The organism is Prosthecobacter dejongeii (genome assembly GCF_014203045.1).
In the GTDB taxonomy this organism is placed as follows: domain Bacteria; phylum Verrucomicrobiota; class Verrucomicrobiia; order Verrucomicrobiales; family Verrucomicrobiaceae; genus Prosthecobacter; species Prosthecobacter dejongeii.
In genome coordinates, this window is record NZ_JACHIF010000008.1 from 173,015 (window position 1) to 230,685 (window position 57,671).

Here is a 57,671-nt window from a genome sequence, read left to right on the forward strand (position 1 = left end):
CGCTGGTGCTGGTGCTGCAATCGGCATCGGTCTGATCGGTGGCAAGGCAGTGGAAGCTGTCGGCCGTAACCCAGGTGCTGCTGGCAGCATCCAGACTCTGGCAATCATCGGCATGGCGCTGGCAGAAGCTGTCGCTATTTACGCCCTGATCATCGCATTCCAGGGTCGTTAATCCCCTTGAGGTGGCGGTCACTCAGGTGGCCGCCACCTTCTTCTCGCTCACTCATTTGTTCCTGTCATGACCACGACTTTCCTTGCCGCCGCTAACGACATTGCAGACCAGTTTGGCCTCGAATTGCCAAAGCTGATCGCGCAAGTCTTGATTTTTCTCGTCGTGTTTTATGTGCTGAAGACCAAAGCCTTTGGTCCTATTCTGGCCATGCTTGAACAGCGCCGCGCACGCATTGCTGATGGCGAATCCAAGCTGGACAAGATCGCTCGTGATCTTGCTGAGGCTGAAAAAAATGCTCAAGCCATTGTTGATAAGGCTAATGATGACGCCAATCGCCTCGTGAAGGAAGCTGGTGATAGCGCCAAGTCCCTTGCTGAGAAGCGTCAGCAGGAAGCCATTCAAGAAGCTGGTCAGATCCTTGCCAAGGCTCGCGAAGCTGCTAAGCTTGAGCATGAGCAGTTGATGGCTCAGTTGAAGAGCGAATTTGGTCGTATGGTTTCTGACGCGACCTCTCGCGTGACTGGTAAGGTCCTCAATACCGACGACCAGGCTCGCATCAATCAGGAAACCTCTGCTCAGGTTAGCCTGTAATTTCCTTCCTTCGCCACCACGAACATGAAAATCAGCAAGGAAGTTCGCCGCACCTCTCGCCAGCTTTTCCGGGTCTGCCTGGTGAATGGCAAGTTGGATGATTCCCGCGTGCGTCTGGTGGTGAACCAGATCATCACCAGCAAACCCCGTGGTTACCATGGCATGCTTGATTCCTTTGCTGCTCTGGTGCGCAACGAAGTTGAAAGCCAACGTGCTGTTGTGGAAAGTGCGACTTTCCTGACGGCGGATATTCAGGCTGATCTCAAATCGAGCTTGTCCCAGAAGTACGGTCGTGAGCTGGCTCTTGAATTTCACATCAAGCCTGAACTTCTTGGCGGTATTCGCGTCAAGGTGGGCAGCGATGTCTGGGACGGCTCTGTTAAAGCCCGTCTTGAAGCCCTAAAAGCCTCTCTTTCCTAATCGTTACCGCCCGGCACCCGCCCCCATTTTTCCCTTTCAAAACCAGTAGTTACCATGAGCAACATCCTCCAGGAGATCGAATCCCAAATCGCCGGACTTAAGACGGCGGTCACCAAATCCAATGTCGGCGTGGTCCGCGAGATCGGTGACGGCGCAGCCAAGATCGAAGGTTTGAGCGATGTCATGCTCAACGAAATGATTGAGTTCCCCGGTGGTCTCTTTGGTTTGGCTCTGAACCTTGAAGAAACTGAAGTGGGTTGCGTGCTTTTGGGTTCTTCCGAAGGCATCAAGGCCGGCGACGAAGTCAAGACCACCGGCCGCCTTCTTTCGGTTCCAGTTGGTAAGAGTCTTCTGGGTCGTGTGGTCAGCACTTTGGGTGAGCCTCTCGATGGCAAAGGCCCGATCAAAGGCGATGCGCAGTATCCTGTTGAAAAACTTGCTCCTGGTATCATTACCCGTAAGTCGGTGTCTGTTCCAGTGCAGACGGGCATCATGTCCATTGACGCGATGATTCCGATTGGCCGCGGTCAGCGTGAGTTGATCATTGGTGACCGCTCCACGGGCAAGACGACCATTGCTGTGGACACCATTATCTCCCAGGCACAGCAGAACAAGGCAGCCGAACAAGGCAAGCTGGCAGGTCACAAGCCTCTGTATTGCATCTACGTCGCCATCGGCCAGAAGCAGTCCAACGTGGCTCGTGTCGTCAAGACTCTCGAAGATGCTGGTGCTATGGAATACACCGTTATCGTGAATGCTTCGGCTTCCGACAGCGCTGTTAACCAGTATCTTGCTCCCTACACGGGTTGCGCCATCGGCGAATGGTTCATGGATCAGGGCCAGGACGCTTTGATTGTTTTCGATGACCTTTCCAAGCAGGCTGTTGCTTATCGTCAGGTTTCCCTCGTTCTGAAGCGTCCTTCTGGTCGTGAAGCTTACCCTGGTGACGTGTTCTATCTCCACTCACGGTTGCTTGAGCGTTCTGCACGCGTGAACGAAAACTACGGTGGCGGTTCCCTAACAGCTCTTCCGATCATCGAAACCCAGGCTGGTGACGTTTCTGCCTACATCCCGACCAACGTGATTTCTATCACCGATGGTCAGATTTTCCTGGAAACCGACCTTTTCTATCAAGGCATTCGCCCTGCTATTTCGGTGGGCCTTTCCGTCTCTCGTGTCGGTTCTGCCGCTCAGACAAAAGCCATCAAGAAAGTGTCTGGTACCACAAAGCTTGACCTCGCTCAGTTCCGCGAATTGGCCGCTTTCGCTCAGTTCGGTTCAGACCTCGATGCTGCCACGAAGGCCAAGCTGGATCGTGGTGCTCGCATCGTGGAACTTTTCAAGCAGCAGCAGTATCAGCCAAAGAGCCTGCCAATCATGGTCATCAGTCTGTACGCTATGCAGAAGGGCTACTTCGATAGCGTATCTGTGGATCGCGTGAAGGAGTTCCAGGCTAAGTTGGAAACCTACCTCACTGAGCGTAAATCTGAATTGGTTGAAAAGCTCGCTAATGAAAAGGCTCTCGACAATGTCGAAGCTGACATCAAGACCGCTCTCGAAGACTTCAAGACCGCCTGGAAGTAATTGCTCCTGGTTCACTGTTCTCGTTTTTTTAGCTCTCCGCTCCCATGCCCTCCACCCGCGACATTCGCCGCCGAATCAAATCGGTCAAAAACACGGCCCAGATCACCAAGGCCATGCAGCTCGTCGCGGCTGCGAAGATGAAGAAAGCACAGGATCAGGCCGCCAATGGTCGTTCTTATGCTGAGCTAATGAACAAGATTCTTGTGAGTTTGAAGGAAAGCGCCGCTGAAGGTGTGCATCCTTTTTTCAGCGAAGGCTCGGGCAACAAAACTTTGGTTCTTGTTATCGCGACCGATAAGGGGCTTTGCGGCGCTCTGAATACTAACTTGCTCAAGAAGCTGGTTAACAGTCCGATTGAAGGTGAAGTTGAATACATCACCATTGGTCGCAAAGCTTCACAGGGCCTCGGACGTCTTCGTAAAACTCTCATTGCAGACTTCCCGATCAAGGATCCTGCTAAGTTTGTTGAAACTCGCACGGTCTCCAAATTCATTCAGGAAAAATTCCTGACGGGTGAATACAAGCGTGTTTTGGTCGCTTTTAACAATTTCATCAATGTGGTCACTCAAGTGCCCTCGATTGAGCAGATCCTTCCTGTCAATCCCGTGACGTTGGGTGGTAAGCGTAATTTCGATGAAACTTCTAAAGAGGTAAATCCTTCAGACATTCCGGATTACACCTTTGAGCCGGATGCGGCCACTGTTTTCCAAACAGTGCTTCCTCAGTATGTTAACGGTACCGTTTATCAAATGGTCTTAGAAGCCCGTGCTTCCGAGCACAGCAGCCGAATGGTGGCGATGAAAAACGCGACCGACAATGCTAAGCAAATGCTTAAAGACCTCAGCCTCGAATATAACAAACTGCGCCAGGCTGCGATCACCAACGAACTTCTCGAAATCACCACCGCCAAAATGGCTCTTGAATAGCCTTCTTTGCATTCTTGACCCTCTGATTCTTTTTGACCCCTTCCAATATGAGCAACATCGGCAAAATCGTTCAAGTCATCGGTCCCGTGGTGGACGTGGATTTTTCAGCCACAGGAAAGCTGCCCGAGATCTACAACGCACTCGAGATCAAGTTTGATCTCGGCGGCAAATCAGCACGTCTGGTCTGCGAAGTGCAGAGCCACTTGGGTGATGGCTGGGTTCGTTCTGTGGCTATGTCTTCTACGGAAGGCCTGAAGCGCGGTCTTGATGCACTCGATATCGGCACTCCGATCACTGTTCCAGTGGGCGAAGAAGTGCTTGGTCGTATTTTCAACGTGACCGGTGATGCTATCGATGACCAGGCTGCTCCTGTTACCACGAAGCGTTATCCGATTCACCGCCCCGCTCCAGCTCTGGTGGACCAAAACCCTTCTGCTCAGATCCTTGAGACCGGCATCAAAGTGATCGACCTGATCTGCCCTTTCACCAAGGGTGGTAAAGTCGGCGCCTTTGGTGGTGCAGGTGTGGGTAAGACCGTGGTTATCATGGAGCTCATCAACAACATCGCTAAAGGCCACGGTGGTTATTCTGTGTTTGCCGGTGTGGGTGAGCGTACTCGTGAAGGTAACGACCTTTACCATGAAATGATCGAGTCTGACGTTATCAAGGTGAAAAAGAACGGTCATGATATCGTGCGCAATGCCCAAGGGGGTTACGTTAGCGAGCCAGGATCTAAAGTGGCTCTTGTTTATGGTCAGATGAATGAGCCTCCAGGTGCTCGTCTCCGCGTGGCTCTTTCGGCTCTCTCCATGGCTGAATACTTCCGTGATGAGAAGAATCAAGACGTGCTTCTCTTCGTGGACAACGTTTTCCGTTTCTCCCAAGCTGGCTCCGAAGTGTCCGCCCTTCTGGGGCGTACGCCTTCCGCCGTGGGTTACCAGCCAACGCTGGCTGCTGAAATGGGCGCTATGCAGGAGCGAATCACCTCCACCAAGAGTGGTTCCATCACCTCCTTCCAGGCCGTTTATGTTCCTGCGGATGACTTGACTGACCCAGCGCCGGCGAATACCTTCGCTCACCTTGACTCTACGGTGGTGCTTGAGCGCTCCCTGGCTGAGTTGGGTATCTACCCAGCTGTGGATCCTCTTTCTTCGGTGTCCAAGGCACTGGCCCCAGACATCGTGGGTGAAGAACACTACCGTGTTGCCCGTGGCGTCCAGCGCGTGCTTCAGCGCTACAAAGACCTTCAGGACATTATCGCCATTCTCGGGATGGACGAACTGTCTGACGAGGATAAGCTCATCGTGTTCCGCGCCCGTAAGCTTCAGCGTTTCCTGAGCCAGCCGTTCCATGTGGCTGAAATCTTCACTGGCACCAAGGGTGAATATGTTTCTGTTAAGGATACTGTTCGTGGCTTTGCCGAAATTCTTGATGGTAAGCACGACGATGTGCCAGAAGCCAACTTCTACATGAAGGGTGGTATCGACACTGTGCCGAAGGCGTAAGCCTGTTTGGTCAATGGTCAAGGTGGTCAACCAGTCAAGCCGGTCCGCCACCTTGACAAACTTGGCTCCTTGACTCTCTGTTTTCCGACTTTTCCTCATGCCTCTCAAACTCGAAATCGTTACCCCTGAAGCCCGCATCTTTTCGGATGAAGTGGACACTGTAGTGCTCCCGGGTTTTGAAGGTGAAATGGGGGTTCTTCCCTCACATGCTCCTCTGGTGACGACTCTCCAGGTTGGTGAACTTCGTTACACCAAAGGCGGTAAAACGACTGAATTGGCCGTCGGTGAGGGGCTTGTCGAAGTGACTGGTAGCACCACTCGTGTGTTGACTGACATGGCTCTCAGTAGCGATGAAATCGACGAGAAAGCTGTCGAGGAAGCTATGGAGCGTGCTAAGCACTCCCTCGAGAGCCTCAAGCATGGTGAACAGCAAGAAGAAGTAGCTGCTGTGATGGCGATGATTCAGCGCAGCGCTGCTCAGCTCCAGTTGAAACGGAAGCGCAAGTCTATCTAATGGATTTTATAAAAGACCCCTGGATGCCTGGCATTCAGGGGTTTTTTGTTTGGAATGAAGCTACCATTCACCTCAATGGATTCCTTCTCACCAAACTATATTGGGAGGAAGTTTGGGTGAGGGTTTCTGGCCGCGTTGATCCCCCAATAAAGATGCTCTCGCCCAGAAATGCTTTTCCCTGATCGGTTACCAACGCGGTCGTGCCCACGATTTAGACCGATTTCCAAAAATCTTGTCCGAAAAGCGGCGACGGGGTGGAATGATTGGCGTTCCCGCGCAAGCGGGACTTGGCTGTTATCGTCAAGATAGCAGCCTGCGCTCTTGCCTTGCCACTCATCCCACCGCGCCCGCCTTTTCAATCAGACAATCTTTTTGGAAAAAGGTCTAGGATGCAGACTCTTCTAAGTTTAAGACTCGGCGCACTTTTTGGGGTGTCCAGCCTTCTTCTCGCAGGGTCCGCAAGGAGCGAGCGTGGTCTCTTTTCGCGAGTCGCTTGCCGAGTTCATCCGTGACTAAACGGTGATGATGCCAAGTGGGAACTGGCAGGTGGAGGAGTTCTTGAAGAAGTCGGTGAAGATGGGTGGCTTCAAAAAGATCTTCTCCACGGGTGACGAGGGTAATGCCTTGCCTTGCATCGTCCACCACCACGGCCAAATGGTAGCTAGCAGGTGTGTCTTTGCGGGCTAAGACGACATCTCCAAAGAGGGCGGGGTTTGCGGTTTGTAAGCCGCGGCCTAGATCTTCCCACTGAAGTGAATGGCCAATGCGATAAGTGGCTTTTTCAATATCTAGACGGAGTGCGTAAGGTTGGCCTGACTCAATAAGAGACTGGCTTTCTCTGTGAGAAAGATGGCGACAGGTTCCTGGATATAAGGGGCCATCAGGACCGTGGGGAGCGCGAGGGGCTTGGGCAATTTCTTCCTGGATCTCGCGCCGAGTGCAAAAACAGGGGTAGAGCAGCTCCTGTCTGGCGAGTTCATCCAAAGCCAGGCGGTAGTCTGCAGCGTGATCCGATTGTCGTAAGACAGGTCTTTCCCAAGTAAGACCTAACCACTGAAGGTCATCAAATAAAGCGGTCTCGTATTCAGGTCGAGAGCGAGTACCATCAATGTCCTCCAAACGAATGAGGAACCGGCCTAGATTTTGCCGCGCTTTTTGTTCGGCGAAAATGGCGGCATACGCATGGCCGAGGTGCAGCCAACCCGTGGGGCTGGGGGCGAAACGAGTGACGGTATTCATGGGTGATACACCGATAAATCAACGCCACGAAGGCTTTTAGGGTTCCTCTGTGGGTGCAGGGGGTAAGAGGTCCTCACGTTTCATTAAGTCTCGGACTCGGAGTAGGATCAGCTCGCCTTTAGGCGTATTGCAAATTTCGCCCAAAAAGGGTGTGAGCCGATCCGTTTCGGCAATGGTGGTATGCACCAATGTGGCTAGGATGCGCTCATCATAACGATGAGGTGGAAAAATATTGGTGAGGCGAAACATCACTGCACCGCTGTCCCAATCGAGTTCAAAGTTGCCTAAGTTGAGCTCTTTGTTGGTACGCATCAGCAGTTCAGAGACTTGGAGGCGATGTGTGTGTGCGACTTGGAGTGAAGCTGTGGCGACGACGGTAGCGATGTGGGCTTCTCCATAGATCTGCACATGCAAAGCGACTTTTGTGTGATGCGCTTCGAAATCTGCTTCAAGGACTTCCATCCCTGTGACTTCGCGGTAGTGCCAGCCTTGAGCTTTGAACGTCTGGAGAGTGGCGGCGTAGAGTGCGGACATCTGGTATGCCAGTAACTTCAGTGGATAAACCATTCTTTGTGAATGGTCGGGGCGGCCAGATTCGAACTGACGACTTCTTGCTCCCAAAGCAAGCGCTCTACCAGGCTGAGCTACGCCCCGTGTGCTCGGGTGGCCTTGATTGGCTGCGAGCGGGCTGTCACAATGCTGCGCGTTAGGGTAAGCGCAACTTAAATTCATACATCTTTGATGAATTTAAGCGTGAATTTCTATCATCCATTCGTTTGATGGACACACTTTATGAAATGGTTGTCTTCTCTCGCTCTGTTTTCACTGACGTTCACCACCTTCGCTGTCGCGGTTGAACCTGTAACGATTCGTTTGTGGCCCCACGGTGCCCCTGAAAAAGAAGGGTTTAAAATCGAACCAGAGGCGGAAATTAAAAAGGAAAAGGACGATGGAGTTAAACGTCTGGGGAATGTTTCAGATCCCACCATTACGATTTATCAGCCGGAAAAGCCGAATGGCACGGCTGTCTTGGTTTGTCCTGGTGGTGGATATGGCATTCTAGCCATTGAGCATGAAGGCACGCAGGTTTGTGACTATCTACGCACTCTGGGCGTGACACCCGTTCTGCTGAAGTATCGCGTCCCGCGTCGCGACAATGAGGATCCAAGCCGGGTGCCTTTGCAGGACACACAGCGGGCCATGGGTATTCTCAGGCACCGGGCTGCCGAGTTTGGTATTCAGCAGGATCGTATTGGCATTCTCGGATTTTCTGCGGGGGGGCACCTTTCCATCATGGCGGCGTTGCAGGGAGGCACGCGGACGTATGAGCAGGATGCTGCGCTGGATATGGCGAACGCGACGCCTAACTTTGCCATCCCTGTGTATCCTGCATACTTGGTCGGGAAGGGGAATGAGTTTGAGCTCCTACCTGAAATCAAAGTAACGGCTAAGGCACCCCCCATGTGCTTGGTCCACGCTCACGATGATCCACACAGTGCGGCTGGCAGTGCGCTGATTTACCTCGAATACAAAAAGAACAAGCTCCCCTGTGAACTGCACATTTACAGTTCTGGCGGACACGGATTCGGGATGAAGAAGAGTGGGTTGCCGGTAAACGACTGGCTTGTGCGAGTCGGTGAGTGGCTGCCGACGCTTTACCCAGCAAAGAAGTAAAAGCCCTTCTCGGTGCTATCTGGGAGCTTTGGAGAAAATCCTTCGCTCCCTGCTTCATGGATTATGTTACCATCTCCTCGCATAACGAGGAGATTGCTGAAGGCATAAAAAAACCGCGCCCCAGGATGGGACGCGGTTTTCAGTAAGGTTTTTAAAGGCGACGAAATTATTCGCTGTCTTCAGTCGAGTCCGCAGCGGCTGCATCAGAATCAGCGAGCACCGTGAGCTTCAGGAAGCAGCTTACATCTGCATGCAGCTTCACTGGGATTTCAAAGGTGCCTGTGCTCTTGATGGGCTTGTCGAGCTGGATGAGGTGACGGTCGAGTTCAACCTTGGCAGAGCTTTCAGCTACTGCTTTAGCGATGTCCATGTTGGTGATGGAACCAAAGGCTTTGCCGCCCTGGCCAGTCTGAAGGGTGAGCTTCAGCTTCAGTTTCTTCAGCTTGGAGGCGGTTTTCTCCGCTTCCTGCAGTTCTTTAGCTTCACGCTCAGCGCGTGCGGCTTTCAGATGGTTGATGTTGCGAAGATTGCCAGCCGTAGCTTCATAAGCCTTGCCCTGTGGGACGAGGAAATTGCGTGCAAAACCACGCTTCACTTGCACGACATCAGCCTCGGCACCGAGGTTTTTGATCTTCTCTTTGAGTATTACTTGAACGTTTGCCATAAAGTCTGCCCTCCCAGGGAAAGGGGGGCGATTGTACATGCAGGTGAGTGCGTGTCAAACGGTGAGCAAAGTTTTTCACAATGATTCTCGTTTGACAAATTCCGGCATGACCTTGGTTTCGCCTTTGGCTCCGGGCTGCCGCACGAGCCGAAAGATGCGTTTAGCGAAGGTATCGGCAGCTACGCTGTATCGGGCAATTTGGGGGATTGTCTCGTCCAGGAAGATGTCGTCATCACGGCAGATGAGTGCCACGTCTTGGGGAATGCGGAGGCCGCGCTGTAGAAGTCCAGTGCAGATGGTGAGGGCGCTGGAGGTGCGGGCGATAAGCAAGGCCTGGGGTCTTTGCTTGGCTGTGAGCAGGCGATCCAGGGCTTTCAGAAGCCCCTCGCGGCTGCCATCGTGCCGTTGTATATGCCCAGTGACACCGCGTGCAGCGGCGGCATGCAGGCCTTCCCCAAAGCCAGCTTCGCTTTCGCGATCACCCGCAAACTGGGGTTCCTGGATCACCAGGGCCAACCGCTGATACCCACGAGCGGCCAGGAGACCTACGGCATGGCGGCAAACGGCGCGGTGGTCGCGATCTACCGAAGGAAGCGAATACCCTTTGAAGACAGAGCCTACGACCACGCAGGGGATCTGCCTTTGCTCAAACCACTGCTGCATGGCCTCCGTGCTGCGATAGAGTACCCAGGCAGCCGCTGGAACGGTAGTGGTGAGTGTTTGCAAGGCACGTGCGGGGTTTTTACCCCCTGACCAGGCGCGCCCCACATGCACCTGTAGAAGGTGGCCCTCACTGGCTAATTGGCTGCGCAATTCATCCACCCAGAGCAGAACAAAAGGGGGCATGGCATGCAGGGGCTCGGGACTGAGAAGGCCCACAGTTAGGGTAGGGGATGGTAGTGGTGGAGGGCCAGAGCTGCCTGCTGGGTGGCAAACGCGGGTTGGCTTGCCCTGAGCGATGGTGACCCAACCGTCTGCGGCGAGGGCTGTGAGTGCTGCACGCAGGGTGGGGCGACTGATGTGCCATTCTTCACAGAGGCGGCGCTCGCCGGGCAGTTCTTCTTGCCAGCGGCCACTGGCGATGGCCTCGCGCAGCACGCGCAGGGTTTCAGCCACCAGGGAGGAGCGTTGGGGGATACTTGCAGGCATGGCGGTAAGCGAGTGTAACCAGTGGCTGCCACGGGGTTGCAAGTCCCTTCCTTTCTCAGTGGCCAACTTTTTATACCAGTCTTTGGTTTTTTGAAGGGAACGGGAACGTTGCGATTTTGATTTATGTCTCCGGCTGAATTTGCTACAGTATGAGGATGTTAAATGGTCATGCCTGCCAAATGAGTTTCCGTGGGTGTTTTTTCGTCGCGGCTTTCTTATGGCCAGTGCTTGCAGGGGCTGCGGCGGATGAGACAAGTCCGTTTAAAACACCGCAGACGGCGGTCTCGCCGAATGGGCAGTATCGTCTGACTTTAACGCACTCAGAGCAGGGGCCTTCGCCCTGGGATAAAGAAGTGTCCTCTATTTCGGGGACATTTAGGCTGGAATCCCGTGCGAATCAGGCGGCGGATTTTTTGTCCCAGTTGCCGGAAAATGTGTTTTTGGAAAAAGTGGATTTGGAAGAAGCTGTCCTATTGTCAGGAGAAAACGTGGCGAACCAAAAGGGCTCCAAATGGACTGATACCTCTGACCTCACAGTAACGATCCACACCCACGAAGTGGGGAAATCTCTGCAGCAACTCCGCAGGTTGAAGCTGGTAGTGACACTGGCGAAAATCACGGAATGGAAGTATCTCGAGTTTAAAGGCATCCAAAAAGCGGGTGATGCGCCTCTTAAATGTGGCCCGTTCGAGCTGGTGGTCAGTGAAGTTCAGCCTCAGCACCTAGTGCTGTCTGCAGCGGCATTTTCTGAGCATGCCCTGGAGCATGAAATCTATCGTCAACAGATGCCGTTGCTATTTCTCACGCACCGCTATGCCCTAGAAAACCTAAAGATCACCGATGCTGCTGATCAGCGTCTTTCGCTGTCATCGGGCACTTTTAGCGGTGGTGGGGGCAGTGGACGGTATGCTGTTCTTCGTGGGACGGCGTTGTCTTTCACCGCGAGCGGTAAGGCTGGGGATCAGTCTCCGGCATCTCTTTTCGAGGCCGTCGAAGACATTCATTATCCAGTGACTCTCGGGCTGAAACTTCCCCTCAAGTATGAAAGCGAGAGGGTGACCTTTGAGTTTCAAGATCTCCCATTCCCAAATTCTAAGCCCTTGAAGTGACAATGACGGAGCTGGGAGAGGTCAGTCCAGGTGACCAGTGACCGCTGGGATTTGTGAGCGTTAAATAGGCTCTCTTAACGATACTTTTCTATGCCCATCTCTCACGCAGACCTCTTGCAACTCAAGCGCTGGAACACACCGACCATTTACAATGGCTGGGAACAGATCACGAAAGCCGATGTGGCTGCGGAGGCTTTTAATCTGGAAGAAACTCGGGACTTCATGCCGCAGATGGGCCCCATGGTGGGGTTTGCCGTGACGGTGGTGATCCAGCCTTCGGACAAAAGTCATCGTGAAGCTCATCCGAACGCCTGGGCGGAGTACCGTCGCTACATTGCGAGTGTGCCGGGCCCGAAGATCGTGATCGTGCAGGATCTGGATAAACCTCGCGTCATTGGCTCCTTTTGGGGAGAGGTGAATAGCAATGCCCACCGGGCGCTGGGCTGTGTGGGCAGCATCGTGGATGGAGCCATTCGAGATGTGGATGAAATGACCAATGCGGGATTCAAGGCGCTCGCTCGCCGCCTTTGTGTAGGGCATGCGCATGTGCATCCGGTGCGCTGGGGTTGCGATGTGGAAGTTTTTGGTCGCAAGATTCAACCTGGGCAGTTAATCCATGCCGACAAACATGGGTTTATGGCACTGCCTTTTGGCGATGAGGATCGGCTTTTAGAAGCCTCCCGTTTCATGGATGCCAATGAGTGTGAGACGGTCATCCCTGCGGCCCGCGGCAGTGTGGGATTGCCACTGGAGCAGGTGATCGAAAACCTGAATGCGGCGGGGAAACAATTTGGGGAGAATGTGCGACGCCAATTCCAGCGTGAGGGAGAGTGGTGACGTGAGGGCTTTTGAAGCCATCACGAAATCTATTTCGTGATCTGCTATAAGCGTTGAGGGAAGGGGCCAGCCGCGCATTGTCCAGTCACTTTAATCATGCCTACTGACGCCGAAGCCTACGCTCCCATGACCCCTGCTGAAGTCCGCGCTTTGCGTGACCAACTCGATGCACAGGGGAAAAAACTGGTCTTTACCAATGGTTGCTTTGACCTCTTGCATGCTGGTCATGTGCGTTATTTGAATGAGGCGAGAGAGCTGGGCGATGCGATGGTGGTAGCTCTGAATTCAGATGAATCTGTGCGTGAATTGAAGGGGCCCACGCGCCCCATCAACAGCGAAAATGACCGGGCTGAAGTGATGGCTGCTCTGCGTGCTGTGGATGCGGTGGTGGTGTTTGGTGACAAGCGGGCTACGTCCCTCATCGAAACCATCCAGCCACACATCTATGCCAAAGGTGGCGACTACACGGTGGACTCTCTAAACCCGGAAGAACGGGCTGCGCTGGATGCGGCTGGCACGGCCATTCGCATCCTGCCGCTGGTGCCGGGGCGTTCGACAACGGCCACGGTCCAGCGGATGACCCATGATGGGGGCGCTGGGCGTCTGCGCATCGGCGTGCTGGGCTCCGGTGAAGGATCGAACCTGCGTGCGATTTTGGCGGCCATAACGGCGGGCGCTTTGCAGGCGGACATCAGTGTGGCTCTTTCGGATCAGGCCGATTCTAAGTTCCTTCAAATTGCCCGTGAAGCGGGCGTGCCTGCCATTCATGTGGACGGTGGGGCGAATCCGCGCCGATTTGATGATGCGGCGCAAAAGGAGATCGCCGAGCATCTGCAGCGTGCGCAAGTGGATGTGGTGGTGCTCATCGGTTTCATGCGCATTCTCAAGGAACCGACGCTGAGCCTGTATGCGGATCGCATTGTGAACGTGCATCCGTCTTTGCTACCTAAGCACAAGGGTGCGAATGCACCTCAACTGGCGATCGAAGCCGGGGATACGGAGACGGGCTGCACGGTGCACCTGGTGACGGCGGAGATTGATGCCGGTCGCATCCTGGCCCAGGCGACGGTGCCAGTCCTGCCTGGAGATACGTCGGAGAAACTGCATGCGCGTATCAAGGACCAGGAGCACAAGCTGCTGCCCCAGGTGCTGGCGGAGTGGAAGAAGTGAATACGCAAAAAGGACGTCTCCTGTCGGGAATGACCGGAGACGCCCAAGGAAACTGGTCGTTTACTTTTTCGCGAGGGCTTCGAGGTAGTCCAGCAGGGAGGCGAATTCGCGGACGGTGAAGTTCATCATGAGGCCAGGAGGCATCATGGACATGGGGAGCTTTTGGCGCTCTTTGATATCACTGACTTTGAACGTGAATTCTTGGGCGGCGATGTTGCGCAGCTTCACTTCGCTGGCTCCTTCAAGGGTGATGAAGCCCATCTGCTGAGCGCCGTCCTTCATCGTGATGAGTTCGCTGGCGAAACCCTGGGCGATGGTCTTGTTCGGGTCCAGGATGTTTTGGGCGAGTTCCGGGCGTTTGTAGGTCTGGGCGATGTTGCCGAGGTAGGGGCCTTTCTGCGCTTCAGATTCCTTGGTGGTGTGGCAGGCGATGCAGGTGGCGCGTGTGAAGATCTGCTCGCCCAGGGCGAGGTCACCTTTGGTCTTGAGGACGATGGCGATGACTTCTTCGGGCTTCAGCGTGGCGATTTTTGGCGTCTTGTCCTCAACTTTGGTTAGGCGCATGGCTTTCATGGCGCGGTTGGCGGCGTCTTTGACTTTGGGATCTGGATCGTCTGTGGCAGCGAGCACTTTGGGGGCGGAGGCCATGTGCTTGATCGCGGAGATGGCATCTAGGATCTGGACGCGGCGGTTGGCCTCCTGCCAGCCGTGGTCGAGGGCTTTTTGGGAAAGCTCGCGGGACTCGGGGCTGCCGGTGGTGCGTGCGGCGAGATTCAGCAGGGCGGCATCGGCATAACGGGAAGCTGGGCCGTCGAGTTTCTCGGCGATCTGTTCGATGAGCAGGTGATGGTTTTCCAATTTTGGTGAAGCGAAGAAAGCGGCGGAGGCGGCTTCGAAGTCCTTGAAGGACTCCGGCATCTTCTGCATGGGGGACAGGACCGCCAAGGTGGCGCTGACGCCCTCGGCGCTGTCGGTCTTGGTCAGGGCGATGATGGCCTGGGAAAGCAAAGTACTCGAGAGCTTTAGCTCGCTGGGATCGACGATGCCGGGATTGGACGTCGTCTGGTCTTTGGAAGTCTTGGCGAGCTGAAGCTCTTGAGTACTTTTTAAGACTCCCACCAACATCGGGATGGCGTCGGCGGGAATGGTCTCGGCAACGGCGAGCTGGGCGACGGCATCGGGGATGACTTTGGGGTCTTGTTTGGCCAGGGTGAGGATGCGCTGGAGGGCATCGTTGGACTGGATGCGGTTGCGGTTCATCTCTTTGACCAGGAAGGCGGCTTCTTCAGGGCTGGCCTTGGCGAGGGCAGTCTTGAGGGCTTCAGCGATCTTCGGCGTTTCACTCCAAGGCTCCGGCTGGTAATAAGGCCCGCGTGTGTCCGGGCGTGTGCCCCAGGAGTCGCCCTTCCATTCGCCTTCATGGAAATGCAGTCGGCAAAGCGCGGCGAGGATGCCCTGGCGGAGGGCGGGATCGGTGGCTGTGCCGAGGCGATCAATGAGGTCGTTTACGACCCGAGGTTTGTGGATCATCGCGAGGGCCTTCAGCAAGGAAGATTTGGATAGCTCGGATGCTGAGGAAGAGTCGAGTTCTTGGAACATCATCGCTGTTACTCTCTCCCCTGCATTGTGGTACCATTGCAAGGCTTGGTCATCTGCCGGATCAAAGCACTTTCCAAATGAATGGATTACAGTCTGTCGCACAACAAAGTCTGAATCTCCCATCAAAGGTAGCGATGCTTTGAAAAGCTGGGATCTGAGTTGACGCTCTTCTTCCAAGCCGACAATTTTGTAACCGTCCAAACTGAGCTTGGCTGGTAGGCGTGCCGCTTCCCGGCGCACTCTGGGGTCTGAAGACTTGGCGGCAGCCTCTAAGAAATCATCAGTGTATTCTCCTGGCGAATCAGAATCGCGAAATTGTCCATAGCTGCTTTCGCTTACATTTAAAGCGCGTGGCTTTCCATGCTCGGCTTCTCCTGCATAGGGAAAGGCTTCCATGGAGCGCAACGCCAAAGGTAGGTAAGCAGGATCTACAGGAATTTTTCCCCGACCATGAATCGAATAGGCGGCGGCAAATCGGCTTGCCAGAGGTTGTTCAATATCGAGCACCAGTGGTTCAACCAACTTTTGTACAGCTTGTCGTTTGCTCCCTATGGATTGCTGTATTCTGATGAGGGTTCGTTGCGCTTCCATCCTTCGGCGGTAGCTTGGAGACTCCAGTTCCTTCACCAACTCAGCATCGCTGAGTTTGGCAAAATTTGGCATAGGCTCCGGTTTGAAGCTTTTTGGTTTCACCTGAACGATGTACCCCACATCGGGTCCGGCCCAGTTGAAGGTGGCGCCTTTCCAACTGGAGGCATAGACGCGGCTCATGCCGTCCACGTCGGCATCGGTGGGGCGGGTCATTTTGATGAAGGGTTCGGGCTTGGCGGTTTCCTCGAAGGTGGCGCCTTTGGGTTTAACCGAATGTTTGTAAATGGCGCCAGTGCCCCAGTCGGCGGTGAAGGGGGCGTTGTTCCAGGCTTCGCCGAAGCCGGGTTCGTCAATGTAAACGGCACCGCAGCCGGAGCCGCCGCCGTAGTCGGCGAGGGGCTGGATGCACTCGTCGTTGAAGTTCTTGTAGAGGCGTGGGTAGCCGTGGTCGTCCAGGCCGGTGAAGTGGTGGAAGCGGACGTTCCAGCCGCCGCCGTCATTGGTGTTGTCACGGGCGAAGATGTCCATGAGCGGGCTGATGGCCACCTCCAGGATGTTGCGGGTGCCTGTGGAGTAGATTTCCAGGCCGGTGCCGTCAGGCCGCACTCGGATGACGCCGCCGCCGCGATGCTGTAGGGTTTTGCCGTCGGTGCCGGTGGCCTTCATGAATCCGAAGTCGCCGCCGGCGATGTAGAGCCAGCCGTCGATGCCCAGGCTGAGGCCGTTGGTGGTGTGGTCGGCAGGGCGATCCTTGAAACCAAAGGCGATGTCCTTGACGAGGATGTTTTGTTTTTCGGCGACGCCGTCGCCATCGGCATCAATGAATTCGCTGAGGTGCGGCGGATGGACGAGATAGAGGCGGTCGTGGTCCCAGACGAGGCCGCGAGGGCTGTCCACTTCGCAGAAAACCTTGGTTTCATCGGCCTTGCCGTCGCCATCCAGATCGCGCAGGCGGATGATGCGGCCGCGCTTGGGCTGGCGGCCCAGGGAGCCATTGCCATCGCTGCTGACGTAGAGGGTGCCATCGGGTGCGGCGGCGACATAGACGGGGTAGTTGGCGGCGGCGGAGTTGGCGAAGAGGGTCGCTTCAAAACCTTCGGCCACTTTCACGTCCTTGAGGATTTCGGCCTCCTGCGCTGCGGTGAGCTTGACGATGGAAGGGGCGATGTTGCCTTCGTTTTTGTAGGGGTCGGCCTCTTCTTTCACCACCTTCGCTGCCGTGGCCTGCTGCTGGGCGTTCATCTTGGATGCGAGGGATTTGATGCCGTCGCCTTTGAGCTGCACTTCGCGGATGCTGGCCCAGCCGCCGCCGTTTTTGCCGATCACGTGGATTTTGACGAACTTCAGGTTAGCCGTTTTGGCAAACTCGTTGGTGTATGGAGCACCTTTGGTGTTTGTGGAGGCATCGGCGAGGACGTTCCAGGCAGTGCCATCGGTAGAGGCTTCGATCTTGTAGCGATAGACGCCGTTGTTTTCCCAGGTGGTGGTAATGCCGGAGAGGGACTGGGGTTTTTCAAACTCGAGCTGGAACCATTGTGGGTATTCGCCGCTGTTGGCGCACCAGCGGGTGGTCTCATCCCCATCTACCGCACGCCAGGTAAAGTTGTTTTTGCCGCTTTCCTCGCTGCTGGCGGTGACCGTGACGAGAGTGGCGTCCTTGGCTGCGGGCGGTGGCGTGGCAGCGGCGGGTTTGGGCTGGGGCTTGGGCGGTTCGGGGTTGCCTTTGACAAAGGTGACTTTGTTTTCGCCTTTGAAGGCGGTCTGGTAATCAGGGGTCAGCTTGTCGCAAGCCCAGAGGAGGCCGCGTGCGAGGAGATCAAGGTAACGGGCATCCGCGACAGTGTCGTTGTTATGCCCGATGGTGGTGCTGAAGCTGCGCGCGCCCTGCTTTTCGTTGGTCCAGGCGACGATGTATTCGACGTCCTTGGTGGTGCCGTCCTTTTGTTTGACCGTCTGCTTGCCCATGGCCAGGGGATGAGCATCGAAGATATTGACGTTGTTGTAGAGCTCTTCTTTGATCGTGGTCCAGTCGGCCAGGGGCTTGGTGATGGGGTGGTCTTTGTCCACATAGGTAATGGCGATGGGCTCCTGCGGGCCGTGAGAATTCGACTGAATGCCCAGGTGCTTGTACCAGGTGTCATTGCCGGGGCGGAAGCTGTGCATGGCGCAGTGCAGATGCACGGCGGGGATGGTTTTATGAACATCTAGGATGCGCTTGATGCTGCCGATGTCCTTCAGGCCGGCGGCGCATTCGTCGTGGATGATGATGTCGTAGCCTTTGGCCCAGTCGAGATTGTCGTACAGGGGCAGGGGTGGATTGGTGGACTTGTCATCGGTCCACACCACATCCACCTGCACATTGGCGCGGGACTGGATGCCTTTGCTGAGGATCTCGTGCTGCTTGGCGTAGTCGTGGCAGCAGCCACCGGCGATGAGGAGGGCCTTGAGGGGCTTGGTCTCTGCCGCGTGGGTGGCAGTGACCAGGGCGATGGCAAACAGGGCAAGGAGGGCGGTGCGGAGCATGAGAGAGAAAGGCGGCTCAGAGAATCGCGCTAAAATACCAAATTTGAGCAGAAAAATGGGGAGCCTCTGAAAATAGTCCCTGGAGGGAAGAGCTTCAGGGGGAATAACCGCGTGGGTAAAGAAGGTGGGGCTTCTTTTCACTTGGCGCATGGGCATGGGCTGCGGATACATACGGGACAATGAATCCCGCAGTGGCAATTTTGATCTCCGCAGTCGTCGGCTACCTCAGTGGTGCGATGCCCTTTGGTTATTGGGCAGGTAAATTGAAGGGGTTGGACATCCGCCAGCATGGCAGCGGTAACATCGGTGCGACCAATGTGATTCGCGTGCTGGGGAAGGGAATCGGTATTCCGGTTTTTATTCTGGATGCGCTTAAAGGTTGGTTGCCAGTGTGGTTAGCTACCTCTTTTTTGGCTCAGCAAGGGGCCTCGGCTGAGATCGTTTCCACCGGAGCTGTGGTGGCAGGCCTCTCGGCGGTGCTGGGGCACATGTACACTTTTTGGCTGGGCTTCAAAGGCGGCAAAGGTGTAGCGACGACAGCCGGGGTCCTTCTGGGGATCGCCCCTCTAGCGATGCTAGGCGGGCTGGTGGTGTGGTTGCTGTTTTTCTTTACCCTGCGCTATGTTTCCCTGGCCTCCATGATGGCCGGCGTGGGCGTGGTGGCAACGATGGTGGCCCTGATGGCGAAGGTGGGGCATTGGGACTTCGTGATGCTAAGTTTTGGCGTTTTGATCATGGTGCTGGTGATCGTTCGGCATCGGGGGAATGTCAGTCGTATCCTCGCTGGGACTGAGCCTAAGGCAGGGCGCAAAAAGTGATCGTTTCCCGCATTAGTGTGTGTTAGCTCAGTGATCTTTCTTTTATGCCTCAGCCTGTAGCCGCCGGACTTCTCAAACAATACCTGGAACAGCGCCAGGTAGCGGGGCAGACCCATGTGGGCCTGCGCCCAGGCGTGCTGGATAAAATGACAGGCCGCAGTGCACGGCCCGCAGTGGCTCCTCAAAGAGCCCCCGAGCCGCGACGTGTGGCCGAATCTTTTTCTGAAGAGCGGGCAGCCCCAGCCTCTTTGCTGCGCGAAGCTTTTGTGGCTCCCGTCGTGGTGACTCCAGCACCTGCGCCAGCCCGGGTAGCGGCAGCGAAGGCACCCACTGCGGTGCCGACTTTGATCGAAGTCCCTGGCATGACGAAAGCTGAAAAGCTGACGGCTCTGGCACAGATCGCCGAGCAGTCGCCTGAGGCGCGTGCGCTGGGCACGCTGCGCGAGACGATGGTTTTTGCCGTGGGCAGTCCTGATGCGGAAATCATGTTTATCGGTGAAGCACCGGGCTCTGAGGAAGAGCGGCAGCAGGAGCCATTTGTTGGGCCTGCCGGACAAAAGCTCACGGGCATCATCAAAGCGATGGGGTTAGACCGCAGCGAGGTGTACATCAGCAACATCTGCAAGTTTCGCCCAGCGATGGAAAATCAAGGTTGGTCCAATAGGCCTCCTACAACGGTTGAGATGAAGACCTGTCTGCCCTACATTTTTACGGAAATTTCCATCGTCCAGCCAAAGGTTCTGGTGGCTCTGGGGAAAACCGCGGCTGAGGGCTTGGGCCTGAGTGGGCCGGTGAGTAAACTGCGTGGCCAGTTCTATGAAGTCCAGGGGCTCCCGACCATGGTGACCTTTCACCCCAGCTATATTTTGCGAGAGGAAAAACTGGCCGATGGTGGCCGGGTAGCCAAACGCCAAGTCTGGGAAGATATGTTACAGGTGATGGAAAAAACGGGGCTGCCTATTAGTGACAAGCAGCGCGGGTATTTTAAAAAGTAGAAGCTGTTAAACTCCCGAATTTTGGTGCCATGAAACGATGTGTCTCCTTTTTTTGGGTAAGGTTGTTTTGGTTTGGCTGCTTATTTTTTGGAGTGCCGTCTGGACGGGGGGCTGATGTTCAGGACAAAATTCTGAAGTCACCTTTCAAAGGCCTGGAGTCTAAGGTGGCAGCGCTAGTCCGCGAATTCCCACGTGCATTGGCCTTCCGCCCACCGGAGGAGGGGCCCCGTGGGGATTTTGTGCGCTTTGTGAAAGCTGCTGAGCCTTTGTGTGAGAGATTCCAACTGCCCCGTGAGGGATTCTATGAAGCACTCCGTGATTACGGGAAAAAACGTCTTTCTCAGATCAATGTTCGCGATCTCGAAACGGCGCGATTTTACTTCATTTTGGGACGGTATCCGGAGGCTGTAGAGATCGCATTAAGTGCAGGTGATGAAGCCCACCGATCTAAAAAACGAGTGTCTGCAGAGGTGGTGGCTGCATTAGAATTGGCGGCTTACGGATCCCTGGAACAACGGAAGTATGTGGATGCACGGAAGTATCTGGCCGTGGCGGTAACAGAGACGAATCCCAACGACGATCTCAGCCTGTGGACCCAGATTCAAACGGCGATGGCGCATACCAGCTATTTGCTCACTGATTATCCGGCCCAACAAAAGATTCTGCGGGAAGTGATGGAGCGTCATCGGCTGGCTCTCGGGCCGGGGCATATCGAGACTCTCCGTTACCACAACGAACTGGCGACAGCTCTTTATGATCAAAGACAAGATGTGGCTGCGGAAAAGGAGTATCGGGCTATTTTGCGGCGCCTGGAAGAAAACGAGGAGGCCGATTCTCCCGCTCTGACTTCGGTACGTAAGAATCTCGCAGCCGTGCTAGAAAGCCTGGGTCGTTTGGCCGAAGAAGAGACACTTCGCCGTCAAGTCTTAGCTTCTCAGCAGCGCACTTTGGGGAAGACTCACCCCCAAGTTTTGAGCAATCGGTTTCGTCTCGCAAAGTGTTTGAGAGGGCAGAAAAAATTTGAAGAAGCAGAGTCGGAATTGAACTCGATGTTGGTCTTTACCCAACGCTTTTTTGGCCCGGATTCTGGAGAGGTGCTTCGGAGTCGAAGCAATCTAGCGACCTATTTATATGAACTGGGCCGATACGCGGAGGCGGCTACTCAGTTGCAAGTGCTCTACGAACAAGAGAAAAAGGTTTTAGGGCCAGATCACTCAGAAACTCTGACTTCCTACAACGACCTAGGCGTGTGCATGAACGAATTGGGGCAGCATGAAAAAGCTGAAGAGATTTTGTCTTACGTGCTGCAATGCCGCCTGAAGAACCTGCCGCCGGATGATTTAGATACTCTGGGAACACGCAACAATTTAGGTATCGCCTATGAAAAACAGAACAAGCTGCTGTTGGCCGAGGAACAGTACCGCGCAGCCTACACGGCACGTGCACGTCTTTTAGGTCCAGATCACCCGAAAACGTTGGCCGCGCGCAATAACTTAACCGGGCTTTTTAAAGATGATCGTTCTCTAGAGCAGGTTCTTCAAGAATATCGCTCCATGCTAGCGACTCTGGAAAAACAACAGGGGCCAGACCATCCCCAAACTATGGTCGCCCACTCCAACATTGCGAACTACTTGAGCCGACTGAAACGCTTTGCTGAAGCAGAAAAAGAACTGCGCTGGATCTACGAAACGCGGCTGAAGACACTAGGAAGTCGCCATCCATTGACTTTGGAGTCTCAAATCGCTTGGAACTGGAATTTGTACGAGCAGCAGCACTATGTCCAGGCGGAGCAAAGGATGCGACAAAGCCTCCCAATACTGATGGAAGTCCTACAGCCTGAAGAATTGCTTCTACAACAATTCTATTGTCAGTACAGCCTCTGTTTGGCGATGACAGGGAAAATGGATGAAGCCATTCGACTGCTTTCTAAAACCGAAGAAACGCTGGCCAAACATCATGGTAAACACCCTCTGGCGGCAGATGCTACGAACAACCTAGCCCTGCTCAAAAAGGCGCAGGCAACACCGAATCTTCAGCCCGGTGGTGGGCAGATCATCCAAGGAATCTCACCTGCGGCCGTGATGCAGACGAAATTTCAAAACAGCACCGAGTTACCTCTATCATTACCCTGGGCTATGCCGCCCCAAGGTTTGCCTCCAGCATCCCTTATCCCCATGGCCTCCGGATCTCCGGCCTCTGCCCCGTAGAGAGCAGGTTGTGTGAAAAGAAGGACGCTGCTTTTGAGCGGGCTGCACATCATCCTTGCGTCGCTTCCTTGACTGCGGTGTGATCCAGCTCAAATCTCCGATCCACATGTCTGACGCCCCCGCTGCCCCTGCCTCCCTGGATTTCATCCGCGAAATGATCGCTGCCGATGTGGCTGCGCAGCGAAATGATGGCTGGGTGATCACCCGTTTTCCTCCAGAACCCAATGGTTATCTACACATCGGGCATGCGAAAAGCATTTGCCTGAATTTTGGACTCAGTTTGGAAAATGCACCCAAAGCCCGGTGTCACCTGCGCTTTGACGATACCAATCCGACCAAGGAAGAAGTGGAGTATGTGGACAGCATCCAGGAGGATGTGAAATGGCTGGGCTTTGACTGGGGAGACCACCTTTTCTACGCTAGTGATTATTTTGAAAAACTGTACGGCTTCGCAGTCCAGCTTATCGAAAAAGGCCTCGCGTACGTGGATGATCAGACGCCGGAAGAAATGCGCGCCACACGCGGCACGCTAACTTCACCTGGCACGGCCAGCCCTTTCCGTGATCGTTCACCTGCTGAGAACCTAGATCTTTTTGCGCGGATGCGCGCCGGGGAGTTTGATGAAGGCAGCCGGGTTTTGCGGGCTAAGATTGACATGGCATCGCCAAACATGAACATGCGTGATCCAGCGATCTACCGCATCCTGCGCGCGCATCATCACCGCACTGGCGATGCGTGGTGCATCTACCCGATGTATGACTATGCGCATCCGCTGAGCGATGCACTGGAAGGGATCACTCACAGTCTATGCACGCTCGAGTTTGAGCATCACCGCCCTCTCTATGAGTGGCTCATTGCCAATGTGAGTGGCTTGCCAGGGCAGCCTTACCAGCGTGAATTTGCCCGTCTGAATCTGACCAACACGGTGATGAGCAAGCGCAAGCTGCTGCGTCTGGTGAAGGAAGGGCTCGTCAATGGGTGGGATGATCCGCGGATGCCCACGATCAGCGGGATCCGACGCCGTGGCTACACACCATCGGCCATCAGAACCTTTTGCAAAACGATCGGCCTAACCAAATATCCTTCGCTCACGGAACTATCGCTTCTGGAGCATTGTGTGCGTGAGGACCTGAACAAACACGCTCAGCGTGTGTACGGAGTCATTCGCCCGATCAAAGTAGTGCTGACCAACTATCCCGAAGGTCAAGTGGAGCAAGTGGAGCTGGTGAATAACCCTGAAAACGAAGCCGATGGCAAACGTCAGGTTCCGCTGAGCCGTGAGCTTTTCATTGATGCCGATGACTTCATGGAAACGCCGATCCAAGGCTTCCACCGCCTGGTGCCGGGCGGGGAAGTCCGTCTCAAGTACGCCTTCTGTATCATCTGCCAGGAAGTCATCAAGGATGAGGCTGGCAACATCGTCGAGCTTCGCTGCACTTACGACGATGCCACCCGTCACGGCGTAAAACCGGTGGGACGGCCCAAGGTCAAAGGCACCATCCATTGGGTCAGCGCGGCCCACGCTCTGGATGTGGAAGTCCGACTTTACGACAAGCTCTTCACCCAGGAGCAGCCGGAAGAGGCCGCTGGAGAAGACGGCGACTTTACTCAACTCATCAGCCCTCAGTCCTTGGAAGTAGTGACCGCCAAGCTAGAGCCTTCCGTGGCCGAAGCTAAACCTGGTGCCCACTATCAGTTTGAACGTGTGGGATACTTCTACACCGATCCTAAAGACAGCCTACCCGGCAAACCCGTGTTTAACCGCACGGTGGCGCTGAAGGATGGCTTTGTGAAAGCGAAGTAGCCTTTATCCAAAAATCAAAAGGGCCAGTCCGAACAATAGCGGGCTGGCCCTTTTTTGTTGATGTAGCTGCCGTTATAGGCCCAGCTCTGAGAGACTTGGAAAGTCGGTTGGGCGTGGTCCAGATGCATCCCAGGTAAAAAGGCGTTCACTGGCCTGGATGGGCAGGTCATTGATGCAGGCGTAGCGATGATGCATGAGGCCGGCTTCATCGAACTCCCAGTTTTCATTGCCATAGGAGCGGAACCAATTTCCTGAGTCATCATGCCATTCATAGGCGAAACGAACAGCGATACGGGCTCCATCAAAGGCCCAGAGCTCCTTGATCAATCGGTAGTTTAATTCCTTGCGCCATTTGCGCGTGAGGAATTCAACGATCTGATCTCGGCCACGCACAAACTCGGCACGATTTCGCCATTGGCTGTCTGGAGTATAAACTCGTGAAACGCGCTCTGGATCACGTGAGTTCCAGCCGTCTTCGGCGGCACGAACTTTGAGGGTTGCTGTCTCGCGTGAGAAAGGCGGAACGAGTGAGGCTGGAGTGTTTGGATTCATATAAAAATCGTGTTAAGACTTCATAACGTTAAAATAGACAGACCTGTCTGTTTATTTTTCGAATCAATAGATCGACAGGTCTGTATGTCAATGCTCTAATGTTTAAATTGTCTTTGTTATGAAATCTGCCCTTGTTCCATCCTCCCCCTCCGCTGCCCGGGAACGGATCGTGCTGACGGCGTCACGGCTTTTTTATCGCGATGGCGTTCGTGCCACAGGGATTGATAAAATCATCGCAGAGTCAGAGGTGGCTAAGATGTCTTTTTACCGGCACTTTCCCTCAAAAAATGATCTGGTGGCCGAATACCTCCTGCGACGTCATGAATGGTGGATGAACTGGTTCAGTGCCGCTGTGGAAAAAAGATTGTCACAGGCTGGCGCTGGATTGGAGGTCATCGCGGAGGTTCTCATGCGCTGGTTTGAAGAACCTGATTTCCGCGGTTGTGCGTTTATCAATGCCCAGGCAGAAGCTTTTTCTCAGGAGGAAAAGATCCAACAAATCATTCAGGATCATAAACAAGCGCTGCAGGCGTTTTTGCAGGAGATTGCAACCCGTTTGGGGCTGGAAAATCCTCTGCAAACGGCTGCTAGCAGTCTGCTCGTGATTGAGGGCACGATTGTGCGCTCTCAGATGACGAGGGACTCAGATGTTTTTGAGACCTGTCGGCTACTTTTAAGGAGGATAGGCCGCCAAGCCCGCCGTCCTGAGGTGGCGGCTATTGAGCCAGATCTACCACCTTACTTACCTGGATTTTAAATGGGGTGGAGGCAGGCTAAGGGAGGCTCTTGGGGTGAGATTGGAGAGCGCGTGGTGTGATGTTCGTGACCTGTCTTTGACAGTCGCTGTGGACCATCTATTCTCTACGCCCCTTTTTATTTCACAACCCCACTTCATCTATCCCCCTAACCTATGAGCAATACGACCACTGGCAGCACGCACGAGTTCCAGGCAGAGGTGAAACAGGTCTTGGACATTGTGATTCACAGCCTCTACACAGACCGCGAAATTTTCATTCGCGAATTGGTGTCCAACGCCGCTGATGCCCTGGAAAAAATGCGTCTGACGCAGCTCACTGAAAACGATGTTTTTGGTGCCGAGTTGCCGCTTGAGATCCATATCACCACGGATGAAACGGAAGGCACGCTGACGATCTCCGATCACGGAATCGGGATGACCCGTGCTGAGTTGGTGGAAAATCTCGGAACCATTGCACACTCGGGTTCCAAGGCTTTCGCCGCTGCATTGAAAAACGCTGGTAAGTCTGGTGACGCCTCGGTGATTGGTCAATTCGGGGTGGGTTTTTACAGCGCCTTCATGGTGGCGGATTATGTGAAGGTCTATACACATTCCTGGCGCCAGGACGGCGAACATCTGGTGTGGGAAAGCACCGGTACAGGCACTTACAGCATTGATGAAGCGCCGGATCAGGTGCGTGGCTGTAAGATCGTCATCAAGCTGAAGGAAGATGCACTGGAGTTCTGTCGCCCTGATCGCGTCAAAGCGATCCTCGCTAAATATTCGAACTTTGTCAGCTTCCCGATTCAACTGAATGCGGAGCGTGTGAATACGGTGGAGGCTATTTGGCTGAAGAGCAAAGATGAGGTGACGGAAGAGCAGTATAAGGCCTTTTATCAGTTCACAGCCCATGCCTTTGATGAGCCGAGCTACCGCCTGCATTTCCAGGCCGATGCTCCGCTGGTCATCAATGCTCTCTTGTTCCTGCCAGAGCAAAATATGGAGTCCTTTGGTATGGGGCAGATGGAACCTGGGGTAGGGCTCTATTGCAAAAAGGTCTTGATTGATCCACGGCCGAAGAAGCTGCTGCCTGAGTGGATGCGCTTTGTGCGTGGGGTGATTGATAGCGAAGATCTACCTCTGAATATCTCCCGTGAGTCCATGCAGGACAGTGCGTTGGTGCGCAAGTTGGGCGAAGTGGTGACGAAACGACTCCTCAAATTCCTCGATAAGGAAGCTCAGGACGATGGCAAAAAGTTCCAAGAGTTTTATGCAAAGTTTAGCCGCTTCTTCAAAGAAGGTGTGGCGACAGATTTCCTCAATCGAGATGCGATTGCTAAATTGCTGCGTTTTGATTCCAGTCTGACAGGAGAAGGGGAGGTGATTGGCCTGGCCGATTACGTCGCCCGGATGAAGGAAGAGCAGAAGGCCATTTACTATCAGGTGGCTCCTTCTCGCAAAACTATCGAAACCGGTCCTTACCTGGAAGCTTTCAAATCGAAAGGTTACGAAGTGCTCTATCTCTATGAGCCGATTGACGAATATGTGGTCAATAGTCTTCGTGAGTTTGATGGTAAGCCCCTGCAGGCTGTGAACTCGAATGAAGTGGATCTGGGGGACTTGGCCAATGAAGGAGAGTCTTTGAGCGAAGGAGATACCGAGACCCTCTGCGGCTGGCTCAAAGACAGCCTAGCCAGTGGTGTGGAGGAGGTGCGCAGCGGTAAACGACTGGTCAATAGTCCTGCGCTGGCCATCACTCCAGATGGAGAAATGACCCCTCAAATGCGCCAGATGATGCGTGCGATGAAGCCGGATGAAGTCGAGGCTCCCAAGGTGATCCTCGAAATCAATCCTCGTCATGAGATTGTCAAAAAACTGTCCGTCCTCAGTCAGAGCGATGGCGAGAGCGCTCAGTTGATCGCCGAGCAGGTCTTGGACAATGCTTTGCTATCTGCGGGATTGTTAGATGATCCTCAGCGTATCGTGGCCCGGACGGAGAAGATCATGGAGCGCCTATTGGCTAAATAAGGGTGTAAAAAGCATCGCTGTTTTCCGAGGAGCCCCGCTGCGATGCAGCGGGGCATTTTTTTGCCAACAGCACCTTCGACATGACAGCGGACGGAAGCTATACGAAAAACGCCGCCTGTTTCCAGGCGGCGTTTTGTGGGAGAGTGATCGTTGTCGAGACTCGATTATGGCTTCGGCACTTCGGCGATGGTCGCCAAGATGCGGGAAGCGATGGCGTAGGGATCGCCCTGGGAGTTTGGACGGCGATCTTCAAGATAGCCCTTGTAGCCATTGTTAACAAAGCTGTGTGGCACGCGCACGGATGAGCCGCGGTCTGCGATGCCATAAGTGAATTTGTCAATGGACTGGGTTTCATGAAGACCCGTCAGGCGCATGTGGTTGTCAGGACCGTAAACGGCGATGTGCTCGTTGAGGTTCTTGGCAAATGCGGCCATGAGGGCTTCGAAATATTCTTTGCCGCCGACGTCACGAAGATAGTCGGTAGAGAAGTTAGCGTGCATGCCAGAGCCATTCCAGTCCGTCGCGCCGAGAGGCTTGCAGTGGAATTCCACATCAATGCCGTACTTCTCGCAAAGACGGATCAGGAGATAGCGAGCCACCCACATCTGATCAGCACACTTCTTGGAGCCTTTGCCGAAGATCTGGAATTCCCACTGGCCCTTGGCCACTTCGGCATTGATGCCTTCGTGATTGATGCCTGCGTCCAGGCAAAGGTCGAGATGCTCTTCAACGATCTGGCGAGCGATGTCACCGACGTTTTTGAAGCCAACACCTGTGTAGTATGGGCCCTGAGGAGCTGGGTAGCCGTTTTCAGGGAATCCAAGAGGACGGCCGTCCTGGTAGAAGAAGTATTCTTGCTCGAAACCAAACCAAGCACCTGGATCGTCCAAGATGGTGGCGCGGGAGTTGGAAGGATGTGGGGTGACGCCATCTGGCATCATGACTTCGCACATCACCAGCACGCCGTTGATTCGGGTCGTGTCTGGGAAGACGGCCACTGGCTTCAACACGCAGTCAGAGCTGCGGCCTTCGGCCTGCTGGGTGGAGCTACCATCGAAGCCCCAGAGAGGGAGTTGTTCGAGGGTAGGAAAGCTGGCGTATTCCTTGATCTGGGTCTTGCTACGCAGATTTGGCACAGGCTTGTAGCCGTCGAGCCAGATGTATTCGAGTTTGTATTTGGCCATGGTTGTGGTGTTCGACTTGTATGTAATGGGGCTTCGTGAAAGAAAACCTTCATCGTTGCCGCGCGATGGGATGAAGCATGGGTTATGCCAGAATAGAAATGATTTTTTTGAGTCGGGTGAAAAAAGATCTCGGTGATCTGCCACTTCGCGGCACTTGCCCGGGGCCATAAGCGAGCGTTTAATTCCACCTCATGGAAGCCAAAAACACAGCGCGCGCCCTTGTCCGTCTTGGCTACGATGGGCGAGTCCACAAGACCTTTAGAGGGCACATGGCTCAAGAGCGATTCGAGCACGAGGTGCGTGTTTTGCGTTATTTGGAAAAGCAGGGTTGTCCGTTCGTGCCTAAGGTGCTTGAAACTGATCCCGAAAAACTTCACATGGTGACTTCTAATTGCGGCAGTCGTGTGGATCATCTCACCGAAGATCGGCTGAGGCTGCTGTTTGCCGAACTGGAGCAATACGGGGTCCGTCACGAAGACCCCTATCTGCGCAATGTGACATACAGTCCCCACCTTGGGCGTTTTTGTCTGATTGATTTCGAGTTCGCCACGATTTTAGACAAACCTGATCTGGGGCCGCCGCCGCCTGAGCCTGATCCGCAGGAGCTAGGTCCCAGAGGCTGGTGATCGATTGCTTACAAGTGGGGCGCGGCATGGTTTGCCGCTTGTTTGTTTCCATGACTTTGGAGGTGTGCCTTCTCAGCCACACTATTTTGGCCATGAGCATGAGATTCCTCGGCTGCGTGATTCAGTTTCCTTACGGCGTCCAGAACAGAGCCTGCTTTGATATTGGCCATGCTGGGGCGCCGCTGCAGGTGTTCGTTGCGCAGATCATCCGCGACATGGTGATGCTCTTCAATCGAAGGGGGAGAGACTTTAGGTGGAGCAATAGCCTCCTGATTTGTGCCTCTTTTGACGGCGAGGAGAGCCTCCAAATCACTGCGTAACGGAGCAACCGCTTCGGTGAGTGCGGTATCCATCTGCTTTTCGAGTGATTTAATCTTCTGTAGGGTCTGAGTCAGTTGCTCATGCGTCTTTTCCATTTTACCAAGTCGCTCACGCTTACCCAGGAATGCTTCTTTCAGGCGAGTAACTGGCTGCGGATGTGCTAATTTTTCTTCTCTGTGGTCAAGGGCACTGACGGATTTCTGCAAAGCAGAGATCTCGGCTTTGGCAATTTCGACTGCTTTGCGGAGATTTGCGTTTTCAATGAGTTCCGGTGAAGCCTTTAAGGATTCTTTAGCCTTGGCTTCTTGCTGCAGATAGGCGGCAACATCAGGATCACGCATGGCTTTGCCTGCACTCTCGGCCGGGCGCATCGTGGCAACCTCATTCTCCTGGGTGGCTATTTTGCCTTCAAATCCGATTTTGAATTGCTGAATGAAGCCCAGTTGGGAGGCTTTCACGGGGATCAAGAGATGTGCAGGCTCGGCGGTTTTAAAAGTCACCCCATTGCCTCGTTGAGCCATCTTTTCGTTAAAGGTTTTCTTTTGTGCCGCTAGACTTTCTTTAAAGGTGGCTTCGTTGAACTCTTTGACAACTTTTAGACCCTTCTCTGGGTGGTGAATTGCCTCTTGGAGTTCTTCGAGTCGCTTAACGGCTCCCTGGATGGCCTTCGGAGAAAGCGCTGAACAGTTTTCTGGACGTGGCAAGTTTTTAAGAGCTTCCTGCAATTCAGTCGAGGAGGTTGCGAGTATCCTTTTCGCCGTCTCTTCGTGCATCATGCGGGGCAAGGTGGAGACACCTTTGTAGTCCACGCCACAGCGTTTTTCGAGTGTGGACAGGTCCACTTCGGGGAAAGCTAAATCATTGTCAATCCCGGTGACTTGATTGGTTTTTGGATCAATGAAAATATTGCCTGGATGACGATCCAGTTGGCCCGTGATGTAGTCATTGATTTCCAGATCAAAAATTCTACGCTGGATGTCTGGATGAGAATAATCCACATCCAGCATGGCATCTAGCTTTTGGTCTTTGCCTGGAGGTTGCCACTCACTTTGTATGCTGGCCCCATCGGCTTGGACGCTGATGCCGATGACCTTGCCATTCGGCGCGATGCCGAAACGTTCTTCTGCTATCACTTGCGTGCCCAGTAGGCGATCCACAGTGTTGGCCGCAACAGAACGTGTTAGCAAACCCATGTCATTGCCGCTGCGTATCTGTTTAGGATCTTCGAAAAGTTGTGAGGGAAGATGTTTTTTGTCTTGGTAAGCCTGCAGAAGCCCTGAGGAACGTTCGCTCTGGGTCATCTTTTGCTGGATTAAGTCTTGCTTTTCGGGGCCGTCCTCGAGAGTCGCGATTAGCTTATCCCGTTCTTCGTTCGCTAGTTTAATGGCTTTTCGTTCCTCAACCAATTCAGTCAGAGTTTCGGAAATCTGATATTTGGCAAAGCCGAGTTGCTCTCCGCCACTGCCGATCATCTGTCCCTCATGGGCCTTCAATTTATAGGTGACAGTGGCCTGTTGTTCGCCCATTTCGTCATTTTCTGAAAACGTGAATGTTTCAGATTCTACAAAGACTGGGGCAACCGGAAGATCTTCTTGGGGCATAACGTTAAAAATTTCAAAGGAAAATAGCCTCTTTGGAGCTAGCTGTGACAAAAACAGATTTCTACGAAGTGAATGCAAATGTCTTGCTCAGAGGTGGTAGGCTGCGGCATCTTTGTTTTTGACCGTGACTCCATCCGCTGATTCTCAATCCACTCCCCATCCTAGTGCGCTTTCTTGGTCTGGCATGACTCATGTCGGACGCGTGCGAAAAAATAATGAAGATGCCTTTTTGGCTCTGGCATACGATGCGCAGGAAATTCGGTATTTGGGAAAAGTGGGAGAATCCACCATTGATCACAGTGACTTTGTTTTCGCCGTAAGTGATGGCATGGGCGGGGCAAATGCTGGCGAGTTTGCGAGCCGCACTGCGGTGGAGCGCATTACTCGACTGATGCCAAAGGTGTATCGTTTGGCAGCTCAAAGATTGGCCAGTGGGGTGAATGATGCCCTGGAGGAGATTTTCAGTCACGTGCATGCAGAGCTCAATCGCATGGGGCGTTCTTATGCAGAATGTTCGGGCATGGGGGCCACGCTCAGTCTTGCGTGTTTTTCACCTGGGTGGATGCATTTTGGCCACATTGGAGATAGTCGTATCTATTACCTGCCTAAAAATGGGGGAATGATGCAAGTAACTCATGATCACAGCTATGTTGGGTGGCTACGCCGTAAAGGTGAGATCAATGAGCGTGAGGCGCGCAATCATCCGGGGCGTAACGTGCTAAATCAAGCTTTGGGGGCAGGTCACCAGATTCTCAATCCCCACTTCGGGGCGGTCAGCTGCCAGCCTGGAGATAAGTTCCTTTTGTGCAGTGACGGTATCATGGACGGTCTCTGGGATAACCGAATCGAGGAGTATCTAAAAACTCCGTCTGAGCAGCCTAAAGCCTTTAAAATCGTCGAACGAGCTGTGACCGAATCAGGTCGCGATAACTGCACTGCCGTGGTCGTGGAATTTGGCAGTGCAGTCACTGCCTAATGGGGTGGCAGTTTATTGTTCGCGGATGATCTCTGCTTTCAATGAAGTGACACGGTGAGACAGCTTGCCAAGATTGCCGTGCTCTCCCTCGTTAAAGGTCGCGCTATCGCCCTTAAAATTGGGACCATCAAAAACAGTCACTTTCACCCCGGCTGGGACTTTCATTGAAAGGATGCTGTCATTGGAGATGCCAAGCTCTGACTTCATCACGATTTCATTGGCGAATTCGCACGGTGCTTTAATCCGGGTCATACGCCCTTTGCAATCTGCCTCAATGTATAGGGCGATGGAAGGACGGCTGACTTTCTTTGCTTGGAGCGCTTCGATCTCTTCTCTCTCTTGGAAACGATCTGAGGCGGCATTGAGTGATAACCCTGCGAGACTGAGCAAAAGAGTCAGGAAAACGTAGTGTATTTTCATATCATCAGTTGTTATGCCAAAGCTGGGCGAATTTCGTCAAGACTCTTTTACGGCGGGCTGATCCTTCCCCACCAGACGGTAGGCGAGCGTTTGCCTGGCCTAGCTTCCCCACCAGGAATGAGGATTTGGCCACGCCAAGACACTGTGGGGGTGGTAACCAGTGAAAAAGGCAATTCTCCCATGCCACCCCAACTATCGCTACCAGGGTGGTAGCTGAGGATTTCGCGGGGGAAGCCAGGGTGTTTTTCCTTCGGCTCAAAGTGGGCGAGGGCACCGTCATCACCACCGAGGATCAAAAGGTGACCATCCACTACGGGGGCCGGGCTGGGGGCGGCTACTGCAACACGTGGTAGATCCGCTATCTTTTTCCAGCCGTGGTTAGGCTGGAAGCGCCAGGCATCCTTCAACCATTCCCGCTCCGGTTTTCCGTCCACTCCAGACTTTAAAGCGGCTCCACTCATGAGGAATAACGTGCCTTCATGGGCTGCCATGGTCGCTAAGATACGGGCAGGACCTGGGCAGGGGGGGAGTTCACACCAGCCTTGATCCGTTTGTTTGAGATCCAGCGCCCAGAGGGTTTTCAAGGCTTCTGTCGCAGTGGGTTTTTCGATGCCACCTACGACATAGAGGATGCCCTCCATTGCTACTCCTGACATGAACGCACAAGCTTTGGGAAGAGGGGGGAGCGATTGAGTCGTGATCTTACCCCCGACGTAACATAAGCGAAAGACGTCCCGAAAGTTTTCAGTGGCATCGCCTCCTCCCACACAGATGAGACTGTCATCGGTGGTTACAGAAACTCCATATCCATTGGGGCGTGGCAACTGGCCGATCTTCATCCACGGGCCTTCAGGTTTTTCCAAAGCGTAAATCGCATCATACCAGACTTTGGTTCCGCCATCCCAAGGTCGTTTATCGGGGAAATTGGTGCCCCCTGCAACCATCAATGTTCCGCCCGAAACGCCTGCAAAAACCCCTGCAAAACCTTCGGAATCTGGCAATGGCGGCAGAGACGTCCAATCATCTTCAGCAACGGCAGCGGTGAGTGAAAGCATAAGCAGGGCAGCAGTCAGCAAGTGTTTCATTGAGATGGAAGTCATAACATCGCAGCGGACCTATAGGCGAGATTTTCTTCCTGGTTAACAAAGCTAGCCATGGCTCTGAAGGGGGCGAGCTGATCTGGATAGCTGGATTGACCAGTGAGATGCTGTTCCAAGTGGCGTTATCCTCCGCCTATCTCCACCATGATTATAAAACTCCTTACTGCTGCTTTTCTCGTCTTAAGCTTCCCTCTCTTTGCCGCAGAGCCTTTCATGGCGAAACAGGACCTTTTTAAGGTTGGGGATATGGGTTATAAAATTTTTCATATTCCTGGGATTGTCGTCACTGCCAAAGGCACTGTGTTGGCATGGTGCGAGGCGAGAAAAAACGGCAGTGATTGGGACCAGATAGACATTCTTCTACGCCGTAGTACGGATGATGGTCTAACATGGAGTGCGGCAAAAAATATCGTTTCCGTGGAAGGACCAAAAAAGAAAAACCCTTTTGCTCTTTTAATCAAAAATACAGATCCTAACACGGTCACCTACAACAATCCCGTTCTGATCGCAGGCAAGGATGGCACGGTCCACATGCTGTTTTGCCTGGAGTATATGCGTGCGTTTTATCAGCGTAGTACGGATGATGGCCAAACGTGGAGCAAGCCGACGGAGATCACTGCGGCCTTCGAGTCATTTCGTCCGGTTTATGATTGGAAAGTATTGGCCACAGGTCCCAATCATAGCATTCAGCTGAAAAGCGGACGTTTAGTGGTCCCTGTGTGGCTTTCCACCGGGACGGGGGGGAACGCACACCGCCCGAGTGTGACGGCAACGATTTACAGCGATGATGAAGGCATGACATGGAAAGCCGGTGAGATTGCTGTTCCCAATACTGAAGAGTGGGTCAACCCGAATGAAACCGTGGCGGTGGAACTTGCGGATGGGGGCGTGATGCTGAATGTCCGTAGTGAGTCAAAAACTCACCGCCGTCTTGTGACGGTAAGTCCTGATGGAGCAACGAACTGGAGCCGACCCCGTTTTGATGAGAGCTTGCTTGAGCCAATCTGCATGGGGGGTATTGTTCGTTATACCAAAGCTGAAACTGGGCAAAAAAACCGTCTCTTGTTTTCCAATCCGCACAATCTCAGCAAAGCGAAAGGTCAGGAGGAAGCGGGGAAAAGTCGTGATCGAAAAAATCTAAGTGTCAAAGTAAGTTATGATGAAGGCCAGACCTGGGCGGTGAATAAAACCGTTTCGCCAGGCTGGAGTGCTTACAGCGACATCGCCGTGACCCAGACAGGGACAATTCTGAGTTTCCATGGTGCTGCCGAAGAAAAGCACCACTTCGCGGGCGACCGACTGACCCTGTGCCGCTTTAATCTCGAATGGTTAACAGATGGGAAAGATAGCACCCCCGATGGCCCCAAGGCTTTTATGCCATCGGGGGAGTGACCGGATCAACCCTGAGGAATTTTTAAAATCGCTCCCGTGTCGGCACTGCTCACCATGGCCGCATAACGTGCAAGGTAACCTGAACGAGCTTTCGGGGCGGGGGCCGTCCATTTTCGTTTTCTCGCTTCCATCAATTCTTCTGAGATCAGAAGATTGATGGAACGTTCAGGAATATTGATTTCAATTAGGTCCCCAGCCTCAATGAAAGCGATGGGGCCGCCGGCTGCAGCTTCAGGAGAAACATGACCGATGGCGCCGCCGCGTGTGGCTCCTGAAAAGCGACCATCTGTGATGAGGGCTACGTAATCTCCCAAACCACGGCCTGCGATGGCGGAGGTAGGGGCAAGCATCTCCTGCATGCCTGGGCCGCCTCGTGGGCCTTCATAACGGATCACCACCACGTCACCAGCTTTCACCTGACCACTTAAAATGCCCAAATGCGCTTGTTCCTGAGAATCAAAGATTACGGCTTTGCCTGTGAATCGCATCATGGAGGGGCTAACGCCGGCGGTCTTCACCACACAACCATCGGGGGCGATATTACCGAATAATACCGCTAGCCCGCCTTTGAGTGAATGAGCTTCGGGGATGGAGCGAATCACATCGGTATCCTTCACTTCAGCGATGGAGAAAGTTTCACTTAAAGTTAGGCCGCTAACCGTTAAAGCATCAGCATGTAGCAGGCCAGGCTGAGTTGCTAAGGTTTTCAGAATGGCCATGATGCCTCCGGCTCGATCCACATCCTCCATAAAATAATGTCCGGAAGGAGCTACCTTGCAGATGTGAGGCACACGTTCCGCGATGGCATTGAAGTCTTCCATCGACAGAGGCACGCCAGCTTCGTGAGCCACCGCGATGGTATGCAAAATGGTGTTGGAGGAACCTCCCATGGCCATGTCTAAAGCCAGGGCATTTTCAAAGGCTTCGCGGGTGAGGAGATCGGACGGTCTCACGTTATCCCGCACAAGCCGCACAATGGCACGACCTGCACGCTGAAAGAGAGCGTCGCGTGCGGGATCTGTGGCCAGGATGGAGCCATTACCCGGAAGGGCCCAGCCCAGTGCTTCGCACAGGCAATTCATCGAGTTTGCGGTGAACATGCCAGAGCAGGAACCGCAGCTAGGGCAGGCATTCTTTTCAATGTCACTCAGCTCTTGTTCCGTGATCGTTTGGGAAGATAATTGACCCACCGCCTCGAACACAGAAGCGAGATTTAAAGCCCGCCCCGTAGTTGGGTCCTTTCCTGAGCGCATGGGGCCACCAGAAACGAAGATGGAGGGGATATTCACCCGTGCTGCACCCATCATCATCCCTGGCACGATTTTGTCACAATTGGGAATACAAACCACGCCGTCAAAGCAGTGCGCGCGTAGCATCGTTTCGATGCAGTCAGCGATTAACTCGCGTGAGGCAAGAGAGTATTTCATGCCGCCATGCCCCATGGCGATGCCGTCATCCACACCGATGCAGTTGAACTCAAAGGGGACACCCCCTGCCGCCCGCACGGCTTCACGCACCTTTTTACCCACGACGTCCAGATGGGCGTGCCCCGGGATGATTTGCACAAAGGAGTTCGCAATGGCGATGAAGGGTTTACCCCAGTCTTCTTCAGATTGGATCACGCCTGTGGCTCGAAGGAGGCTGCGGTGAGGAGCTCGTGTAAAGCCTTTTTTGATGGTGTCGCTGATGGCCATAATAAATGGAGAGTCGATTGAGGCCTCCACCTTGAATTAAGATTATCATGATAAAATGATCACTTTTGCGTTTTTGTGATACTAATTCGGTATGGACTATTCCCTCCGTGAAATCGAATGCTTCATTGCTGTTGCAGAAGAGCTTTCTTTTACGAGAGCTGCACGACGGCTGCATCTAGCGCAACCTCCACTCTCCAGGCATATCCGCACTTTGGAGGAAAAGATGGGAGCGATACTTTTTGCTCGGGAGCCGAGACGAATCTCTCTAACCACTGCTGGGAGCTTGTTTTATGAAGAGGTGTGTAATGTGCCTCGTCTATTAACAAGAGCAGGGGAGGCTGCACGCCGTTGTGCTTTGGGCGAGACGTCAAGACTACGTCTAGGCTTCGTCAGTGCCGTGATGAATGATGCCTTGATCGAATGTTTTCGGAATTATCGACATCAGCAGCCTGCTGTGCAAGTGATGCTGCACGACTTACCTCCCAATGAACAATTGAAAGCGATTGCGGAAGGTCATTTGGACGGGGGCTTTGTGGGTATCATCCCTTCCGTTAGGCCTTCTGGGATCCAATTCATTTCTTGGCATCAAGAGCCCTTGGTCTGTTACGTGCCTGTGGGGCATCGCCTGGCAGATTTACGCAGTGTGTCTTTGGCCTCATTGGCGGAGGAGTCTTTCATCGGGGTGTCGCATGATTCAGCCCCTGCTTTTTCAGCGCATGTGCGAGACTTGTGTAAAGCGGCTGGGTTTCGCCCTCGTCTCATTTTGGAATCTCCTCGTGCGCAGGCAGTGGCTTTGATGGTCGCCGCAGGTTCTGGCATCGCCATTCTACCTGCGGCTCTGGAGCAGTTCATGAAGAAATCGGTTTGTGCCATCCCTTTGAAAGGCACACCGAAAATTACCCATGTTTTTGCCTGCCAAAAAGGCAGACTTCAGGGGCCGTTAGCACATCTCATTCGACTGATACGGTCTCCCAAAGGCTGAACTCAATCGTCCTGCCGAATTAACGGGATGGCTACAATTCTTCTTGGGTCCAGAAGGTTGTTCGCTCACTGGTGGCCGCGCGAACTTGTTTCACTTCTTCTGGAGTAATTGCGGGTGCTTGGTTGCCAAAATGGCTTCGGACATACGTGAGCACATCCGCCATTTGTTGGTCATCCAGGCCCATCGGCGGCATGGGCAATGGGGCGATCTGTTTGAATTCTTTTCCGTCCACTTGGATCGGGCCATTCAGGCCGTGGAGCACAATCTTGATCAGCTTCGCCGCATCGCCACGAATCCAGTCGGTGCCTGCGATGCTTGGGTAAACGCCAGGCAGTCCTTTACCCTCAGGTTGGTGGCAGTTTAGGCACAGGGCATCATAAACAGCCTTGCCGGGGTGAATCACGACGGGGGCTGCGTTGGCGATCTTCTTAACGTACTCTGCCTGTGCAGGCCGGTTGTTAAACGTCAGCTTTGCCAAAACGGGCTGCCACTTTGGTTGCAGTGCCCGAACGGATTGACGAAGGGCATAGTCTAAAAACTTGTCCATCGGGTGATCGAGAACTAGGGTGGCAATCTCGACGGCTTCAAGCTGGCTGAGCCGAGCACTGGCGACGACGGCTTCGAGTCTAACCCTAGGGTGTACGTCGTTTGCAGCTTGGGTTAATCGAGCTACGCTGTCAGGAAGGCGATCTGCCCAAGCTCCCACCACACGGGCCGCGTAGGCTCTCACTCGGGCATCTTTAGCCTTGAGGAGACGATCCAGTAATCCTGGATTGACGGTTTCGTGGGCCTCATAAACGCCGCATACTTCCATGAGCTGATGCTCATCTTGAGCTTTAACGATGAATGCATCCGCAGCAGGAATGACGTCATTCGTTGGGCCATCAAACAACAAGCGTTTGGCTTGATAACGAGTCCATCGTTCAGGTGAAGCTAGCTGTTCAAGTAATGCCGCAGGTTTCATTTCAGCAAGTTTAGGCTGCTTCACTGGTGCATGGCCTTTAGCCGTGATGCGCCAGATACGGCCATGGACGCGATCACGGCGGGGGTCTGCATAACTCGCCTGATAGTGACCAATCACGGGATTGAACCAGTCACATAGATACATGGCTCCATCTGGCCCCACGCTCACATCCACTGGGCGGAAGGAGGGATCGGAAGATTTCACCAGTTTTGGAAGTTGAGTCGTTTTGTAGCCGGAGCCTTCGTCTTCAAAGCGGTGCAACTCCACCACGCTGCCAAAGTAGCCGCCGATCAAAGCTGTGCCTTGAATCTGCTCCGGTAAGGCCTTGGTGCCGATGATCTCAATGGAATTTGTCTTGGGGCTGGAATCAAAAAGCATCCCGGTCGGGTGATATTCATCTGGGTCTTTCATGGCGATGAGACCAGGCGTGCTGAAGTAGCCCGCTGGGCGGTCACCGCTCTTGTGGAAGACTTGGTTGTAATCATCAAAGGCCACTCCCCAGCAATTATGCCCAGCTTTGCCCCCGTTAAAAAACGCATCCATTTTTTGCGTGCGTTTATTGTAGCGCCAGACCCCGGCTTTTTCTAAAACAGCCAGACCGTGGGAGGTTTCCACCCGTGAGTAAGCATGCAGTCCCTGAGTGAACCACAAGCTGCCATCTGGACCATGGCAAATGGAATTCACCAACTGATGAGTATCACCGATGCCAAATCCTGAATAAAGCACCGTCTTCACATCGGCCTTATCATCGCCGTTGGTATCTTTGAGATGCAGGATCTGGTCAAAGTCGCAAACATACACTCCCCCATCTCCCGGCTCTACCCCTTGCACCATGGTTAGGCCTTCGGCGAAGCGCGTGGATTTGTCGGCTTTGCCATCACCATCCGTGTCTTGGAGGATCAAGATGTAGTCGTTGGGTTTGATGCCGGGTAAGGTGTGCGGATAGGTGGGGGAGCAGGCGACGTAAAGCCGACCACGCTCATCCCAGGAGAATTGGGTGGGCTTCGCGACATCAAGCTCTTCAGAAGCAAAAAGATTGATCTCATAACCTTCAGCGACCGTGAATGCGGCGAGTTGCTCAGCCGCTGACAAAACCTTCTCTGGGGTCCCTTTGGCCGGCAGTCCAGGTTCTTCATTCGGCACAGCTTCTCCACGTGCTAGCTTGATAATACGTGTATCCAGCTTCACGACGAGGGGTTTATAACTTTCAAAACTCTCACGCAACGATGGCGCGTTCTCAGCAGGTTTCCCAAACATTTGGGTGACTCGATCTCCATAGACGAAAGACCAGTTGGCTGGCCGCCAGCAGTCAAACCAGAGTCTGTTTTTTTCTACGATGGCCTGTTTTAGTGCTGTTAGGTCATCACCTTCGCTGGTGGATAGGCCAAGTTGTCCCGCAACCATTTTAGCTACCACTTTCAGCCCTTCAGAGTTCAAGTGAAGGCCATTGTCCGTCAGTGGAGTTTCGTTGGAATTACGTTCAGAAAGCGGCGTGTAAAGATCCACATAAAGGGCTCCACGTTGTTTGGCGATGTCACGCACAGCATTTGCATACAGCCCTACATCGGCATTTCTCAAAGTCAGATCAGGGGCATGCGGGGCGTTGGTTTTTTCAAACGGCATAGGCCCGATAAGAACTAGGCGCGGAGTGACACTGCTAAACTGGTCTAACAAACGATGGTAGGCAGACTGAAATTCAGCCAGCCTTCCGGGCCCATCGAAAGACTCGACCTGACCAAACTGGGCGATGATGATGCCTGCACCAACGGCCTGGAGTTGTCCTTTCCAATCACCAAAGTTCAGATCCCGCCACTGCTCATAAACGGTGTCACCCTCCCAAGCCATGCTGCGAAAATGGGGGGCTTTTTCTACCAAAGCGTGAGTCAAAATGGCCTCTAATTCGCCTGCTTTTTGCTCGCGAACGAGATTGGTCTGGCCTGCCAGGACGAGGATTTCATGGGGTGCCACGCTAAACTTCCCATCTTTAAACGGAAGCGATGGGAGCTGGGCTGAATCTGGATTTCCAAAGCGGTTTAGGATTTCCTTTTCCCCTGGAACGAGGGCATCCGGCATTTCCTCAATGACAATGTTACGAAAGGCGATTTCCGCCTTGCAGTTGCCGTGGATTTGCAGCGCGATGAGGCCTTTGGGGGCAATGTCTGGTGCGCGTTCCGTATAGTCCACCGTGCGTATGCCATTGACCAAGATGCGGATGCGTTCCGCTTCGGCGATAATTTCGTAGGTATTCCATTCGCCAGGCTTTTCAGCTTTCTCAATGATCTCTTTCACCGCCTTGGCCAGCATCACCTTACGACGAGATTCATCGTAGAGACACCCGCTGTAGCCAGCTCCGATATCAGCCTGATAACCGAACATCTCGTTAGGCGGATTAGCGATGCGAACGCTGCGGAATTGCACTCCACCATTTATAAAACCTTCGGTGCCATTCAGTTTGTATTCCAGTTTGAGGTGGAAATTGCGATAGGGCTTTTTCGTTGCTAGGAATTCATTCTGTGGATTTCCTTCCAAAGAGCCGCCCACAATCGTGCCATCCACGATACGCCAAACTTTAGTCGTTTCGCCTTCCCAGCCATTGAAGTTCTTGCCGTTGAAGAGGGAGACGGGTTCTGCCAGAGCCGTGGTGGTCAGCAGGCATGAAAAAAGAAAACGTAGGATCATGAAAATGGGTGGGATGGAACGTGGTTAATCGTCCATTGCTTGCGAGCAAAAGGGTGAGTAGCGTTTATCTAACAAGTGTAGTTTCAGCGAGGCAACATCGAGTGTCCAGGAGCGACAATTTCCACGCCATTTTCGGCCAACCGCTGCTGAACTTCGGCGATGTGTTCGCGATCACGCGTCTCGATAGTGCACAGCACATGTACCCGCGAAAGGTCTGGACCGGAGAAGGTGCGGTTGTGAACGATTTCGGTCACATTGGCTCCGGCGGTAGCCAGCAGAGCGGAAAGATGAGCTAGCCCGCCTGGACGGTCGCTCAGCAGAACATCGAATCGGTAGATGCGCCCATCTGCCGCCAGTCCGCGCTCAATCACTCGGCTGTGGGCCAGGGGATCAATATTACCGCCAGTGAGCAGCACCACCACACGGCGGCCTACAAGATCTGGAAGATGCCCCCCGAGGAATGCCGCGAGCCCTGCCGCACCCGCCCCTTCAATGACGCATTTGTCCATCTCTGCCAGTCGGAGCATAGCAAGGGCTAGCTCTTCTTCTCCCACCATCACCATTCGGTGAACGAGAGGACTGGCAATGGCCAAAGTGTTTTTGCCCACTTCAGCCACGGCTAGACCGTCGGCCAAAGTGTATTTGGTGGAAATCCGTGTTGGCTCACCTTTGGCCATTCCGGCCGCAAAGCAGGCTGCATTTGCGGGTTCTACTCCGATGATTTGCAGGTCTGGTTTCAAGGCTTGAAGCACGGTCGCGACGCCTGCCAGGAGGCCACCACCGCCGACTGGGACGATGATGGCTTCCGCATCTGGCACCTGTTCCAAGATTTCAAAAGCGAGGGTGCCTTGGCCTGCGATGACTCGCGGATCATCAAAGGGATGCACGTAGGTCAGTTTCTTTTCTTCGGCGAGTCGAGTGGCCTCACTGCGGGCCTCATCAAAGGTATCTCCATGCAGCACAACGGTGGCACCGAACTGGCGGCAACGGGCCAACTTCACCAACGGGGCAAATCGTGGCATCACCACGGTGACAGGAATCCCTAGAGCGCGCCCATGCCAGGAAAGACCGAGGGCGTGGTTGCCTGCGGAAGCTGCGATGACGCCATGTGCCGCTTGTTCGGGTGTCAGTAGGGCAAGCGCGTTGCGCGCCCCACGCTCTTTGAAGCTACCCGTTCGTTGCAGGTATTCTTGTTTGCAGAAGATGCGTGCCCCGGTGAGCTCACTGAGTGCGGCAGATTCCACACAGGGAGTGCGTGTGATGGCTCCGTTGAGCCGCAAGCGAGCGGCTACGATTTCAGACAGCGAGACAGTGCAATCATGGGGGGCTTTCATAGAGGGCGGGAACCAAAAAAAAGCCCCGAGTCGTGAAACTCAGGGCGGTGGATTAAATGCGTTGTCGGTTTGAAAATGGCGCATGTTTATCCCTGCCCTGAGTGGGCTCCAATAATGATCATCATGATCGGCATGGAAAGCTGGGACATGAAACGCATCCTATAAGGGGTGGAACCTCTCAGTATTAGGTCTTTTGTCAACTGCCAGCATGAGAACTCAATACCGCAGTAGATCCCGCAGGGCAGCGGTGATGCTGGAGGTGGTCGGGCGGTGGCTCTTCCAAAGATTCGGGTGATAGGGGATCGGTGTGTCCTTACTGTTCAGGCGCATCGGCGGTGCATCCAGCATGTGGAAGGCTTCGCTGCTGACGCGCGCGATGATTTCGGACGTCACGCCTCCCCAAGGGAAGGCCTCTCCTACGGCCAGAAGGCGGCCTGTGCGGGAAACGGAGGCGAGAATAGTATCCGTATCCATGGGCTTCACACTGCGCAAGTCCACCACTTCGACTTGATAGCCATCCATCTGCAATTCTTCCGCAGACTTGAGAGCTTCATGCAGCATGGCGCTGTAAGTCACCACTGTGGCATCCCGGCCTGGTCTGGCGATACGGGCTTTACCAATGGGCAAAGATTCACCGAAGCCTTCGGACTTCAGGTGGTAATAGAGAAACTTGTGCTCGCAGAAAATGACAGGGTCATTCAGCTTCACACTCTCCAAAAGCATCCAGTAAGCATCCTCGACCGTCGCGGGTGTAAGGATAACGATCCCGGGGTAATGGGCATAGATGCTCTCCATGCTCTGGCTGTGAAATGGGCCGCTGCCGGGCGTGCCCCCAGAAGGCATACGAATGGTGATGGGGCAGGGGGTGCTCGTTCGCCAGTAGAGCGTAGCGGCCTGATTAACGATTTGGTTAAAACCTACCGAGGAGAAGTCTGCGAACTGCATCTCGATGATGGGCCGCGCGCCCTCTACCGCAGCGCCCACTGCCATACCGATCATGGCATCTTCGCTGATCGGGGAGTCAAACACCCGCCCAGGAAACTCCCGGCTCAGATTCTTCGTGGCTTTGAAGGCACCGCCGAAAGTACTGATGTCCTGCCCGTAAAGGAAGACGTTGGGGTCGGTGCGAAGGGCTTCGTACTGCGCTTCGCGGATCGCTTCGAGATAGGTGATACTCATCCGTGCTGTCCCTCTACAAGCTCACTGGTGGACAGTGCGTGCCAGGTTTCCCGGTAGGGATCGGGGGTGGGTTCTTTGCTGGCAATGGCCTGAGCCGCATCCACATCGCGGCGGGCTTCTTCTTCCCAGGTGCGGAAGTCTGCCTCTGTGGCCCAATTGAATTCAAGGGCCTGTTTTTTAGCCACCTCGATGCAGTCGCGGGCTTCATGCTTGTGCTTAGCTGAATCCGGAATGTAAGAGGCATCGTCATGCTCGCCATGGCCACCCAGTCGCAGGAGTCTGCCCACCACAAGTTGGGGGCCATGACCTGCGCGGGCACGGGCAAAGGCGGTGCGAAAGGTCGCAACACAGGCCAGCAAATCCGTCCCGTCCACGCTGTAACCTTCGACTCCGTAACCGATCGCGCGATCCACTAAGTCTTCGCAAGCATACTGCCGTGTGGTCGGTGTGGAATAGGCAAACTGGTTGTTGGCGATGCTGACTACGAGCGGCAGTTTCTCCACAGCAGCCATATTGAGACCTTCGTGGAAGGCCCCTGTCGAGGTGCCGCCATCTCCGATACTGGTCGCGCCTACGCTATCTTCAAGGGTGCCCCGTAACCGTCGTGCGAATAATGCCCCTGCCACCACCGAAAGAAGGCTGCCCAAGTGTGAAATCATCGCCATGTAACCATCTTTGGGACGGCCGCGGTGAATGTTGCCATCGCGCCCACGCATGGGCCCGGTAACCACCCCGAGGTAAGTGCGCAGTGTATCTAGTAGAGGCTCGCCGTAGGCGATGCGGCCAGCTTGGTCACGGATGAGAGGGCCATAGACATCCTTGCCGTAACGGAGGTTATTTCCCGCTGCAGCACTGAAGGCTTCCTGGCCGCGGCCAAGATAGACCCCGCCGACAATGCGCCCGCCAGCTCGATAGAGACTGCCGAGTTTTTCCTCTAGGATTCTAGAGAGGATCATACAGCGCAAAGTCTTCAGAAAGTCATCACGCAGGTCCGCTTGAGCGGCAACATCAGGGCTTGGGAGCGTCGAGGTAGCAGGCACGGTGGAGATGGGTCATTTCATCCGGATCAGCGCGATACGGATTTCACGCCGATGTTTTCACAGTCGTCCAGCCTTGTCCAGAGAGGAAAGTTTCCCTCTCTGCACAAGAATAAATGGAAATCAGGCCCAAAGATTCTCGGGATAAGCCCCGGCCGCCACGAGGGAGCGGATGCTGGCAACAACGTCTGCCTTGTCTTCAGGGTAGGTCACCCCGAACCAGGAGTCGTTTGATTCCAGCACGGTGACATCGGCTTTGCCATCGCGGATAAGCACATCCACTTCCTTGGGTACATAGCACTCAGACTTGAGATCTGTGCCGCTGGTTTCCAAGAATTGAGTGAAAGCCGCGCGCAGGTGGCCAAAGATATCAGGGGTGAAGCCGAAAAAGTTCATGGACACCACTTCTTCACCCGTCAGCGGGATGGCAGGCTCTGTTTCGCGGTTTTCAGCCCCGGTGGGAGTGCGGAAGATCTTGGTCATTTCAGTGACAGAGCTCAGCATGCCGTCCGCTCCGCGAGTGCAAACGCCACGCGCCACGCTGCCGTGGTCAGAAAGGGTGTTTTTCAGGTAGAAGCCTACCATGGAGTAGTGGCTCTTACCGTCTGCTGGGCGTTCCGTAGCTAGATAACTTCCTATCTTGGCAAAGGCATCACGACCATAAAAGTCATCGGCATTGATCATCAAGAAAGGCTCGTTTACCACACCTTCAGCCGCTAGAACGGCGTGCGCGGTGCCCCAGGGCTTGGTACGACCTTCTGGCACGCTGAATCCTGCTGGTAGATCGTTGATGTCTTGGAACGCATAATCCACCGCGATGCGGTCGCCAAATTTGCTGCCGATCTGCGTGCGGAACTGTTCTTCGAAGTCGCGTCGGATCACGAAGACCACCTTGCCAAATCCGGCACGGATGGCGTCGAACACCGAATAATCCAACACCACTTCACCAGAAGGGCCCATGGCATCGAGCTGTTTGAGACCGCCGTAACGGCTGCCCATTCCGGCAGCGAGGATGAGGAGAGTGGGTTTCATGAAGGGATGAAAATCAGAGGGCCTCCACTCATGGGCAGGCCACGCGAGGCGTCAACTGACGTTGCACGGTCAATTTAAGGGAGGATTCCCTGTTTAACTCAAGGCGGACTTCAGCGTTTGAAGGTCTTGCAGTCGCCGCACCACCTCATGTCCTGCCACTTTTTCGGTATTTTTAAAGGCTTCTCGGATGCGGTCTTTCGGTAAGGTGGAGGTTTCAGACAAGAGTTGTATCAATGCCTCATCATCCAGATTCACCAAATGGGGGTAGCGGCGAAGAGCACGAACTCGCACAGCATCCGCTGCCGCTTTGAAAAGCACGTCTGGACGCTTCAAACGATAAAAAAACTGCCCCAGTGCACTGATATGTTCGGCAAAGTGTTTGGTATCATGCAGGGCCACCTGACGGAGCGGACCAAAACGTGGCATGTGCAGCCATAGCCACGTCATTGTCAGTAGGGCGAGCCCAACCAAAGGCATCCAGGCACGATCCCATAACAAGGCCCAGAAGCTGCTCTGCAAAGTGACGATGAACTTTACCACGCATGACTCTTCACCCACCAAAGCCAGGAGCCAGCGGGCATGATCGTTTTCATCCAAAAACCGATTCCTCAAAGGTCGGGCGTGGTTAAGGATTGTCACCCTTCCCAAACCGTGAACGAGGCTGAGTGCAGGCGCTTGATCCACACGCCCAGATACTTGCTCTTGGTTAGCCAGCGGTCGGTTAAGCGAGAGCTTTAAAACATCCACAAAGTCCACTTCAAAAGTATCTTTGCCCACTTTCATGCTGCTACGCAGCGTGGGTACATCGGGTGGTTCCGGATTCGGGATTTTCAAACGGGGGGCTATTTCATCGGCCTTGTCGGAAGGTGGGAGGTCTTTGGATGTTTGTGAGTCTGGGGGCGAAGGATCTTCTAAATTGGACATTTTCTGAAATGTCTCGATCAGCGCCTTGAGATTCCCCGCGCTTTCCAACTGAACTCCCAAGGTCTCCAAAATCGGGTCTGCTCGCTCTTCATTGCCAGTATAAACATAAGAGGAAAGGCCGCTAAACATACCCCAGTCATTGTAGGGTGCGCAGCCCGCTACCGCATAGATCAGATGACCGCCCTCATTCGCCCAGGCTAGCAACTGTCTCGCTCTTGCTTCCGGCATTCCGGATTCTCCAGACACGATGATAACTCCGTGCTCCGGCTCTGGAAGTTCATTCAGCGTTGGCAGCCGTTCCACTTGGTGGCCATAAATCTCCAGCAGTTGCTGCGCGGCTAAAAAAGGGTTGGTCCGTGCTTTTCCTTCGTACCCCTGGGGTAGGTTAATCTCCTCCCAGTGACCTTCACAGCCGATAAGATGTGGCAGCAATAACAACACGAGCGCTGCCTTTTTTATCACATGCTGCCTCACAGCCGTAGCGGAGGGGAGGAACGGCCATGTGCGACACAAGTCTTCAAACTCCATTGTCCCAGGAGTCACTCCTGCATAGGCCATTCGCACCCATGCCAGAGTGAGGTGACGAAAGAATTCAGTCACAGCGGTATCGCCCATTTGAGCCACCTTGAGCAGGCAATCATCCTCCGTATCACTATCACGAATGGGCAGGCGACGTAGCTCTACCAGTCGCGATAGCATGCCACGGTAAAGCAGGCTTAAAGCCTCCTTGGGCTGCTCCTCGACCCAGGCTGCCCGTGCCGCTTTGACAATGTCTGTCGGCAGGCTCTCCCTGGTAATATCCAATCCCATGATCACCTTCGGACCAGCTTCAGGACGGTGTTTTGATTTGAAACGACCGCTTAGAAAAAGATGCTTGTTGAGTATCAACCATCGCGCTGCCAGGATGAGTAAAACCGCCACGACAGCAATGGCTAGGCCGTAAAAAACTCGTCCTAAAACAGGGCCGTTCGACATTGTAGCCTGACTGTTTTTTACTTCTTCAGTTTGATCAGGTATCCATACCCTCTGCGTGCGGCTATGTTCTTTGAATTCAGGTTTCGCCAAAATCTCTTTCAGGGCATCTGTCACCGCCTGTCTTGTTTGCGGTTTAGAAGGTGATTCTTGAGCCGTGAGTGCGCCTGGCAAAATGAAAAAAAACGCTAGTGCTGCCATGGCTATCGGGCGCAATCTTGCCGCCATCCTACGGAAAACCAGTTCAATGTCCCATCCCTCAATCTTCGTGCGTGAGTTCAGGTAGAGGCCAAATCCAGCTCCGACGTAAAACGGCTCCACCACCGTCATAGCACAAAGATAGAGGACGTAACTGGACCATAGCTCAGCATTAGGCATGTCCAGGTAACTCTCCGAATCTAAAAACAACTCGCTCCAGTCCGGCAGGCCTGAAGCAGGGCCTAACGAACTCACCAGTGCCATGATGCCCAACCAAACGGCTAATTCCAACTTTACAAATACCCATGTGACTGAGGTGCCACTGCTGCCGCCATCTACCGCTAAAGCACGGAGACGTCGCTTCACTGCCTTTCCTCTCTGCCCTTCTAGCATCCAGATGGGCAGGGCAAAGCTGCGGATAGATGACAGCCTCCGAATTAAAAGAGCAGATAACAAAAAGCGTGACCATAAACGCGGCCACTCACGCAGAGTCTCTTTGAAACTGGGCTTCGACCCAAATGCAGCCCGGCTAAGATAATACAGAGGCAGGCGATCATATAAAGGTTTGAGCCACCATGCGGTCAACGCAAAGACATGTGGATGGTCTCGCAGCAGTAGGGCCAAGAGGATCCACAACGGCACTGCGGAAATCAGCCAGAGAAGGAGTACCTGCCCGTAATCCCGTCTTACCAAGGCACAGCCCAAGTCAGCAGCCTCCCAAGGTTGCCGGGGCCGAAGAGCAATCGTTAGATCTTCAAGGCGCATGAGGACGCTCCCTCCCACTCAAAAAGAGGTACCCCAGTGTCACTACCCACAGGAGCATACCCACCGCATAACGCACAAAAGGAGGGAAGGGGTTGGCTGACCAAAATCCCTCAATCACCGCCGCAAAAGCCGTCATGAGTGCAGCGCCGGCGATGAGGATCAGCGCCCGCCGCCCGCCTAAAACTAAAGCCGTTTTTCGGTCATAGGGGCCAGGTTTGACCAAAGATAAGCCCAGTCGCATACCCGCCATGCCTGAAATCACCACCCCCATGAGTTCTGGGGCCGAGTGCCCTGCTACAAACGCATAAAAAGTCTCAGGATTGCACGCATGGTGCACGTAACCCACGGCAGCTCCCAGATGAGCGCCGTTAAAGAGCATGATGATAATGGACCCGACTCCGCCCAAAAGACCTCCCGCAAAAGTACGCAGATCAATGCCTACATTGTTCCAGATGTAGAAGGCGAACATGCCAAAGTTGGAGCCGAACTCCTCCCTCATGTAATCATGGGGAGAGGTGCCTTTGCCATACATCATTTCCATTTGGATCATGCCGTCAGGCCCCAGGATGGACATGGCCCATTCTGGATCAAAGGGCGTCCATGCGGCCAAAAAAAGAAAGGGACCCCAGAACATAACCATACAAAACCAAAAAAGCCCACGCTCCCCACGCACAGCTTGGGGGAACTCTTTGAAGATCATTTGTGCGAGTCGCTCCCACCCGCCGCTGATGCGTCTTTCTAGAGTGCGATAGCCGGTGATCGCTAAGGCATTCAGTCGGCCGACCAAACGCGGACCATACATGCGATGTTGTGCCACACTGAGGTCATGGCAAGCTTGGCGAAAAAGCTGAGGTATTTCCTCCACGCCTGCGGTCTTTGGGTTGGATTCTACCTCCCTCAACAATTGTTGTAACCGCTGCCACCGCGGCTCATTTTCTTTTTCAAACTGGGATGGCGTCATGGTTGGAAAGATAGTTAGCCTTGCCCTCCTTTTTGTAACCATACACCCATAGCGCAGGTGCGTGTGAGCCCTGCTAGACCCGTCATCCCAGTCAAAGGCTCGAGTAAATCTGACAGTTCTGTCTTGCGTGCATCAGACCACTGAGGCGCCCTTTCTAAAAACTGCATCAGGGCAGCCTGCTCTGCACGGGACAGCGTTATGGTGGGGGCCTCTGGTTCTACATTGACTCGTACCACGGCCGCTTTCGAAACTTCTGGTTCGGCATACACCACCACCGTGTCTGCTACAAGGTCCCCAAGTCGCTGAAAACGCTGGGTGAAAAGGCAGCATATTAGGCCAAAAAGGTAACATCCAGGCATGAAGTCGATCACACGCAACAGATTGCGAATGATGGATTGTGGCAATCTCACGGGGGCTCCAGAAACACTGGAGACTTTCAGTTTCATCATCCGCTGCCCCGGAGTCGCCGCCATACCAGTCATTTCAAAAAAGACGTTGTAAAACCAGGACAATACAAACATGCAGAGCATCAAAATGCCCTGAACAGTCTTATCTCCCAAACTGGGGCCCAATGCCATCAAACCCAAAAAAAGTGCCACGAGGATGGCCACAAAGATGAGCATGTCCACCAGCCAGGCCAAGCTTCGTACTGCAGGCCCAGCGACTCGTAAGTGAATCTCTACACCATCGGCAAGTTCTACGGGTTGGAGAGTGTCAGCAAGAAGAGGGACAGCCATAACGAAAGCAACGCTCGCGAATGAAGCGGTAGCCACCTTGTTTGACAACCCTGGAGTGAAACTTCTCCTGGATGAGTGTTTTCAGCACGACCGCAAAGCCATCGCTCAGCCCTGCGTCTCTAAACGCTTATTCTTGTCAAAACGAATGTCCTCAGCGCGCTCAATGAAGATGGTATCTTCGCAAATGTTCTTGGCATGGTCACCCACACGCTCCAGAAAACGAGCTACGAAAATCAAGTGTAGATAGCCTTCCAAGGGAGCTTGGCGGGCTTCCATCACACGCAACAGGGCCTGATCCACAGACTTTTCGGCTGCGTCTAGTTCTTTATCCAGCAATCGGCTTGAGGCTGCTGCATCGGGATCAGCATTCGTAAAAGCCTGGATGCTGGCTTCCAGGTTGCGCGCGCACAGGTGGTAAACTGGCTGGATCAACGTTAGTTCTGGGATCTCTGGCAGCAGATTGATCGCCCGTGCACGTTTGGCAATGCTGCAAGCCTGGTCCGAAATACGCTCTAAATTATTGGCCACGCGAATGGTGCCCATGACTTGGCGCAGATCATGAGCCGTTGGCTGGAACTTGAGCAGGATTTGCATGCCTAATTGATCGATGCTTTTCTCCAACTCGTTTACATCCTGGTCAGCAGCGATGGCGGCATTGCAGAGGTCTGTATTGCGCTCCAACAGGCCACGCATGGCGCTGCCCAGATTGCGCCGGGCAATACTGGCCATGGTGAGGACCTGCTCACGCAGGCGGTCGAGGGCTTGATCGAAAGTTGACAAAATATGCTCGTGCATCAGTGGCGTGGGCTAAGTCTGAGGCTACATGGGTAATGTGACGTTTTCGACACCTATTTTACTCTCGTTATCAACTTCAGCGACCACGGCATCACCTTTCGGTTCGCGGTTGGTACGTTCGCAAAATTGATCGTAAGTGATGACTTCGAATTCACCATTGTCGTGTTCTAGAATGGCTGTTAGGGACTCCACCCAATCTCCAGAATTTAGGTAGTGGGTATTACCCACCACTTTATTGGCAGGGCTGTGGATGTGACCGCAGATGATACCTTTGCAGCCTTTGGCCTTCGCCAGTTCTTGCAATTGTTCCTCATATTTACCCACGAAGCTAACAGCGGATTTCACTTTCAACTTCACCCAGCGACTGAGGGAAAAGCTTTCCTTACCACGAACCCGGCGATACCAGTTGTAGGCGCGGTTCACCCTCAAGAGGAGGTTGTAGCCGATGCCTCCGAGCTTGGCTATCCAAGGGTGGTTGGTCGTAACATGGTCAAAACCATCGCCATGGACCACCAAATAGTCACCTGCACGGGTATGGTGAATGTGCTCATCCGTGATCAGAAAGTTATCCAGCCGGATCGGGATGAAGCGATCAAGAATGTCGTCATGGTTACCACGCAGATAAATGATCTGGGTGTTTTCCTTTTCCATTTTCTTCAAAACGGTACGGATGAAGTGAGTGTGCGCCTTATTCCAGCCGCCAAGACGCTTCAGGTGCCAAGCGTCAATGATATCGCCATTCAGTACCAATTTGTCACACAAGGTATTGCGGATGAAATGGGAAGCTTGGGCTGCTTTACAATCGGGCATGCCCAGATGCACGTCTGAAATGAAGACCGTGCGGGCGCGCAGCTTGGTCTTCGTCCGCTCAGGATTTGTCGGCGTGTCAGGCTGGTCTTCAAGATCTTCAGGCATGGGGTGGAGTGAACGCGGAGAATGGGGTGTGGGTCAAGCCGGGTCTTTGGCCAGAATGGGAGGGATGACCGATTTCAATTCGGTTTCAAATTGCTCAATCACTCGTTGCCATCCTAGGTGGCGGGCAGCCTCACGTGCGGCCTGACGTTGAGTGGCATCTTCCCAGCAGTTCGCTGCCTTTTCACATTGCGTTAGAAAGGCGGTCTCATCATCAAACGCGGCCAGTAAGCCATTTTGACCCGTGTGGATCAGCAAGCGTGGGGCCGCATAATCATAGGCCACCGTCATTAGCCCGCTTGACATGGCCTCGAGCACCACATTCCCGAAAGTTTCTGTGATGCTAGGGAAAATAAACACATCCGCACTAGCGTAATGGGTGGCTAGGTCTTCCCCTGTGCGACTACCGGCGTAGTGGAATTCAGGATGCTCGGATTGCAGGCTTTTCAATTTAGGCCCATCCCCCACCACCACGCACACCGCCGAGGGGTTCGCTTCGCGGAATTTGGCGAAACTGCACGTCAGCAACTCAAGATTTTTTTCTGCGGCCACCCGTCCTACATACAGGGCCACCGGTGTGTCATCCCTAGCGCCCCAGGTTTCCCGCAATGCCATACTACGCCGGGCGGGATCAAACAAAGCTGTGTCCACACCACGCCCCAGCACCCCCACATTATGGATGCCCCAGCGTTCCAGCATGGCTGCCGTATCTGCGCTCGGCGTCAAAGTGCGGGCTGTTTGGTTATGAATACTGCGGAGCAGGCCTTGAGCTACGCCCTCCAAACCGGGCAACGAGTAGTCCTCCAGATAAGTTTGGAAATTCGTATGAAATCCCGACACCATAGGAATGCCCATTTTATTACCGGCACGGATGCTGGCGATTCCTAATGGCGTCTCGGTAGCCACGTAGAGAGCGTCAGGGCGAAAAGATTCATAGAGAGACTGCATCTGCCACGTGGTAGTAAATCCCATACGCAATCCTGGGTATCCAGGCAGCGGCATGGCCATCACGGTATGCCGCTTGATGGCATCTTCAGCCTCATCAGGACCAGCCTCTAGGGTAGTCACCACTTCCACTTCGTGGCCGCGTTGTTTCAATCCAGCAGCTAAGGTTGCCAGAGTTCTCGCCACCCCATTGATGTCAGGGGGGAAGGTGTCGGTGATGAGTAAAAACCTCATGTCACATGCTGTGATTCAGCTTCATAGAGAGCAGATTATCCTCGTAACAAAGTGATCCATTGTGACGAATGCGTCACCCGTATTGTTGAAATAATGTGAAGCAAGATTTTCATTTTGTGACATAGATGTCACCAAGAACAGTTTGGTGACAGACCCTCTACTTATGTAAATGGCTAGCCGATATGAGTAAAATCTTGGTAGTTGATGATGAACCGGATATTTCAGAGCTGATCACCTTGCATCTCATGCGCGAAGGCCATGAATGCATTTGCATCACCAATGGTCTCCAGGTCATGAATGCAGTGATTGAAAACGAGCCCGACCTTGTCGTGCTCGACCTCATGCTCCCTGGACAGGATGGAGTGACCATTTTCAAACGCCTTCGGGCCGATAGCCGCACCCGCTCGGTCCCTGTCATCATGCTCACCGCTCGAGCTCAAGTGACTGATAAAATCAATGGCCTGGAACTGGGAGCGGATGACTACCTCACCAAGCCATTTTCTCCCCGTGAGCTGTCTCTTCGTATTTCCGCCATCCTGCGCCGCACCAAAAAAGTAACGCATGTTTCGGAGGTCAAAACCGGGGCCTTTCTTCTGGATCGCAAGAACATGAAGTTCTTTCACAACGGTCAGCCAATTGACCTAACCACGACGGAATTTAAGTTGCTGGCTGTACTTTTGGAAAATGTCACTGCGGTTCACACTCGTGCTGAACTTCTCCGCGAAGTCTGGGGTTATTCGGACGATGTAGCCACCCGCACCTTGGATACTCACATCAAACGCCTGCGTGAAAAGCTGGGTGAGGCCGGGCGTCACATCATCACGGTTCGTGGCACGGGCTATCAATTCATCCCAGATCCTGTCGCCATTGTCGCGGAAAGTCTGGCTTCATCGTAATGGCAGACTCCCCTGGCTAACTTTCTTGAAGGGTTCAGACGATCCGGTACGCGTTTAGCGACTGACCTTTTCCTTGATCCCTTAGTTCCTGGCCTAACCATATTCGCATCGCCTTTCTTCAGCTTCTCTCCGTTTTCCTTTCATGACCATCCTTTTGCTTAGCCTCGCCCTCTTGCTCCTCGCAGCCTGGGCCTGGCAGCGTGAGAAGCACTGGCGCCGTAGCGTCCAGCAAGTGACCAAAGCCGCAGGGCTCAGCATCTTTGAGGCAGATAAACTCAGCGCTCGTTTTCAGGGGCTAGCCGAGGCTCAGAACTCCCTCAACAAAGAGGAGTATTTGCGCCGCCTTTTTGAATCCCTTCTGAATGAGATTCGTCAGGGCGTGGTCATTGTAGATGATCACCAACGCATCAAATTCTGCAATCGTACGATGGGGCATCTTTTCCACCGGCCGTCCATTCACCGCGGCCGCACGCTGCTGGAAGAATTCTCCGATCATCAGGTTAGCGATACGGTACAATTGGCCATCCAAAATCAACGCCGCACGGTGAAGGAAATCGATGTCCATACGACCTTAGGGTCCGGTGCCATCAGCACTCGCCATTATCTCATTGAGGCGGCTCCTCTCCCGGCAAAGGCAGAAGCCGGCGCTTGGCTCATGGTCTATGACATCACTGAGCAGACTCTGGCCGAGCAAGTACGCAAAGACTTTGTAGCCAATGCTTCGCATGAACTCCGCACGCCACTCACACTGATCAATGGCTACATCGAAACCCTGCAAAGCGGTCTTATCAAAGATGAAACAGCCATGCGCCGTTGCCTGGATGTCATGGAAAAACATGGCAAGCGCATCATTCGTATCATTGAAGACATGCTTACCATTTCCCGCTTGGAAAATGGTAGTTCGGCTCTGAACCTGGAGCCTTTCACCGCACGTTCCTGTGTGCAGGATGCCCTTGATCACCTTTCTCCAATGCTGGAGGGACGGGACACCCGGATTCAGCTCGATTTCCCGCCTGATGGGGGCCAAATGGTCGGGGATCGTTTCTATTGGGACCAGTTGTTTACCAACCTGCTTGAAAACGCCATCAAGGAAAACCCCAATCCAGGGCTTATCCTTAAAGTTACAGGTCAATGGTTTGCGGATCATTGCTTACTCACCGTGGCAGATAACGGCATCGGCATAGCAGCTCACGATCTACCCTTTGTTTTCAAACGCTTTTTCAGGGGGCACAAACATCACTCGCCTGAAATTAAAGGAACAGGCTTGGGTTTGAGCATCGTCCGACGTACCGTCGAGGCCCATGGAGGCACGATAGATCTGACAAGCACTCCTGGAGTAGAGACCACTTTTCGCATACGGGTGCCACTTGCCGCCACGAGCCTGGGCTGATCGCAAAGTGTAGGGTTGCTCACAGCGGCACTGCGAGTAGCCTATGCCAGCCATGTCTAGCCAGTCATCCCCCCCTGATGCAGCCCTCTCTGGCAGTCCCTCCCGCCTGCCCAAGATGGCCTTCGTTGCTGCCGCTGCGGGTGCCCTCCTCAGCACTCGTTCTAGATTCAGTGGTGCCTTAGTTCTGGGCGGGCTCGTTTGGATGGCCTCTCGCCGAAAAGAAGCCTCCTCAGCACCCGCAGCAGTTGTCGTCACGACCTCTTTGGAAGATCTTTGTGCGCCATCGGATCCCTTTTTAGAAAGCCCGGTTGATGCGTTATTATCGGAAGAAAAAAACCGAGTTTGGACGACTTGCGCAGCACATTGCAACCTCCGGCCTCGCTTTTCACGCCTGCTCCCACCCCGCCCGCTAAGACGCCTACTGGCCCTCTTGTAAATTCACCTCTCCTGCAGGCGGCACCGGTATTCATTGAGGTGCCAGAAGACATTCTGCCGAGCACCGCTAATCAAGACACCTTACCGGATAACATCGCTATCCCCACCACCCCTGACCCCCCGCCAGATTTATTGGCGGGAGTCCAGTCTCCTCTGATCATCCCACCGATGGTGTCCTCTCCGATGACCTCAGTGCATCCTAAAGCAGGGATTCACACCCCATCCATGCATTTTCCCCTCATTTTGCCGCCAATTGAACCTTCAGATTTACCGTCCATACAACCTCGAAGAAAAACGTTTTTTCAGTGGTTGCGGGATCCTTGACGACTTCTTTTCAAGAAGGCTTTTGCAGCTTCATTCTATCCCTATTGCCTCGGTGAGAACGGAAACGGGTTAGGATGGTCTGTGTAATCAGGGCGTGCATCGATGCTTCGCTCTTGAATCGAGGTTGCCCCTTCTCAGGGCGCTTTTTTGGGCGCCGGGCGTGACTGTTTCGGATGGCCCTCCAATTGGATGACGCTCAACTTCCCATCCGTTGGGAAATCTTTTGGCACATCTGCTGTTAGGCTGACTTGACCCGTCGCGGCCCATTCTGTCCCGCGTTGGAGTGTTTCATAAAACCCCCGGCAAAGCATGGAGTAATCCGCATGGCCTAATGTTGTGTGAAAAACGCGGCCTTTGCCATAGCTCAAAACCATCAAGTTCGGCTCCTGCTCTGCGGTAAGATCTGATTTAGCCGATGCCAAAATCTGAATGTTCTCGGCAGGTCCGCGAAGGCGACTGTAAAGTTCATCTTGAGCATGAAGCCAGCGCTGTGGTAAACCACGGGTGATGGGGTGGTCTGTGTCTTGAATTTCCACCCTAAATTCGTGTTGTGGGCCGTGCGCACCACCAGGCCCTTTCACGGGATCTCGGAAAAGCTTGCCATCCTTTACATAAAGCCAGGGACCAGAGCTTTCATTTCTGCCCCCCCAACCACCAACACCAATCATCTGGTTGTATTCCTTCCATTCGGGGAAGGAGTTATTCGCTGCATGAACGGAGATAAATCCGCCACCTTTTTTCATGTAGTCATCGAACGCGATCCGGACTGTTTCAGGCCAGGGCTCACCATTGTAATTGCTCACCACTGCCGCATAGCCGGTAAAATCAGGCTTCCATGAAGTCCATGCCTCATTCGTTGCTCCCTTGGGTGGGGAGGTTGAAATCGTAACATCAAACGCCCCACTGCTTTCCAGGGCGTCTTTTAAAACGGGGGTCGTGATCTCCCATTTATGATTGTTCTGACCATCAATGATTAGAATCTTTAGCTTCGTCGAGGGCGCTGCCACAGACACAAAAAAAGTCAGGACCAAAAGGGCTAAAATGGGCACGAAAGCGGATCTCATATCTCTTTTTAAAGACCTACAAGTCGCTCCAGAACAAGCAAAATATCCAACTCGCCTTTTGTAGGCAGTGATGCTGCGCAAATTCCCAGCTTTTTAAGTTCCAGGACAGCGGCATTCGACAAATCTGAGAGTCGAATCGTGGTGATTTGAACATTTAAGAGAAAATTCCTCTGCAAAAATCCATCCGAAGA

The 57,671-nt window shown here is 53.8% G+C and carries 46 protein-coding genes and 1 tRNA gene (1 of these 47 cut by a window edge); 23 read left to right on the forward strand and 24 right to left on the reverse strand.

Features of this window, described 5'->3' with window-relative positions:
* The 7 genes from atpE to atpC form a co-directional block, all read left to right on the forward strand.
* Positions 1-172, forward strand: partial view of an ATP synthase F0 subunit C gene (gene atpE, locus HNQ64_RS17815; protein ID WP_221305491.1) — the 3' portion only. Its footprint begins 77 nt before the window's first position; 172 of the gene's 249 nt are visible here — the last part of the coding sequence; its start codon lies beyond the left edge, outside the window; it ends in the stop codon at positions 170-172.
* A gap of 66 nt (positions 173-238) precedes the next feature.
* Positions 239-763 (forward strand): ATP synthase F0 subunit B, encoded by a 525-nt coding sequence (locus HNQ64_RS17820; protein ID WP_184211167.1) that lies wholly within the window; start codon positions 239-241, stop codon positions 761-763.
* 24 nt (positions 764-787) lie between these two features.
* Positions 788-1,183: a F0F1 ATP synthase subunit delta gene (locus HNQ64_RS17825; protein WP_184211169.1), complete on the forward strand. Its 396-nt coding sequence runs from the start codon at positions 788-790 to the stop codon at positions 1,181-1,183.
* Between the two features lie 54 nt (positions 1,184-1,237).
* Positions 1,238-2,767: a F0F1 ATP synthase subunit alpha gene (gene atpA, locus HNQ64_RS17830; RefSeq protein ID WP_184211171.1), complete on the forward strand. Its 1,530-nt coding sequence runs from the start codon at positions 1,238-1,240 to the stop codon at positions 2,765-2,767.
* Between the two features lie 44 nt (positions 2,768-2,811).
* Complete coding sequence (atpG, locus tag HNQ64_RS17835) at positions 2,812-3,693, forward strand: ATP synthase F1 subunit gamma (protein ID WP_184211173.1); 882 nt, start codon at positions 2,812-2,814, stop codon at positions 3,691-3,693.
* Positions 3,694-3,740: 47 nt separating this feature from the next.
* Complete coding sequence (atpD, locus tag HNQ64_RS17840) at positions 3,741-5,198, forward strand: F0F1 ATP synthase subunit beta (RefSeq protein ID WP_184211176.1); 1,458 nt, start codon at positions 3,741-3,743, stop codon at positions 5,196-5,198.
* 97 nt (positions 5,199-5,295) lie between these two features.
* Positions 5,296-5,712 carry an ATP synthase F1 subunit epsilon gene (atpC, locus tag HNQ64_RS17845; RefSeq protein ID WP_184211178.1) on the forward strand — a complete coding sequence of 139 codons (417 nt, stop codon included), beginning with the start codon at positions 5,296-5,298 and terminating at the stop codon, positions 5,710-5,712.
* A 384-nt stretch (positions 5,713-6,096) separates the two neighbouring features.
* On the opposite strand, the gene gluQRS is transcribed toward atpC, so the two are convergent.
* From gluQRS to HNQ64_RS17860, 3 genes are all read right to left on the reverse strand, one after another.
* Positions 6,097-6,951 carry a tRNA glutamyl-Q(34) synthetase GluQRS gene (gene gluQRS / locus HNQ64_RS17850; protein WP_184211180.1) on the reverse strand — a complete coding sequence of 285 codons (855 nt, stop codon included), beginning with the start codon at positions 6,949-6,951 and terminating at the stop codon, positions 6,097-6,099.
* 36 nt (positions 6,952-6,987) lie between these two features.
* Positions 6,988-7,485, reverse strand: coding sequence for a type III secretion system chaperone family protein (locus HNQ64_RS17855; RefSeq protein ID WP_184211182.1), 498 nt, complete (start codon positions 7,483-7,485; stop codon positions 6,988-6,990).
* A 43-nt stretch (positions 7,486-7,528) separates the two neighbouring features.
* A tRNA-Pro gene (locus HNQ64_RS17860) sits at positions 7,529-7,605 on the reverse strand.
* A 138-nt stretch (positions 7,606-7,743) separates the two neighbouring features.
* Here HNQ64_RS17860 and HNQ64_RS17865 point away from each other — a divergent pair.
* A complete protein-coding gene (locus HNQ64_RS17865; protein ID WP_184211184.1) occupies positions 7,744-8,625 on the forward strand; it encodes an alpha/beta hydrolase in 882 nt (293 codons plus the stop codon).
* 166 nt (positions 8,626-8,791) lie between these two features.
* On the opposite strand, the gene rplI is transcribed toward HNQ64_RS17865, so the two are convergent.
* Together rplI and HNQ64_RS17875 are read right to left on the reverse strand one after the other, a co-directional pair.
* Positions 8,792-9,289, reverse strand: a complete 498-nt coding sequence (gene rplI, locus HNQ64_RS17870; protein ID WP_184211186.1) for a 50S ribosomal protein L9 — start codon at positions 9,287-9,289, stop codon at positions 8,792-8,794.
* A gap of 75 nt (positions 9,290-9,364) precedes the next feature.
* On the reverse strand, positions 9,365-10,438 hold the full coding sequence (locus HNQ64_RS17875; protein WP_184211188.1) for a substrate-binding domain-containing protein: 1,074 nt from the start codon (positions 10,436-10,438) through the stop codon (positions 9,365-9,367).
* Positions 10,439-10,617: 179 nt separating this feature from the next.
* Between HNQ64_RS17875 and HNQ64_RS17880 the strand changes: the two genes are divergently transcribed.
* The 3 genes from HNQ64_RS17880 (at position 10,618) to purN (ending at position 13,554) form a co-directional block, all read left to right on the forward strand.
* Positions 10,618-11,547 (forward strand): hypothetical protein, encoded by a 930-nt coding sequence (locus tag HNQ64_RS17880; RefSeq protein ID WP_184211190.1) that lies wholly within the window; start codon positions 10,618-10,620, stop codon positions 11,545-11,547.
* Between the two features lie 90 nt (positions 11,548-11,637).
* Entirely contained in the window at positions 11,638-12,384 is a 747-nt protein-coding gene (locus HNQ64_RS17885; RefSeq protein WP_184211192.1) for an RraA family protein, read from the forward strand.
* Between the two features lie 96 nt (positions 12,385-12,480).
* Positions 12,481-13,554 (forward strand): phosphoribosylglycinamide formyltransferase, encoded by a 1,074-nt coding sequence (gene purN, locus HNQ64_RS23995; protein ID WP_246431098.1) that lies wholly within the window; start codon positions 12,481-12,483, stop codon positions 13,552-13,554.
* A gap of 60 nt (positions 13,555-13,614) precedes the next feature.
* Here purN and HNQ64_RS24000 read toward each other — a convergent pair whose 3' ends face one another.
* Entirely contained in the window at positions 13,615-18,267 is a 4,653-nt protein-coding gene (locus tag HNQ64_RS24000; RefSeq protein ID WP_246431099.1) for a DUF7133 domain-containing protein, read from the reverse strand.
* A gap of 179 nt (positions 18,268-18,446) precedes the next feature.
* Here HNQ64_RS24000 and plsY point away from each other — a divergent pair, with 179 nt between their 5' ends.
* The 4 genes from plsY (at position 18,447) to HNQ64_RS17925 (ending at position 24,091) form a co-directional block, all read left to right on the forward strand.
* Positions 18,447-19,085: a glycerol-3-phosphate 1-O-acyltransferase PlsY gene (plsY, locus tag HNQ64_RS17910; RefSeq protein WP_184211194.1), complete on the forward strand. Its 639-nt coding sequence runs from the start codon at positions 18,447-18,449 to the stop codon at positions 19,083-19,085.
* 44 nt (positions 19,086-19,129) lie between these two features.
* Positions 19,130-20,080 carry a uracil-DNA glycosylase gene (locus HNQ64_RS17915; protein WP_246431100.1) on the forward strand — a complete coding sequence of 317 codons (951 nt, stop codon included), beginning with the start codon at positions 19,130-19,132 and terminating at the stop codon, positions 20,078-20,080.
* A gap of 164 nt (positions 20,081-20,244) precedes the next feature.
* Entirely contained in the window at positions 20,245-22,287 is a 2,043-nt protein-coding gene (locus HNQ64_RS17920) for a tetratricopeptide repeat protein (RefSeq protein ID WP_184211196.1), read from the forward strand.
* 106 nt (positions 22,288-22,393) lie between these two features.
* Positions 22,394-24,091 (forward strand): glutamine--tRNA ligase/YqeY domain fusion protein, encoded by a 1,698-nt coding sequence (locus HNQ64_RS17925; protein WP_184211197.1) that lies wholly within the window; start codon positions 22,394-22,396, stop codon positions 24,089-24,091.
* Between the two features lie 72 nt (positions 24,092-24,163).
* Here the strand turns inward: HNQ64_RS17925 and HNQ64_RS17930 are convergent, their stop codons facing one another.
* Positions 24,164-24,643 carry a nuclear transport factor 2 family protein gene (locus HNQ64_RS17930; RefSeq protein ID WP_184211199.1) on the reverse strand — a complete coding sequence of 160 codons (480 nt, stop codon included), beginning with the start codon at positions 24,641-24,643 and terminating at the stop codon, positions 24,164-24,166.
* Positions 24,644-24,761: 118 nt separating this feature from the next.
* On the opposite strand from HNQ64_RS17930, the gene HNQ64_RS17935 reads away from it, so the two are divergent.
* Both HNQ64_RS17935 and htpG read left to right on the forward strand, forming a co-directional pair.
* A complete protein-coding gene (locus tag HNQ64_RS17935) occupies positions 24,762-25,400 on the forward strand; it encodes a TetR/AcrR family transcriptional regulator (protein WP_184211201.1) in 639 nt (212 codons plus the stop codon).
* A 153-nt stretch (positions 25,401-25,553) separates the two neighbouring features.
* Positions 25,554-27,407 (forward strand): molecular chaperone HtpG, encoded by a 1,854-nt coding sequence (gene htpG / locus HNQ64_RS17940; protein WP_184211203.1) that lies wholly within the window; start codon positions 25,554-25,556, stop codon positions 27,405-27,407.
* Between the two features lie 164 nt (positions 27,408-27,571).
* Here htpG and HNQ64_RS17945 read toward each other — a convergent pair whose 3' ends face one another.
* Complete coding sequence (locus HNQ64_RS17945; RefSeq protein WP_184211205.1) at positions 27,572-28,591, reverse strand: glutamine synthetase beta-grasp domain-containing protein; 1,020 nt, start codon at positions 28,589-28,591, stop codon at positions 27,572-27,574.
* 191 nt (positions 28,592-28,782) lie between these two features.
* Between HNQ64_RS17945 and HNQ64_RS17950 the strand changes: the two genes are divergently transcribed.
* Positions 28,783-29,217 carry a BUD32 family EKC/KEOPS complex subunit gene (locus HNQ64_RS17950; RefSeq protein ID WP_184211207.1) on the forward strand — a complete coding sequence of 145 codons (435 nt, stop codon included), beginning with the start codon at positions 28,783-28,785 and terminating at the stop codon, positions 29,215-29,217.
* Between the two features lie 8 nt (positions 29,218-29,225).
* Here HNQ64_RS17950 and HNQ64_RS17955 read toward each other — a convergent pair whose 3' ends face one another.
* Positions 29,226-31,217, reverse strand: coding sequence for a hypothetical protein (locus tag HNQ64_RS17955; protein WP_184211209.1), 1,992 nt, complete (start codon positions 31,215-31,217; stop codon positions 29,226-29,228).
* A gap of 106 nt (positions 31,218-31,323) precedes the next feature.
* Between HNQ64_RS17955 and HNQ64_RS17960 the strand changes: the two genes are divergently transcribed.
* Complete coding sequence (locus tag HNQ64_RS17960; RefSeq protein WP_184211212.1) at positions 31,324-32,115, forward strand: PP2C family protein-serine/threonine phosphatase; 792 nt, start codon at positions 31,324-31,326, stop codon at positions 32,113-32,115.
* A gap of 12 nt (positions 32,116-32,127) precedes the next feature.
* Here HNQ64_RS17960 and HNQ64_RS17965 read toward each other — a convergent pair whose 3' ends face one another.
* Both HNQ64_RS17965 and HNQ64_RS17970 read right to left on the reverse strand, forming a co-directional pair.
* The gene (locus tag HNQ64_RS17965) at positions 32,128-32,535 is read right to left on the reverse strand and encodes a beta/gamma crystallin-related protein (protein WP_184211214.1); all 408 of its coding nucleotides are present in this window, start codon (positions 32,533-32,535) and stop codon (positions 32,128-32,130) included.
* Between the two features lie 47 nt (positions 32,536-32,582).
* On the reverse strand, positions 32,583-33,635 hold the full coding sequence (locus HNQ64_RS17970; protein WP_184211216.1) for a galactose oxidase: 1,053 nt from the start codon (positions 33,633-33,635) through the stop codon (positions 32,583-32,585).
* A 144-nt stretch (positions 33,636-33,779) separates the two neighbouring features.
* Here HNQ64_RS17970 and HNQ64_RS17975 point away from each other — a divergent pair, with 144 nt between their 5' ends.
* Entirely contained in the window at positions 33,780-35,027 is a 1,248-nt protein-coding gene (locus HNQ64_RS17975; protein ID WP_184211218.1) for a sialidase family protein, read from the forward strand.
* Between the two features lie 5 nt (positions 35,028-35,032).
* Here HNQ64_RS17975 and ilvD read toward each other — a convergent pair whose 3' ends face one another.
* Positions 35,033-36,721 (reverse strand): dihydroxy-acid dehydratase, encoded by a 1,689-nt coding sequence (ilvD, locus tag HNQ64_RS17980; RefSeq protein WP_184211220.1) that lies wholly within the window; start codon positions 36,719-36,721, stop codon positions 35,033-35,035.
* A gap of 91 nt (positions 36,722-36,812) precedes the next feature.
* Between ilvD and HNQ64_RS17985 the strand changes: the two genes are divergently transcribed.
* Positions 36,813-37,703 carry a LysR substrate-binding domain-containing protein gene (locus HNQ64_RS17985; protein ID WP_184211222.1) on the forward strand — a complete coding sequence of 297 codons (891 nt, stop codon included), beginning with the start codon at positions 36,813-36,815 and terminating at the stop codon, positions 37,701-37,703.
* Positions 37,704-37,734: 31 nt separating this feature from the next.
* Here the strand turns inward: HNQ64_RS17985 and HNQ64_RS17990 are convergent, their stop codons facing one another.
* The 11 genes from HNQ64_RS17990 to HNQ64_RS18040 all read right to left on the reverse strand — a co-directional run bounded on the left by HNQ64_RS17990 (position 37,735) and on the right by HNQ64_RS18040 (position 53,371).
* Positions 37,735-41,346, reverse strand: a complete 3,612-nt coding sequence (locus HNQ64_RS17990; protein ID WP_184211224.1) for a PVC-type heme-binding CxxCH protein — start codon at positions 41,344-41,346, stop codon at positions 37,735-37,737.
* An 83-nt stretch (positions 41,347-41,429) separates the two neighbouring features.
* Positions 41,430-42,680 carry a threonine ammonia-lyase gene (gene ilvA, locus HNQ64_RS17995; RefSeq protein WP_184211226.1) on the reverse strand — a complete coding sequence of 417 codons (1,251 nt, stop codon included), beginning with the start codon at positions 42,678-42,680 and terminating at the stop codon, positions 41,430-41,432.
* Between the two features lie 216 nt (positions 42,681-42,896).
* Positions 42,897-43,859, reverse strand: coding sequence for an alpha-ketoacid dehydrogenase subunit beta (locus HNQ64_RS18000; RefSeq protein WP_184211228.1), 963 nt, complete (start codon positions 43,857-43,859; stop codon positions 42,897-42,899).
* Positions 43,856-44,815 (reverse strand): thiamine pyrophosphate-dependent dehydrogenase E1 component subunit alpha, encoded by a 960-nt coding sequence (locus HNQ64_RS18005; protein ID WP_184211230.1) that lies wholly within the window; start codon positions 44,813-44,815, stop codon positions 43,856-43,858. Before HNQ64_RS18005 ends, HNQ64_RS18000 begins: the two co-directional genes overlap by 4 nt.
* Before the next feature lie 204 nt (positions 44,816-45,019).
* Positions 45,020-45,928 (reverse strand): nucleotidyltransferase family protein, encoded by a 909-nt coding sequence (locus HNQ64_RS18010; RefSeq protein WP_184211232.1) that lies wholly within the window; start codon positions 45,926-45,928, stop codon positions 45,020-45,022.
* A 93-nt stretch (positions 45,929-46,021) separates the two neighbouring features.
* On the reverse strand, positions 46,022-48,787 hold the full coding sequence (locus HNQ64_RS18015) for a DUF4350 domain-containing protein (RefSeq protein ID WP_184211234.1): 2,766 nt from the start codon (positions 48,785-48,787) through the stop codon (positions 46,022-46,024).
* Positions 48,777-49,748, reverse strand: a complete 972-nt coding sequence (locus HNQ64_RS18020; protein WP_184211236.1) for a stage II sporulation protein M — start codon at positions 49,746-49,748, stop codon at positions 48,777-48,779. Before HNQ64_RS18020 ends, HNQ64_RS18015 begins: the two co-directional genes overlap by 11 nt.
* Before the next feature lie 14 nt (positions 49,749-49,762).
* On the reverse strand, positions 49,763-50,485 hold the full coding sequence (locus tag HNQ64_RS18025; protein ID WP_184211238.1) for an RDD family protein: 723 nt from the start codon (positions 50,483-50,485) through the stop codon (positions 49,763-49,765).
* A gap of 105 nt (positions 50,486-50,590) precedes the next feature.
* Positions 50,591-51,265 carry a phosphate signaling complex protein PhoU gene (gene phoU, locus HNQ64_RS18030; RefSeq protein ID WP_184211240.1) on the reverse strand — a complete coding sequence of 225 codons (675 nt, stop codon included), beginning with the start codon at positions 51,263-51,265 and terminating at the stop codon, positions 50,591-50,593.
* Between the two features lie 39 nt (positions 51,266-51,304).
* Positions 51,305-52,195, reverse strand: a complete 891-nt coding sequence (locus tag HNQ64_RS18035; protein WP_184211242.1) for a UDP-2,3-diacylglucosamine diphosphatase — start codon at positions 52,193-52,195, stop codon at positions 51,305-51,307.
* A 33-nt stretch (positions 52,196-52,228) separates the two neighbouring features.
* The gene (locus HNQ64_RS18040; protein WP_184211243.1) at positions 52,229-53,371 is read right to left on the reverse strand and encodes a glycosyltransferase family 4 protein; all 1,143 of its coding nucleotides are present in this window, start codon (positions 53,369-53,371) and stop codon (positions 52,229-52,231) included.
* Between the two features lie 182 nt (positions 53,372-53,553).
* On the opposite strand from HNQ64_RS18040, the gene HNQ64_RS18045 reads away from it, so the two are divergent.
* Both HNQ64_RS18045 and HNQ64_RS18050 read left to right on the forward strand, forming a co-directional pair.
* On the forward strand, positions 53,554-54,267 hold the full coding sequence (locus HNQ64_RS18045) for a response regulator transcription factor (RefSeq protein WP_184211245.1): 714 nt from the start codon (positions 53,554-53,556) through the stop codon (positions 54,265-54,267).
* Positions 54,268-54,409: 142 nt separating this feature from the next.
* Positions 54,410-55,657 (forward strand): sensor histidine kinase, encoded by a 1,248-nt coding sequence (locus tag HNQ64_RS18050; RefSeq protein ID WP_184211247.1) that lies wholly within the window; start codon positions 54,410-54,412, stop codon positions 55,655-55,657.
* 893 nt (positions 55,658-56,550) lie between these two features.
* On the opposite strand, the gene HNQ64_RS18055 is transcribed toward HNQ64_RS18050, so the two are convergent.
* Positions 56,551-57,561, reverse strand: coding sequence for a ThuA domain-containing protein (locus tag HNQ64_RS18055; RefSeq protein WP_246431101.1), 1,011 nt, complete (start codon positions 57,559-57,561; stop codon positions 56,551-56,553).
* Positions 57,562-57,671: the final 110 nt, after the last annotated feature.

Coding starts and splice junctions, on each gene's coding strand:
- purN (WP_246431098.1), top strand. CDS start 12,481: ATGCCTACTGACGCCGAAGCCTACGCTCCCATGACCCCTGCTGAAGTC.
- HNQ64_RS18000 (WP_184211228.1), bottom strand. CDS start 43,859: ATGAGTATCACCTATCTCGAAGCGATCCGCGAAGCGCAGTACGAAGCC.
- HNQ64_RS18040 (WP_184211243.1), bottom strand. CDS start 53,371: ATGAGGTTTTTACTCATCACCGACACCTTCCCCCCTGACATCAATGGG.
- HNQ64_RS17965 (WP_184211214.1), bottom strand. CDS start 32,535: ATGAAAATACACTACGTTTTCCTGACTCTTTTGCTCAGTCTCGCAGGG.
- HNQ64_RS17930 (WP_184211199.1), bottom strand. CDS start 24,643: ATGAATCCAAACACTCCAGCCTCACTCGTTCCGCCTTTCTCACGCGAG.
- HNQ64_RS18020 (WP_184211236.1), bottom strand. CDS start 49,748: ATGACGCCATCCCAGTTTGAAAAAGAAAATGAGCCGCGGTGGCAGCGG.
- rplI (WP_184211186.1), bottom strand. CDS start 9,289: ATGGCAAACGTTCAAGTAATACTCAAAGAGAAGATCAAAAACCTCGGT.
- HNQ64_RS17880 (WP_184211190.1), top strand. CDS start 10,618: ATGAGTTTCCGTGGGTGTTTTTTCGTCGCGGCTTTCTTATGGCCAGTG.
- HNQ64_RS17970 (WP_184211216.1), bottom strand. CDS start 33,635: ATGACTTCCATCTCAATGAAACACTTGCTGACTGCTGCCCTGCTTATG.
- HNQ64_RS17820 (WP_184211167.1), top strand. CDS start 239: ATGACCACGACTTTCCTTGCCGCCGCTAACGACATTGCAGACCAGTTT.
- HNQ64_RS17875 (WP_184211188.1), bottom strand. CDS start 10,438: ATGCCTGCAAGTATCCCCCAACGCTCCTCCCTGGTGGCTGAAACCCTG.
- HNQ64_RS18035 (WP_184211242.1), bottom strand. CDS start 52,195: ATGCCTGAAGATCTTGAAGACCAGCCTGACACGCCGACAAATCCTGAG.
- HNQ64_RS18045 (WP_184211245.1), top strand. CDS start 53,554: ATGAGTAAAATCTTGGTAGTTGATGATGAACCGGATATTTCAGAGCTG.
- HNQ64_RS18015 (WP_184211234.1), bottom strand. CDS start 48,787: ATGCGCCTTGAAGATCTAACGATTGCTCTTCGGCCCCGGCAACCTTGG.
- atpG (WP_184211173.1), top strand. CDS start 2,812: ATGCCCTCCACCCGCGACATTCGCCGCCGAATCAAATCGGTCAAAAAC.
- HNQ64_RS17945 (WP_184211205.1), bottom strand. CDS start 28,591: ATGGCCAAATACAAACTCGAATACATCTGGCTCGACGGCTACAAGCCT.
- HNQ64_RS17950 (WP_184211207.1), top strand. CDS start 28,783: ATGGAAGCCAAAAACACAGCGCGCGCCCTTGTCCGTCTTGGCTACGAT.
- HNQ64_RS17925 (WP_184211197.1), top strand. CDS start 22,394: ATGTCTGACGCCCCCGCTGCCCCTGCCTCCCTGGATTTCATCCGCGAA.
- HNQ64_RS17865 (WP_184211184.1), top strand. CDS start 7,744: ATGAAATGGTTGTCTTCTCTCGCTCTGTTTTCACTGACGTTCACCACC.
- gluQRS (WP_184211180.1), bottom strand. CDS start 6,951: ATGAATACCGTCACTCGTTTCGCCCCCAGCCCCACGGGTTGGCTGCAC.
- HNQ64_RS18050 (WP_184211247.1), top strand. CDS start 54,410: ATGACCATCCTTTTGCTTAGCCTCGCCCTCTTGCTCCTCGCAGCCTGG.
- ilvD (WP_184211220.1), bottom strand. CDS start 36,721: ATGGCCATCAGCGACACCATCAAAAAAGGCTTTACACGAGCTCCTCAC.
- atpD (WP_184211176.1), top strand. CDS start 3,741: ATGAGCAACATCGGCAAAATCGTTCAAGTCATCGGTCCCGTGGTGGAC.
- HNQ64_RS18025 (WP_184211238.1), bottom strand. CDS start 50,485: ATGGCTGTCCCTCTTCTTGCTGACACTCTCCAACCCGTAGAACTTGCC.
- HNQ64_RS17885 (WP_184211192.1), top strand. CDS start 11,638: ATGCCCATCTCTCACGCAGACCTCTTGCAACTCAAGCGCTGGAACACA.
- HNQ64_RS18010 (WP_184211232.1), bottom strand. CDS start 45,928: ATGAAACCCACTCTCCTCATCCTCGCTGCCGGAATGGGCAGCCGTTAC.
- HNQ64_RS18005 (WP_184211230.1), bottom strand. CDS start 44,815: ATGATCCTCTCTAGAATCCTAGAGGAAAAACTCGGCAGTCTCTATCGA.
- atpC (WP_184211178.1), top strand. CDS start 5,296: ATGCCTCTCAAACTCGAAATCGTTACCCCTGAAGCCCGCATCTTTTCG.
- HNQ64_RS24000 (WP_246431099.1), bottom strand. CDS start 18,267: ATGCTCCGCACCGCCCTCCTTGCCCTGTTTGCCATCGCCCTGGTCACT.
- HNQ64_RS17855 (WP_184211182.1), bottom strand. CDS start 7,485: ATGTCCGCACTCTACGCCGCCACTCTCCAGACGTTCAAAGCTCAAGGC.
- HNQ64_RS17985 (WP_184211222.1), top strand. CDS start 36,813: ATGGACTATTCCCTCCGTGAAATCGAATGCTTCATTGCTGTTGCAGAA.
- HNQ64_RS17915 (WP_246431100.1), top strand. CDS start 19,130: ATGCCTCAGCCTGTAGCCGCCGGACTTCTCAAACAATACCTGGAACAG.
- atpA (WP_184211171.1), top strand. CDS start 1,238: ATGAGCAACATCCTCCAGGAGATCGAATCCCAAATCGCCGGACTTAAG.
- HNQ64_RS17935 (WP_184211201.1), top strand. CDS start 24,762: ATGAAATCTGCCCTTGTTCCATCCTCCCCCTCCGCTGCCCGGGAACGG.
- htpG (WP_184211203.1), top strand. CDS start 25,554: ATGAGCAATACGACCACTGGCAGCACGCACGAGTTCCAGGCAGAGGTG.
- HNQ64_RS17990 (WP_184211224.1), bottom strand. CDS start 41,346: ATGATCCTACGTTTTCTTTTTTCATGCCTGCTGACCACCACGGCTCTG.
- plsY (WP_184211194.1), top strand. CDS start 18,447: ATGAATCCCGCAGTGGCAATTTTGATCTCCGCAGTCGTCGGCTACCTC.
- HNQ64_RS17825 (WP_184211169.1), top strand. CDS start 788: ATGAAAATCAGCAAGGAAGTTCGCCGCACCTCTCGCCAGCTTTTCCGG.
- ilvA (WP_184211226.1), bottom strand. CDS start 42,680: ATGAAAGCCCCCCATGATTGCACTGTCTCGCTGTCTGAAATCGTAGCC.
- HNQ64_RS17975 (WP_184211218.1), top strand. CDS start 33,780: ATGATTATAAAACTCCTTACTGCTGCTTTTCTCGTCTTAAGCTTCCCT.
- HNQ64_RS17960 (WP_184211212.1), top strand. CDS start 31,324: ATGACTCATGTCGGACGCGTGCGAAAAAATAATGAAGATGCCTTTTTG.